The sequence below is a fragment of the Streptosporangium sp. NPDC051023 genome (assembly GCF_040689595.1).
Taxonomy (GTDB): Bacteria; Actinomycetota; Actinomycetes; order Streptosporangiales; family Streptosporangiaceae; genus Streptosporangium.
The window spans coordinates 56160-112585 of the sequence record NZ_JBFBCE010000005.1 but is presented as its reverse complement, the minus strand read 5'-3'; the positions used below and the strand labels follow the sequence as shown (position 1 = coordinate 112585).

Sequence of the window (56426 nt, the reverse complement as noted above, 5' to 3'; positions counted from 1 at the left end):
CCGCAGGGGATCCGCACCACGACGGGCAGCTTCAGCTTGCCCAGCGAGCGCAGCGGCATCTTGGCGAGCTGGGTGATGATCTGGTCGGCCGCGGGGAAGACGAAGCCGTCGAACTGGATCTCGCAGACGGGGCGGTACCCCCTGAGCGCGAGCCCGATGGCCGTGCCGATGATGCCCGACTCCGCCAGCGGGGTGTCGATGACCCGCTGCTCGCCGAAGTCCTTCTGCAGCCCGTCCGTGACACGGAAGACGCCGCCGAGCTTGCCGACGTCCTCGCCCATGATGAGGACCTTGGGGTCGTCCTCCATGGCCTTGCGCATGCCTTCGTTGAGTGCCTTGGCCAGCGTGAGAGTCGTCATCCCTCGAACCCCTCCAGGTAGGTGGCGAACTCCGCGCGTTCTTCCTCCATCAGCCGGTGCGGCTCCGCGTACACGTGGTCGAAGATCGCCAATGGCTCGGGATCGGGTAGTGCCAGACAGCGTCTGCGGACGTCCTTGCCCAGCTCGTCGGCCTCGGCGTCGACGGCGTCGAAGAACTCCTGGTCGGCGATCTCGTTCTTGAACATGTAGGCGCGGACCCGCTCGATCGGGTCCTTGAGCTTCCACGCCTCCAGCTCGCTCGCCACCCGGTAGCGGGTCGGGTCGTCTGAGGTGGTGTGCGCGCCCATCCGGTAGGTGAAGGCCTCGATCAGCATCGGTCCCTGCCCCGACCTGGCATCGGCCAGCGCCTTGCGGGTGACCGCGAGGCAGGCGAAGACGTCGTTGCCGTCGACCCGGATGCCGGGGAAGCCGAAGCCGCTCGCCCTGCGGTACAGCGGGATGCGTGACTGCTTCTCCAGCGGCTCCGAGATGGCCCACTGGTTGTTCTGGCAGAAGAACACGACGGGAGCGTTGAAGACGGATGCCCAGATGAACGACTCGTTCACGTCACCCTGGGAGGTGGCGCCGTCGCCGAAGTAGACGATCGTGGCGGCCTCGCTGCCGTCACGCTGGACGCCCATGGCGTAGCCGACGGCGTGCAGGGTCTGGCTGCCGATGACGATCGTGTAGAGGTGGAAGTTGTGCTCGGCCGGATCCCATCCGCCGTGGTTGACCCCTCGGAACATGCCGAGCAGGTTCACCGGGTCGACGCCTCGGCACCAGGCCACGCCGTGCTCGCGGTAGGTCGGGAACGCCATGTCCACGTCGGTGAGCGCCCGCCCGGAGCCGATCTGCGCGGCCTCCTGGCCGAGCAGGGAGGCCCACAGGCCCAGCTCACCCTGACGTTGCAGGGCCACGGCTTCCAGGTCGACGCGGCGAACCAGGACGAGGTCGCGGTAGAGCCCGCGGATCTCCTCCGGAGTCAGATCGATGTCGTAGTCGGGATGCTCGACCCGTTCCCCCTCGGGGGTCAGCAACTGGACGAGTTCCGCAGGTGCTTCCGCACCACGAGGGGCCTCGACTGTCACGTGCCACTCCTGTGTGCTCAGGGCCTCGAGAGACGGGTTCACCATCGCTGTCCGGCCGGTTTGCCGCGCAGCCGATCCGACTGGTAGGGGATCGTCCGCGTCTGTGGACATCGTGGCAGAGGGCACATACCTATGCGCAAGCCCTACCTCGGCACCCATACCGCTCCCCTTTTCCCGCCCGACTGTCTTTCACCCTCGCACGAACGACCTCCTCGACGCACTCCACGCACGGATGGTCTCCTCCTCCCCCTTTCGGCGGTCCCCTCCTCCCCGCGTACGGGCCCCGCACGGGCGGCGCCGGGCCCCGGCGTCCGAACTCCCCGGCGGACGGCACCGGACCCGGAGACGAACAGCCACCGGAGCCCGTTACTCTTGAGGCGCCGGACCGTCCCCGCTGCAACCAGGAGGAACACCGTGGCGCGCGTCATCGTCGACGTCATGCTGAAGCCCGAGATTCTCGACGCGCAGGGCCAGGCGATCGCCCGCGCGCTGCCGCGGCTCGGCTTCTCCGGTGTCTCAGCGGTACGGCAGGGCAAGCGGTTCGAGGTCGAACTCGAAGGTCCCGCGGACGACGCCGCCCTCGCCGAAGTGCGGAAGATGGCCGAGACACTGCTGGCCAACACCGTGATCGAGGACTACAGAGTCACCGTAGAGTCCTAGATCGTCACCTATCGCGTAGGTAGATTCCCTACGTCCGGGTAGATCACCCTCTGTGCGTGTCGCAATCCCACAGCTTGACCAACACTAAATAACATTAAGGTTATTTTGCGGTTAGCCCGGATTCCGCGGGGAAACCTTGACAGGGTGACGTCTGACCCGGGAAGGGGATCCGGTGGATATCGAGTTCTCGCTGGCTCTGCCTAGAGAGGCCGTCGGCATTCCGATGGTCCGCAGGGCCCTGGGCGACTCGCTGCGCTCACTCGGCGTCACCGAAAGCTGCGTGTCCGACATCCTGCTCGCGGTCACCGAGGCGTGCGCCAACGCGGTCCGCCACGGCGGCCCCGCGAACCGCTACGAGGTCGACGTCGCGATCGGCTACGGCCGCTGCGACGTCCGCATCATCGACAGAGGGCAGGGCCTGGCGCGGCTCCCCGAGCACTACCCCCCGGGCGACACCGAGAACGGCAGGGGCATCCTGATCATGCAGGCCGTGGTCGACGAGATCGCCTTCGGCATCACGCCGGGGCGGGGGACGACCGTGCATCTGCGCAAGCATCTCGACTGGGACGAGGACGCCCTCCTCCTGCTGCGCGGCGAGCGCGTGCTCGCCGCGGTGTGAGACCGCCCACAGCGCGTCGCGCACGGCCCTCACACCCCTCACGGCGCGAGCCGTACGGCATCCGCCGCCACCTGCCGCGCTCTCCCGTGACCACCGCTCCCCGGCCCCGGGACGGTGGGCGATCCCTCGGGCGAGAGGTCGTCGCGATGACCGTGAGCTGTGCGATCGAACGGCTCCGCGTGTGACCTCCCTGTCAGGAACGGATAGCCTGGGCGCACCGCCGCAGACCGATGTCCGACGTGAGAGACGCCGGCGCGGCGCTCGTTTGTGGAGGGGAACGCTGCCATGAGTGCTGCCCGCGTGGGCGTCGTCACTTTTCCCGGAACTCTTGACGATCAGGACGCGGCCCGTGCCGTGCGCCACGCGGGTGGCGAAGCCGTCCCGCTGTGGCACGCCGACCCCGATCTCAAGGGTGTGGACGCGGTCTTCCTGCCCGGCGGATTCTCCTACGGGGACTACCTCCGGTGCGGGGCGATCTCCAGGTTCGCGCCGCTGATGGAGGAGCTGATCCCCGCTGCCAGGGCCGGGCTCCCCGTCCTGGGCACCTGCAACGGCTTCCAGATCCTCTGCGAGGCCCATCTGCTGCCCGGCGCGCTGATGCGCAACGCCGGACTGCACTACATCTGCCGCGACCAGGGCATCCGGGTCGAGAGCACCGCCACGCCCTGGACCTCCGACTTCACCGAGGGCCAGGAGATCGTGCTGCCGGTCAAGCACGGCGAGGGCCGCTACGTCGCCGACGAGGCCACCCTGGGCGCCCTTGAGGCGAACGGGCAGGTCGTCTTCCGCTACGTGGGGGGCAACCCGAACGGCTCGCTGAACGACATCGCGGGCATCCGCAACGAAGCGGGCAACATCGTCGGCCTCATGCCGCACCCCGAGCACGCCGTCGAGGACCTCACCGGCGCCCCGAGCACGGACGGCCGCGGGTTCTTCACCTCCATCCTGAAGAAGCTGGTGACCCTGTGAGCGAGCACGAGACCCCGCACCTGGACACCGTCAAGCGGGCCCAGGACACTCCTGACGAGCGGCAGCCGTACGCCGAGCTGGGCATGAAGCTCGACGAGTACGACCGGGTCCGCGAGATCCTCGGCCGCAGGCCGACCAGCTCCGAGCTGGCCATCTACAGCGTCATGTGGAGCGAGCACTGCTCCTACAAGTCCTCCAAGGTGCACCTGCGCCAGTTCGGCACCAAGGCTCCCAAGTCCGAGGCGCTGCTGGTCGGCATGGGGGAGAACGCCGGTGTCGTGGACATCGGCGACGGCTGGGCGGCCACCTTCAAGATCGAGTCGCACAACCACCCGTCGTACGTCGAGCCGCACCAGGGCGCGGCGACCGGCGTCGGCGGGATCGTCCGCGACATCATGTCGATGGGCGCCAGGCCGATCGCGGTGATGGACGCCCTGCGCTTCGGCGCGGCCGACGCCCATGACACGCGGCGGGTGCTGCCCGGCGTCGTCGAGGGCATCAGCCACTACGGCAACTGCCTGGGCCTGCCCAACATCGGCGGCGAGGTCGTCTTCGACCCCTGCTACATCGGTAACCCGCTGGTCAACGCGCTGTGCGTCGGCCTGCTCCGCAAGGACCAGATCAAGCTCGCCACCGCTCCAGGACCGGGCAACAAGGTCGTGCTGTTCGGCGCCCTGACCGGCCCCGACGGCATCGGCGGCGCGTCCGTCCTGGCCTCTGCCACCTTCGAGGACGAGTCGCACGCCAAGCGGCCCAGTGTCCAGGTGGGCGACCCGTTCATGGAGAAGCTGCTGATCGAGTGCTGTCTGGAGCTCTACCAGGCGGACGTGGTCGTGGGCATCCAGGATCTCGGCGCGGCCGGCGTGTCGTGCGCGACCACCGAGCTGGCGGCCAAGGGCACCGGCGGCATGGACGTCAGGCTGGACCTCGTCCCGCTGCGCGACCCGTCGCTGCGGCCCGAGGAGATCCTGATGAGCGAGTCACAGGAACGCATGATGGCGGTCGTCACGCCCGACGACATCGATGCCTTCATGGCGATCTGCGCCAAATGGGACATCCCGGCGACCGTGATCGGCGAGGTCACCGACGGCGGGCGCCTGGTGATGACCTGGCACGGCGAGACCATCGTCGACATCCCGCCGGGCACGGCGGCCGACGAGGGACCGGTCTACGAGCGGCCGTTCCACGAGCCCGCCGGTCAGGCCGCGCTCAACGCCGACGACCCGGCCGATCTCGCCCGCCCCGAGGATCTGCGGGCGGCGCTGCTCCAGCTTCTCGGCTCGCCGAACCTGGCGTCCAAGGAGTGGGTCACCTCCCAGTACGACCGCTACGTCCGGGGCAACACCGTACTGGCCCAGCCCGCCGACGCCGGGGTGCTGCGGATCAGCGAGGTCATGCCGGGCGCCGAGGAGACGACCAGGGGCATCGCGCTGTCGACCGACGGCAACGGCCGCTACGCCAGGCTCGACCCGTACGCCGGCGCGCAGCTCGCGCTGGCCGAGGCCTACCGGAACGTGGCGGTGACCGGCGCGACCCCGCTCGCGGTGACCAACTGCCTCAACTTCGGCTCTCCCGAGGACCCCGAGGTCATGTGGCAGTTCGCCGAGGCCACCCGCGGCCTCGCCGACGCCTGCAAGACCCTCGGTGTGCCGGTGACCGGCGGAAACGTCTCCTTCTACAACCAGACGGGCTCCACCGCGATCCACCCGACCCCGGTCGTCGGCGTGCTGGGCGTGATCGACGACGTGGCCGGGCGGGTCCGCAGCGGCTTCACGGCCCCGGACCAGAAGGTCCTGCTGCTCGGCGAGACCGCGGAGGAGTTCGGCGGCTCCGAATGGGCCCACGTGGCCCACGGCCACCTCGGCGGCCTGCCGCCCAAGGCGGACCTGGAGGCCGAGCGCGCCCTGGCCCTGGTGCTCACCGAGGCCGCCGCACGTGGCCTGCTGACCGGCTCCCACGACCTGTCCGACGGCGGCCTGGCCATCGCCCTGGCCGAGTCCGCCCTCGCCCAGGGAGTCGGCTGCTCGGTCGTGCTGCCCGGCGAGGACGCCTTCGTCGAGCTGTTCAGCGAGTCGACCGCCCGCGCGCTGGTGACGGTGGCCCCGGAGTCCTTCGACGCCTTCGCCGAGCTGTGCGCCGCCAACGAGCTGCCCTGCCAGTGCCTGGGCACCACCGGTGGCGACGCCCTGGTCGTGGAGAACGTCCTGGAGATCCCGGTCACCGAGCTGCGGGAGACCCACACCTCCACCCTGCCGGGCATCTTCGGCTGACCCACGGCACGACACGAACGGGGGCGTCGGGCAGCCGGACACGGCTCGCCCGGCGCCCCCGCGTCGTACGGAAGGCGGCCTCGCCTCTGGGCCGCCCAGACGATGCCCACCATGGAGATCGGCTGAGAGAAAGGACTACTTGACGCCCGAGAGCAAGTACTTGCTATTGTTCGTCAAGTGAGAGCGAGCACGAGCGAGCACGTCGCCCTGACCGGTGAGCTGACCAGGCTGATCGAGCAACGGATCGTCGACCCGCTGGAGATCCTGTTCGGCTCGGACGAACAGGTGGGCCCGGTCAGGGAGCGGTTGCGGATCGAGGCCGAGGTCTGGGCCGCGCAACTACTGGGCCCCGACGACAGGCTCGCGGTTCACACGGCGGCGCGGTTGATCGCGGCGGTGTTTCCCGGAGACGGTCCGTTCGATCCGCCCGACGAATGGTGGCGCACCGCCTTCGGCCGGGCGGTGGCCAGGCGCGCGGGCCACCCGGGCAAGGACGCGGTGCCGTTCGCCACGGCCGCGGCGATGCTCGGCATCACCCGGCAGGGAGTTCACGACCTCGTCAAACGCGCGAAGCTCGACCGGCATCCCGACGGCGGGGTGACCACGGAATCAGTACGCCAACGACTGAACCAACCTCAGGAGCGCCATGCCGCACGACGTGACAGTCACTGACCACGAGATCCCCCTCGCCGTACGGGACTTCGGCGGCCCCGGCGAACCCGTGCTCCTGCTCCACGGGCTCGGCGGCACGCTGGAGGCCTGGGACGTCCTGGAACTCGGAGACCACCGGCTTGTCGCCATGGACCTGCGGGGCCATGGTCTGTCCGGCGACGGGCCGTGGGAGTGGGAGAGGGTCCTGGACGACGTCGAGGCCGTGGTGCGGCATCTCGACCTGGGCAACCCGGCGATCGTCGGACACTCGCTGGGCGGAATGCTCGCCGTACTGTGGGCACTGCGGCATCCCGAATGCCCCGGCATCGTCAACCTGGACGGATTGCGGTCCGCCGAGAACGACCCGGACAACTATCCGGGGATGGACCCGGCCACACGGGACCAGGAGCTAGCGCACCTCAAGGCCGTCTTCGACGCCCAGGCCGCGAGCATGGGGCAGCCGCTTCCTGTCGAGTTCCAGGGGATGGTCCCCAGAAGGGCTCTCACGGAGAGGGACGGGAAAACCTACGCCCGGCCCGGTACGGAGCTCCTCAAGGCGGTGCGGTACACGCCGGAGTTCCGCGACACGATCCCGCTGCTGCGCCAGGTCACCTGCGCCGCGCTGGTGGTGATCCCGACCCAGGACCCGCCGGGGATGCAGGGCGGGGAGCTGATGGAGGCGTTCAGGAGAGGGATCCGGCGCGACCTCGCCGACGTACCGCCCAACGTTCACGTCGAAGAGGTGGACGCCGGTCACAACATGCTCGCCGAGCAGCCGAAGGCGGTCACCACACTCATCACGGACTTCCTCGCGGCGAACCGTCCGGGCGGGCCGTCCTCTTCGTGAGAGGGGCCGCGCCGGGTGGGAGGACATGCCCAACCTGACGCAGCCGAACAAATCGAACACCTCAGTCGCGTTGACGACCTGGCTGGTCCGCTCTACTTCGCCGGTTGCGACGTGTCATAACGCAGGCGGGAGGAGGCCACGTACTCCCGGTGCCGCCCTGCCCAGGCGATGAGCCCGGACACCTGGTCCGAGAGCGTCTGCCCGACCGGGGTGAGGGTTCCGATCAGCCGACGCCCCCAGTGGCCCGACACGATCGTGATGCTCTACGCCCCTCGCGACGAAGCCGAACTGGCCGTCGCCGTCGCCGTCCTGCACGCCTCCTGGCGGCAGGCCACCACGGCTTCCCCGGAAGCTTCCACGGAAACGGAGTGATCATCATGCGTGCCATGGCTTTCACCGGCTTCGGCGCCGACCTGGAGGCCGCCGACCTGCCCGTGCCCGAGCCGGGGCCCGGCGAGGTGCTGGTCAAGGTACTCGCCTCCTCGGTCAACGGCTTCGACCTCGGCGTGCTGGGCGGCTACCTCAAGGGGGTGTACGACTACGAGTTCTCCGTCGTGCTCGGTAAGGACTTCGCAGGCACCGTGGGGACGTGACCAGCCTGAAGCCGGGTGAGGACGTGTTCGGCGTCGTCATGCGCCCCACCCTCGGCCAGGGCGGTTTCGCCGAGTACGTGGTGGTGAGCGAGCAGTACGGCCTGGCCACGATCCCCGAGGGACTCGGCCACACCCGCGCGGGTGCGCTGGGCCTGGCCGGGACCGCCGCACTCAACGCCGTCGCACCGGCACCGGGAGAGACCATCCTGATCTCCGGCGCGACCGGCGGCGTGGGCGCCTTCGCCGTCCAACTGGCCGCCGCGCGCGGTGCCCGGGTGATCGCCACGGCCAGGCCGGGCGCCGAAGCCGCCTTCGTCACCGGCCTGGGCGCCACCTGGGCCGTCGACCACACCGACCTGCGAGCGCAGGTCCAGGCGATCGCACCCGGCGGGGTGGACGCCGCCCTGCACCTGGCGGGCGACGGCCCGGCTGTCGCCGCCCTTCTGACCGGCGGCGGACGACTGGCCTCCACCCTGCACTACCTGCCCGACGAGTCCGAACGGGACATCAAGGCCACGGCGGTGATGGCCGACCCGAACCCGGCCACCCTGACCCGGCTCGCCACCGACGCGGCCGAAGGACGCCTGCGGGTGCCCGTGGCCCGCTCGTATCCCCTGGCCGAGACGCCGCGCGCGATCGCCGACTTCACCGCGGGAACGGTCGGCAAGCTCGCCGTCACAATCTGAGAAGGCGCGGCAACCGGCGCCCCGGGAACGGCCCCGCACTCCTGAAGGTGCGCCGATCCGCGAGGCGCCCCCGGAGCCCGCTGTGAATCGTCCGCCCCGCAGAGCCCTTTCCAGCTACACGCCGGTTGCTGGCGACTATGGTACGCCGTACCCCTTTTGATCTGGATCGCAGGAGTACGCGGCGGTGAACGTGAAAGAGCCTGACTGGGCGTACGTGGCCAGGTCCCTTCTCAAGGTCCTGGCCGTCAGCGTGGCGCTGTTCCTGGCCGTCAACGTGGTCGAGCGGGTTCTGTGGGTGTTCGTTGACTTCGAGGACGAACAGACAGCCCAGGTGTACGGCACGGCCGCCCGCGTCGCGAACCCGGACAAACGCCTGACGGACGGTTACAGCGACGGTGGGGGACTGCTGGAGACGACCTACACGCTGTGGGGAGAGCCACGCAGGGCCGGTCGCAGCGAGGGCGGGAGGAGGTACGAAATCACAGAGAACCTGTTCGGCACCGTCCATGCCCCTTCCCTCGACGGGCCGTCCGGCAGCCTGGGCGACGCGATCGCCTCCGTGGAGACAGACCCCGGAGTCGACAAGGAACTGGCGGAGAAGGCCCGGAAGACCATCGACGGGCTCCCCCAGACGCTCGACGCCGTCGCGGTCGTGGAGTTCGCACACGCGATGACCGCCGAGCGGCTCGTCGCCTTCAATCGCAGGCACAAACTCTGCGGAGGGACGGACGTCTCCTACGTCTACTCCCCGTACTCCTACGACGACTCCAGCGGCGATCCCCCGTTGAACGCGGTCGTCTGGAACCGCGACATGACCGAGGAGTACATCCGGGCGGATTTCAGCTATCAGTGCGAGACCGAGCCCGAGGCGGCGCTGGCGGAGTTCCGCAGGTGGGTCAGGCTGCTTGACGAGGGGGACGACCTCAGCGAGTTCGGGCTGGACCACGAGTGGCTCACCGAGGCGGCCAAGGAGGGCGTCGTGCACGGGCTCGTCATCGACCGCTGGAAACTCGCCGACCTGCGCAAGCTCCTCGACGACCCGGAGGTGCGGACGGTGCACCTCACTGACGTCGCCTTCGACCTCGGCGAGATCGAGTAGCGAACAGCCGTCCCCGGCCATCGCCGATCCATCTGGGACGGGCTCAGGGACGGCGGCCCGTCGAGCCGGGCCTACTGGAGGCTGAAGAGGTCCTCGAACGTGAAGTCCTGGGTGTGCTTGCCGAGGGTCCGGTACCAGGACTGACCTGACACACCGAAGGTCAGGCCGGGGCCGTAGAAGCCGAGGGTCACATCGGCACTGTGGACGACGAGCGACGGGTGGATCGTTCCCTCGCTCTCCGCACCGGACAGTCGCAGGCTCGAAGGGTCCAGGCTGTGGCCGAAGGCCGTGGACGTCATGGCCACATCCGCCGTCCAGTTGTCGCCGGGATGGGTGTCCACCGCGACCAGCAGGGAGTGCACGCCGGTGATGAGAGTGAGGACGTACTCCTTGTGGGTCTCCGTTTCCCCCTCTTCCCGAGGCTGGAGGGTGATCCGCGGCTCGGCCGAGATGGCCTGGACGTAGGTCCATGCCAGTTCTTCGGCATCCTGTCCGATTTCATCAGCGATCGGCTGGAGCTGTCCTTGGGCGTAGGTCACCAGGTTGTATCCCGGTTCGAGCTTGGGGGCGGTCATGCCGTTCTCCGTTCCTGTGACAGGTGGACGGGCAGCTCGACAGCCCGGCGGCCACCATCGTCGGCACCGGCCCGCCGGGGCCTTCGCCTCCACTCTCACAGAAACCGGTCAATCCAGTCACTACCCGTAGACGGCCTGATCGGGACAGAGTCTTCGCTTGACGCGCGCTAAAACGGAAATCTGCCAATCGGTGAAGCCGAGAGGCCATGGAGGCGAATCTCTGCGAACAACATGTTCGAGCAGTCGGGCCGCCTCCTCGATGGCGTCATGCTCGGGAGGTTCAGGGACGGCGGCTGGTCTGCCATACCTTGTCGAAGAGCCGGGCGGCGAAGTCGTACAGCGGGTGGCCCGCCGACAGCATGACGCACGGAGAGTCGGCACCGTGGCGTATGTCCGAGTAGGCCGTGAGAAAGGCGACCTTCTCGGTGATCACGAGACGTCCGATGGACGGATAGTCGTAGAGGGCCAGCTCGACGTGGTCGAGGTTCTTGGCCACGTTCTCGATGTAGGCGACGTTGACGCGGATCTGGTGGACGATCAGGCCTCCGGCTTGGCCGCCGTCGTATTTGACGGCTTCCTGCTCGTGGTCGTCGATCCAGCTTCCCGGGCCTGTCTCATCGGGATCGGGGAGCAGCACCTTGACCTCGCTCTTCTTGCGCGCTCCCGTCTCCCACAGGGAGTGGAAGGTGTCCCGGGTGAGCTCGTTGCCCCGCCCGGCGAACACGCGGACGCTACGGGCCTCGGCCAGGGCCGCCGCGACGGCGGGCGCGGCCTCCCGCTGGCTCTTGAAGGTCTCCAGCACCCCCGCTCCCGTGACCTGGAGCAGAGCGCGCCGTACTCGTCTCCGCATGTTCGACGATGTGATCCAGCCGAATCCCACGAGCAGGCCGCTCGCGGCCACCGAACTGACGACCCCCATCCAGAACTCGCCCACGTGATCCTTCCCGTCGCCACGACTCCCGTGATCCGTACGATAGACGCCGATCTCTCCGGACATCGGTGGCGTCAGGCCGCAACCGGGACCATGGGAGAGGCGACGCGCGTCACCCCTCTCCGCGGGGACCGCCTCCCACGTCTCCATACGCGTGAAAGGCACGTCTCCGTATCGCGCGGCGCGAGTGCCGACCGGAGAACGGGTGGCCACGGCACGAGACAGTTTGAACCGCTTTGGAGGGATCCGGATGAGCCCCAGGACCGACCTGTACGACCTGCTGTTCTCCTACGTACGGCTGTACGACGACGAGGTCATGCCGTTCGCGGAGTTCGCCGCGGTCTGGTGCGAGGGGATCGGGGTCCAGGAAGTCGCGAAACGGCTGGGGGCGAACCCGGAGTCGGCCAGGAAATGCCGTCTCGCGACCGTCGTCGATGATCTGGAAATGAACGTGGGAGACGGTCTGCTCCTGGTGGGACCGGCGGGAGCGTGGACGCTGGCGCTCCAGGTCGCGGGGTACGACTGCACGCTGGAGGAGAACATCTCCCGCCTCTCGGATGGCGGCGGTCGCGCGCTGAGCATCAGCTGGTGCTTCAAGGGAAACACGGATCTCATCTACGCGGTCGACGGTGAGATCGTGACGAGGTTCGAGATCACCTATCCGGAGCCTCAGTCAGGAAGCGCTCCGGACGCGCTGGACCCCTTGATGGAAGGGCTGAGATTCCAGCTCGACGAGGACGACCCCATCGTGGAGGAGAGCCTCAACTCGGCGTTCGTCCTGGCTGGCCGGATCACCGGCCAGGAGATCGACAGAACGTGGCTCGACTCGCCCCACACGCGCTTCGTCATCCCCCACAGCTGAATCGGCGTGCCCATCGTCTCCGGCGACGCCGGAACCTCGTCCTTCTCGGCGTGCGGGTACGGGCTGCGGGACGGGCTCGGACGGCTCGCCCCGCCACACCTCCTGGCGGCCGTCGGCGGTGACGGTCAGCCCGAGCTCCTCGTGCCCCGGCCTCGGGAGTCAGAGGTACGGCGGCGCGGACCGGGGAAGGTCGCGCCGCCGTACCGGCTTCAGGGGGTGAACCGGAAACCCGGCACTGGGGTCAGGCGTCCGTGCTGGTGGTGATGGTGGGGGTCACGTTGATGGCGCGGCGGAAGTTGTTGAGGTTCGGTGAGGCGAGCAGAGCGGCGTCGATGACGGCGCGGACGTCGCTGTCGGCCGCGGGGCTGGTGACGTCGATGCGCATGTCGACCACGTCGTAGCCGGGATTGACCCCGGGGTCGAGGCCGAGGAAGCCGCGGAGGTCCAGGGTGCCGTTGGTGCGGATCCGCAGCGCGCTCAGGGTGACGCCGTGCAGGGCGGCGGTGGCGGCGATGCCGACGGTCACGCAGGCGTTGAGGGCGGCCAGCAGCAGCTCCTGCGGGTTGGGGGCGGTGTCGTCACCGAGCAGGCTGGGCGGCTCGTCGGCGTCGATGGTGAACCGCCGGGCGTGCTCCTGTCCGCCGAGGCGCAAGGAGCCGACCTGGGCGCGACTGCGGGTGCCGCCCTGCCAGTGGGTGTCGACGGCGAAGCGGGCTTCACCGGCTTTCGGGTCGGCGGTGACGGCGGTGGCGAAGTCGGTCAGGGCGGTGGTGTCGATGCCGTTCATGAGGGACCCCTGGGTGGGATGGTCGGCGATGGTCACTGGTTACGTCCGGCCATGACGCCGCCGTCGACGTCCCAGATCGCGCCGGTGACCCAGCCGGCCTGCTCGGAGAGCAGGAACGTGATGACGGCCGCCACGTCGTCGGTGGTGCCGATCCGCCCGATGGGGTGGAAGCCGTTGAATCCGGCCAGGACCGCATCGACCTCGGCGGGCGGGATGAACCCCTGGTAGATCGGGGTGGCCACCACGGCCGGGGAGACGGCGTTGACCCGGATGCGGTGGCCGGCGAGTTCCAGGGCCAGGTGCTGGGTCATGGCGTGCAGGCCGGCCTTGGCCATCGAGTAGGCCGACGACGGGGTGGCGGCGATGGCCTGCCGGGCCCACATGCTGCCGATGTTGACGATGGCGCCACCGCGCCCGCCGGTGACCATCCCTTGGGCCACGGTCTGGGTGAGCAGGAACATGGCCTTGTTCAGGTCCAGGTAGCCGTCGTAGTCGGCGGCGGTGTGTTCGAGGAACGGCAGCGGCTTGAACACCCCGGCGGCGTTGACCAGCAGGGTCGCGTCGGCGTGCTCATCGGCCAGCCGGGCCTGTACCTGCGCCACCGCGGCCGGGTCACGCAGATCCGCGGCGATGCCCCATGCCTTGCCGGTCGCCGACAGTTCGGCCACGGTCTTGTCGACCTGCTCGCGGCGGTGTCCGACGATGACCGCGCTGCCGCCCGCGGCGACGACGTCGGCGGCTACCTGCCGACCCATGCCGCTGCTGCCGCCGATCACCACGAGCTTGCGGTCGGTGAAGTTCTGCGCCATATTCTTCTCCCTCATTATCTACCTACTAGTTGGATGGTTGCTTGGGCATGCGAAAACCCCCCTCGGGGGCGTTCAGAGCAGGGTGTCGAGCATCGTGGCAGCCACGCTCAGCACGACATCCTCCCCCGGGTCGGCGACAGCGGCATCGTCCACCGTGGGTGCGCCGGCCCGGGCCAACAGCAGCGCACCCTCCAGCGCGGCCAGGAATGCCTGCGCCGCGCCGCGCGCCCGCGCGGCGGGCAGGCCCGCCTCGAGGAACGCCGCCGCCACCCACCGTCGCTGATCGTCGAAGAACGCGGCGACGGCCCGCCGCACACCGGGCGGCAGGCTCGCCGCATCGGCGGCGAACACACCGCACAGGCACATCCGCCCGCCCTCGGCGAACACCTGCGCGTACAGGCCCGCATAGCCCGCCAGTCGCTCCCGTGCCCCCGTCGCGGCGTCGTCGACCTCCTGGCGGGCGACGGCGAACCGCTCCCGGTACCGGGCGATCAGCGCCTCCGCGAGCTGCGCCTTGCTGGGGAAATGGTGATGGATGCTCGGCTTGGTAATGGCCAGCTCCGCGCTGATGTCCGCATAGGAGAAGCCGTTGTACCCACGCACCTGCGCCAGCGCCTGAGCGCTGTCGAGGATGCGTTCCGCCGTGCTTGCCATGCCGCATTTCTACCTTCTAGTTGGTAGGCTGTCAATCAGCGGACTCACTCCATGAGGTACGGCGGCGCGGGCCGGGGAAGATCGCGCCGCCGTACCGACTCATGGTGTGGTGGCCACTTGCCTTCGCCGTGCCCGTGACGTGCCGGGCACCGGTACGGCGAGCGGGGAGGCGGGGTGGATCGGCGCCGATGAGCGGTGCTCGACCCGGTGAACGTTCTCGGTCACCGCGACAGAGGTCCTGGCGGTAACCCCGGTCATCGCGCTCGTCGGGTCAGCAGTGCCGTCCAGAACGCGCGGGCCCCGCCGACCGGACGGCGCGGGGTCTCACGCACGGTGCCATCGGTCTCCAACCGGGCGGTTCGCCGGAGGAACGCCTGTTCCCCGCCCTCGCACAGCCCGTACACCGCCGCACGACATCCCAGCGGCGATCAACTCTCCCGGCCGGCCAGCAGGGGCACGATCTTTGGGCGGGACTCAAGGTCCAGTAGCTATGAGTGCTCACCCGCTGGCGGCTGTCAGGCCCGAGTCTGCCGGAGTGGCTGGACTCGTTAAGAGTGATTAGTAGCTGTGTGAGTAATCACGATTGCGGTTCGTGATCGTCACGGAGGGGTGAATGCGGCTGGCAAGTCCGGGTTCTGCTTGATCGTGTCCGTGTCGGAGACGGTCGGGTGGAGAGCGGGGTCGGATGTGTCGGGAGTGGGAGCCGGAAGAGCTGATCGCGGCGTGGACGCTACTGGACGGCGACTGGGAACTGGTGGGGAACAAGACGGGGGCGACCCGTCTGGGCTTCAGCTTGTTGCTGAAGTTCTTCGAGCAGGAGGGCCGGTTCCCGCGGCATGCGGGCGAGGTGCCCAAGGGCGCTGTCGACTACGTGGCCGGGCAGGTGAAGGTCGAACCGGAGTTGTTCGGGCAGTACCGGTGGTCGGGGTCGACGATCGAGTATCACCGGGCGCAGGTGCGAGAAGCCCTGGGGTTTCGGGAGTCGACCCGGGCGGATGAGGATGTGCTGGCTGGGCCTGGAGACGCTGCTGGAGGAGATCGTCAAGCTCCGGCGGGCGAAGACACTCGGGCTGTCGGCGGACCCGTTCGGGGGGTGCTCGGATCGGCTGGTGTCCTCCTGGCGGGCGCGAGCGATGGCCTCGCATCCGTCGGACTTCGCGGCGAACCAGCCACCGGTCCGCCTGACCTTGATGGCCGCGCTGGCGTGGTCGCGGACGACAGAGATCACCGACGCACTGGTTGATCTGTTCATCGACCTGGTGTCGAAGATCAACACTCGGGCGGAGCGGAAGGTTGAGCGGGCGATTGAGGCCGAGGCCAAGAAGGTGCACCGCAAGACCGAGAAGCTGTTCTCGATAGCCGAGGCCTCGCTGCGGGCCCCGGAGGGCATGGTCCGGCAGGTGGTCTTCCCCGCGGTGCCAGGCGGCGAGGCGACGCTGAAGGCGCTGGTGGCCGAGGCCAAGGCGAACGCCCGGGCCTACAAAGCCCGGGTGCGGACCGTACCGACCAGCTCGTACACGAGCTACTACCGGCGGATGCCGCCCAAGCTGCTGGCCGCGATCGAGTTCAAGTGCAACAACACCGCCTACCGGCCGGTGATGGACGCCCCGGACCTGCTGCAGCGCTACGCCGACATCCCCAACACGACCCGCCACTACGCCGCCTCGGAGAACGTCCCGATCGCGGGGGTGGTGCCGGACGGCTGGCTGGAAGCGGTGGTCGACGAGAACGGGGTGATCGAGCGGGCCTCCTACGAGCTGTGCGTGATCGTGTCGCTGAAGGATGCGCTGCGCCGCCGCGAGATCTACGTTGCCGGCGCCCGCCGCTGGCGCAACCCCGAGGAGGACCTGCCCGCCGACTTCGGGGATAACCAGGACGTCCACTACGAGAACCTGCGCCAGCCGCTGGACAGCGCGGTGTTCATCGCCACGCTGAAGGAGGCGATGCGCGCCTCGATGGCAGCCTGCAGTCAGGCAGTCAGCAGGAACAAGTCCGGCGGCACGAAGGTGAAGACGCACCGCGGCGAGCCGCGCTGGCACATCCCCGACCTGGGCAGGCTGAAGGTCCCGGAGAACTTGAGGGCGCTGCACACCGAGGTCGCCGCCCGCTGGGGGATCATCGACCTGCTGGACTTCCTGAAGGAATCAGACTTCGTCACCGACTTCACCGACGCCTTCACCACGGTCGCGACCAGGGAGGCGACTGCGCGCGAGGTGATCCGCAAACGCCTGCTGCTGCTCCTGTACGCGCTCGGCACGAACGTGGGGATCAAACGCGTCGCCGACGGCGGCCGCCACGGCGGGAGCGAGGCCGCGCTGCGCACCACCCGGCACCTGTTCGTCAACCGAGACAACCTGCGCAGTGCGATCGCGACCCTGGTCAACGCCACCTTGAAGATGCGGGATCCGCTGTGGTGGGGCAACGGCACCGCGTGCGCGTCGGACTCCAAGGAGTTCGGGTCGTGGTCGTCGAACCTGATGACCGAGTATCACGCCCGGTATGGCGGCCCCGGCGTCATGATCTACTGGCACGTGGACCGCAAGTCGGTGTGCGTCTACTCCCAGCTGCGAACCTGCAACGCCTCCGAGGTCGCCGCGATGACGGAGGGCGTGCTGCGGCACTGCACCGACGCCACCATCGACCGCCAGTACACCGACAGTCATGGCCAGTCCCTGGTCGGGTTCGCCTTCTCCTACCTGCTGGGATTCAAGCTGCTGCCGCGGATGAAGCGGATCGCCCACCAGAAGCTGGTCAAGGCCGATGCCGACGACCAGGTCCCGTCCAGCCTGAGCGGCATGGTGGCCGACAAGCCGATCGACTGGAAGATCATCGCCCAGCAGTACGACCAGATGGTCAAGTACGCCACCGCCTTGCGGCTGGGGACGGCCGAGGCCGAGCAGGTGCTGCGCCGCTTCACCCGCGGCGGTCCCAAGCACCCCACCTACAAGGCCATCGAGGAACTCGGCAAGGCGGTCAAGAGCATCTTCGTCGCCGAGTACGTCGCCTCACAAGATCTGCGCCGGGAGATCCACGAGGGGCTGCAGGTCGTGGAGAACTGGAACTCGGCCAACACGGACCTGTTCTACGGCAGCGCCGGCACCCTGCCCGGCAGCGACAAGGAGCACCAGGAAGTCTCCATGCTCAGCCTGCACCTGCTGCAGTCCGCGCTGGTGTTCATCAACACCCTGCTGGTTCAGTCCGTCCTGAAGCACCCCGCCTGGCAGCAGAAGATGACCGACGCCGACAAGCGCGGCCTCTCACCCTTGTTCTGGTCCAACGCCAACCTCTACGGCCGGATCGACATCGATATGGACCGCCGCCTCGACCTCGGCTTGGCCGCCTGAGATCCGCCGGGACCCGTCTATGACGCCTGCACATGAGCCCGTCTTTGGTGGGTGCTCGAAGAGCTCGCCGTCAGGCCGCCTTATCCGTGGTGACGGAGGGCGCAAGGGGTTCGTTCACGGTCTTCCGCTTCCAGATCGATGCTCCGGCGCAGATGAGGCCGATCAGAAACGGGTGGACGGCGCCGCGTTCTATGAGGCCGATGATGCCGATGGGGGTGTCGCCCGCAGTAAAGATCATCGCGAGGTAGAGCACCATCGAAAGCAGACCGATCACGCCGACCGTGATCAGTGCTCGCCCCATTCGCGGAGAGATGCCGATGCGCCGCCACCTGCGTCCGAGCACGATGGCCAGCGCGTTCCCACCGGCGAAGCCGGCGAAGGCTCCCATGCTGTGGTATTCGCCGGTGCCGTTGTTGAGTGCCTCGCCAGATCCGGGAAACAGCGCGAGCAGGACGGCGCCGACGGCCAGCAGCGTCGCGGGGGCGAGCATGGCCCAACGGCGGCCGTCCGACAGATCGCGCAGCGTGGCCACTCCGGCCAGGATCGTGATCCCGAAGAGGAGGAATCCGGCGTTCATTACCCAGGCCAGGGGCGAGTACATGTACTGCCCGAACAGAGTCGAGGGCCCGTAGACTCCGAGGTTGCTGATGAAGTGGTGCGTGTAGCTGTAGGCGGGGTCGGTCCACGCTGCGGCAGCGATGAACTCCCCGAGCAGGAAGATCGCCGGCCCGGCGATGAGCAACGCTCCCGCCACTCGGCGCTGCGCAGGCAGGCGCACGTGGGAGGCAGGCATCTCGCGACTTTTAGACCTCGAGTCAACTGCTTCGGACATGGTCGGTGTCCCTTTCTGGTAGCCGGGGTTGGCGGGAGGACCGCCGGAGATTGACGCGGCTCGCCTGTGCCTGCGACTCCCGATCGGCGGCGGCGTGCCACCACGCGATTTTCGGCGCGCCGCGGAGGCCCGAGCGACTGGGCTAAGACCTCATGGCCAGGAGCCTGGTAACCGTCAACGAGCACGCCATGAGCGAGAACCCTCTCACTTCACTCACTCACTCACTCTATCGAGACTACTTTTACTGTCAATATGCTTAGTGTTCGGGTGTAGAGTATGCGCCATGGTGGATGCAGCGACGGCGGGGCGACGTGAGCGCAAGAAGGCGGCGACGCGGGCGGCGATACTGGAGGCGGCGACGACGCTTTTCCTTGCACGCGGCTTCGATGCGGTGACTGTGCGCGAGATCGCGGATGCGGCCGATGTGTCGCCCAAGACGGTCTTCACACACTTCCCGCACAAGGAGGCGCTTGTCTTCAGTGACGAAGGTGAGCGGCATGAACGCCTGATTGCTGCGGTGAGTGGCCGCATGGCGGGGACCTCGATCTCCGACGCGCTGAAGGCCCACTACCTCTCCGAAATCGCCGCGCTCAAATCCGAGCCGCAGAGCCAGATACTCGCTCTCATGGAGGAGACGCCGGCTCTGGTCGACCACGCGGAGAAGATGTGGTTGCGCCACGAGGATGCCTTGGTCGCGGCGATCACCGAGGAATTCGGGCTGGAGGAGCCAAGCGAAGAGATCCGCTTCTACGTCCGGTTTGCCCTGCAGATTCAGCTCATGGCCATCCGTGAGCCCGATCCAGCGGCGGCCATCGATGCGGGGTTCCACCTTCTCGATAAGGGGTGGGCGCCCTACGAGGAGGCCGGAGGGGGATAAGCGCAGCCGCAAGGAGTCGTGAGCCGCCGACATCCGGGCAGCTGAGGAGGAGAGTCCCTAGACCAAGGCCTCACGTCGCGGCGGCGCCCCGCCCCATCGGGCCCCGCCGCTCCGGCGTCGTGGCCAGGAACGCCGAGGGCCTCTTTCTCCGGGCCGTAGATGCGGCGGATGTTGGCGAGTTGCTGGTCGCCGGGACTAGCCGGATTGACCTTCTCCGGACCTCAAGTGCCCAAAAGGGGCCGATAATCTCGCCCGACGAGCAACGGCGCGAAAGTGGCGACGCGTGTTCATCTAACGGGCGTTTGACGAACATAACAAGGACACCCCGCCGAACCAGGGCCCCGGTGCGCCGTGTCCGGTTCGGGTGTTCGGTTTCCCGTTCATCTTCGGTCGTCCTCTGCTATCGTTCGGATACATCGCACGAGACGTTTGATGAACAGGGTGTGCTTCGTGATGGCGCTCATCGGCCTGGTCCGGGTCAGCACCGACAAGCAGAACACCCAGCGGCAGCACGACGCCCTCGATCCGATCTGCCTGAAGGTCATCGAGGAGAAGGCCAGCGGCAAACTCGCCACTGCGGATCGGCCCGACCTCCTCACCGCGCTGTCCTACATCCGCGAGGGCGACCTGCTAACCGTCCAGGAGGTCGACCGGCTCGGCCGTAACCTCCTGGACGGACTCATCGTCCTCAACGACCTGTTCCAGCAAGGCGTCGGCGTCAAGGTGCTGGAGGGCATCGCGGCCGGGGAGCACACCGAACGCTCCTTCATCCTCGACCTGGCCTTGGCTCTGGCCGAGGACCGGCGCCGCGACATCGTCCGCAAGACCAAGAACGGCCTGGAGACCGCCCGCAAACAAGGCAAAATCGGCGGCCGCCGACCCGTCGTCGACGACAACAAGCGCGCCGCGATCCTCGACCGCCGCCGTCGCGGGGAATCCATCCGCACCATCGCCGCCGGAGTCAAAGTCTCGGTCGGCGTCGTGCACAAAACTCTGGCCGAGGCCAGAGAACAGCAACCATAGCCCTCCCGCCGCTCCGCTGAGCAGGCCGCTCAACTACACAGCGTTACTTTGGGGCTGGGGACGCCTTCGGTTGCGACATGAGGTCGCACGTTGTGAGTGGTCACGAGAAGGGAGGCCCGGCGATGTCGGGACCGTGATCCAGGTCAGTGTCTGAGACCTGTCCCCGCTCTGGCGTGCGCTGCGGGTAACCGTGGGGTGCGGAGCCCAGAGGAAAGCCCAAGGGTGCCCGTTCCGTCCGGGGACCACAGGCGAGGGGAAGGCCGGAAGGGCGAACGACCGTGAATCCTTGCTGATGCCTCGTCATGTCCACACCGCGGGACGGGATGCTGACCGTGGTGAACAGGGGCCGAGCCGTTGGAAGGCGGCGAACGGCGGCCGGGGACCGAACCCGGACCGTGCAGACACCGTCGCCCCCGGGGTACAGAGGACGCCCGATCCCAGCCGTGACTCATGCGTGCGAAACATGGAAACCCCGTCGGGGTCCGCTCTAGATGTGATCAGAGCGGTAGGCCGACCGTGAGGAGAGCTGAACCCCCGGCGGGAACAGGATGCCCAAGAAGCCAAGGCCGGCGGCCGAAAGGCAGCGGGAAACCGGGACGGCAAGGTCGCTTCCTCCAGCGACGGTCTCGGATAACCGGCCGGATACCGGGCACGGTGCCCGAGCCCGAAAGGGCGCTGACGTGGGCAGGTGAGCCTTTGACGACGAAGCACCGACTCCGCTGGAACCGAGGGACAAGTTGGACGCCTCATGGTGAACGGACCCGAGGAACTGCTCTGCCTGGACGCCGAGCGGTGGGAGACCATCGATTGGCGTGCTCAGGAGGAGCAGGTACGGCGGCTGCGGTGCAGGATCTTCAAGGCGGTTCAGGAGGAGGACTGGCCCAAGGCCAGAAGCCTCCAGAAGCTGATGCTGCGGAGCCGGGCCAACACGCTGGTGAGCGTGCGGCAGGTGACGCAGCGCAACGCTGGCCGCAAGACCGCGGTCATCGCCCGGCTCGATCCCATCGTGCGGGGCTGGGCCGCCTACTACCGCAGCATGGTCTCGTCCAAGGTGTTCGCCGCCCTGGACAACTACGTATGGAGGCTCACCTTCAAGTGGGCCAAGTGCGGCCATCCGAACAAGCCGAGGCGCTGGATCGTCGACCGGTACTTCGGCACGTTCAACAAGTTCAGGAACGACTGGTGGGTGTTCGGCGATCAGGAGACCGGCGCCTACCTCACCAAGTTCGCCTGGACCCCCATCGTCCGGCACACGCTCGTCCTGGGTCGGGCATCCCCCGATGACCCTGCCCTGGCTGAGTACTGGGCCAAACGGCGCACTCGGGTCAAGCCTCCGCTTGATCGCTACAGTCTCCGCCTGCTCATCGAACAGGAAGGCTGCTGCTCGCTCTGCGGGGACCACCTGATCGCCGTCGACCAGCCGCCCGAGTCGCCCGAACAATGGGCGCGATGGTGGCTACACGTCGTCCGGCGCGCGATAGCAGCCGACTATCTCACGCACCACGGACGGCCCGGCCCAACCGGCGATGGCCAGACCCGCCTTGTTCACACCTCCTGCCATCGCGGCTACCTCGCCCGACTACGCAGGAGGCCAGCACAGCACACCTGAACCGCCCATCGCGGCTTGCTTGAGCCGTGTGCCGCGACGAGTGGCACGCACGGTTCCGAGGGGGCCCTGGTGCAGCAATGCACCAGGGCTACCCGGCGAGCGGAGGGCCGATACGCCGAGCCGACGGCCCGGGCCATCGCCCGATACCTGAACGACCGCGATGCCTCACACCCCAGACGGGGCACCGCGTCCCGCGACGATCTGGGCGCATCCCGTGGAAGCCTGATCGGCGACGCGGCCCGGCTCGCCGCCCGCTACCTCGAAGACGATCGGCGCGGGAAAGGTGACCGATGACCGGCGGCCCGCCGTACGCGCCGATGGCCGGTGACGAGGGCTCGGAGCTCGTCCGCCATCTGCTGTCCGACTTCCTGATCAAGGGGGTCATCGTGCTGGTCGCCCTGCTTGTCCTCACGATGGGCATGGTGGTCATCTGGAGGACGGTCGGCAGGGGCGGCACCCGCGACCGCGACCGGTAACGCGCCGTTCCCGCGCCGCTCACCGCACTCGTCGCGCGTTCACCGTCGTCGAAGGCCCCATGCTCCCAAGGCTCTCCTGAGGTTCCGCTTCCTGTGGACAGCGGGGGAGCGCACAGGGTCCGAGAGGGGGTGGGCATGGGAAAGGCCTCCCGGGAGTCGGTCGGGAGGCCTTTCGCCGGTTCGATCGGCCTGAGACTAGGACAGGCAGATCACGTAGACGGTGCCGCTGAAGTTCTTGCCGGACACGGTCCAGCCGGTCGGGGCGCCACTGGAGGCGTTGGGAGCGCTCGCGTAGATCTGCCCCGAGCCCGAGTAGCCGCCGGCCTCGCCGCTGTAGCCGCCGCCGGTGGCCTTGCCCGAGGAGCAGGTCACGGTCTTGGAGCCGCCGTGACCGCCGAAGTCGAACGAGGCGGTGTAGGTGTTGAGGGTGCCGCCGCCGCCACCGGAACCGGGCTCACCCTTGGGGCCCTGCGGGCCCGCCGGACCCGCGGGGCCCTGGGGACCCGTGGCGCCCTTCTCACCCTGCTTGCCGGGCGCGCCGTCCTCGCCGTCCTTGCCCGGCTTGCCGTCCTGACCCTTGAGGCCCTGGGGGCCCTGCGGACCGGCCGGACCGGTGGCGCCGGTGGCGCCCTTCTCGCCGTCCTTGCCCGGCTTGCCGTCCTGGCCGTCCTGACCCTTCGGACCCTGAGGACCGGTGGCGCCGGTGGCGCCGGTGGCGCCCTTCTCGCCGTCCTTGCCCGGCTTGCCGTCCTGGCCATCCTGGCCCTTGGGACCCTGAGGACCGGTCTCGCCCTTCTCGCCCGGCTTACCGTTCTGGCCGTCCTGGCCGTCCTGACCCTTGGGACCCTGCGGACCGGTCTCACCCTTGGGGCCCTGCGGGCCGGCCGGGCCCTGCTTGCCCTGCTCGCCCTTCGGGCCGAGCGGGCCCGCGGGGCCCTGGGCGCCGTCCTTGCCCGGCGCGCCCTGCGGCCCGCGGGGGCCGGGGCCGCTGATGGTCTCGCTACCGCTGCTGGCGCCGTCACCCCAGGTCACCCGGACCTCGGTCGGCTTGCACACCGTCGTCGGGTTCACGATGCGCGCGTAACGCGTCTTCTTGTTCACACAAGCGTGAATCTCGGAACCCGCCGTCGCGGCGACGGCGCTGCCGCCCACCGTGAGCATCGTTCCGGCCAGAACTCCGATGGCCATGACACTGAGAGTGCGGGCGCCCGGCACCTTGAAAGCCACAGGGCTTCCTTTCTGCGACACCAGTTCCTGGTGTTATGGGAGAGGTACAGGTAGTACACGCTTCAACCGTTCCAACCGTTGTCATATGAAACATCACGTTTCGGCCTCGGAACGCTGTGCGTGGACCGCCTGACCGCATCGGCCGCGTGCGGGATAATCGGTCCCGTTCGGGGGAACCCCGCCCGTTGGGTGTGGGCGGATGCGTCGCGGAGCCCTGCGGGGTTCCCAGGACACGGAGGCCGCCGTGCCGAGGAACGACCCGAGGACCGCGCAGACCGAGGACCACGAGGAGGACAGGCGGCGGCAGGGGAACCACTCCCCCGCCGACGAGGGCCTCGTGGCGCGGCAGCCGTACCTCCCGCCCGCGACCCAGCCGATCCGCGCGCTGGTCTGGGCGATCCACCTGGTGTTGCCGGTGATCGGGCTCTGGCTGCTGCTGGCCACGCCCGACCTGAACGTCAAATGGCAGGACAACATCAGCCACTTCTGGCTGATCCTCGCCGTGGCCGGGGTCAACGTGGTCCTCGGCACCATGATCGGCCAGGCGTCCGCCAGGCGTGCCGACGCCCGGTTGCTGCTGGTCTCGCTGGTCTTCCTGAGCACCGCCGGGTTCTTCCTGATCCACGGCCTGACCACGCCGAAGGTCATCGTCCAAGGGCCGAACTACGGGTTCGAGCTGTCCCAGCCGGTCGGCCTGCTCGTCGCCTCGGTCTTCGCGTTCGTCTCCGCGCTGCCGCTGGGCGAGCGGGCGGCCCGCGCCGTACTGGGGGCACAGGCCTGGCTGCGCGGCGGGCTCGTCCTGCTGCTCCTGGGCTGGACCGCCGCCTCGCTGCTGCCGGACCTCACCCCGCTGAGCGCCCGGCCTCCCGAGCACGGGGCCGGGCTCGGCGGCCTTGAGCTGCTCGGGGTCGCGCTGTACGCGGTGGCGACGGCGTTGATGTTCCAGCTGCACCGCAGGCGTCCGGCGGCCATGCTGATCAGCCTGGTCACCGCGTACGCGCTCCTGGCCGAGGCGACGGCCGCCGGGATGTCCCACCTGAACTGGCACCTGTCGTGGTGGCTGTGGCACGTGCTGCTGACCCTGGCCTTCCTGTTCGTCGCCTACAGCGCCCACCTGCAGTTCAGGCGCGAGGGGTCGAGCGCGGGCCTGTTCGACGCGGTGGCGCTGGCGGCGACCGTCCAGCGGATCAGGGACGAGTACGAGGACGCGCTCGAAGAACTCGTCGGCCACCTGCGCCGCAGGGCGGACAGCAGGGTCCCGGTCGCGACCAGGCTCGCGGGCAAGTTCGGGCTCACCGAGGGACAGGCGGCGGTGCTCGACCGGGCGGGCGAGGCGCTGGCCGACGAGCGGGAGGTCTCCGAGCGGCTGGCCGCGCTGGTCGAGCTGGGCAACCGGGCCCGTGTCGGCCTGCCGGAGCGGGAACTGCTCACCCAGGGCCTGGAGCGGGTACGGCGGGCCTACGGGGACGTGCGCGTCGCCCTGGTCTCCGACGGGCGGATCACCCTGGGCTCCGGCGAGTACGGCGCGCGCGACTTCTCCGGCGACGGCCCCGTACGGCTCGGCGCAACGGTCGTCCACCCGCTGACCGTGAAGGGGCGGCTCGCGGGCGCGCTCGAAGTGCCGGTCGGCAGGACCAGGCAGGACGAGGCGCTCGCCGCCACGCTGGCGAGCCAGCTGTCCATCTCCCTGGAGAACGCCAGGCTCTACCGGGAGCTGTCGACCCTGTTCCGGCAGTACATGTCCCCCGACGTGGCCAACGCGCTGCTGGCCGACCCCAGGACGGCCGCGCTCGGCGGCGAGCTGGTCGAGCTGACCGCGCTCTTCGCCGACCTGAAGGGGTTCACGAGCTTCTCCGAGCGGGCGACGCCGGGGGAGATCGTCGAGATGCTGAACCGCTACCACTCGGCGGCCGTCCCCCTCGTGCTCGGCAACGGCGGCACGATCGTGCAGTTCGTCGGCGACGCGCTGCTGGCGCTGTTCAACGCCCCCGCCCGGCAGGCCGACCACGCGACGGCGGCGGCCAGGGCGGCCCTGGCCATGCAGGAGGCGGCCGAGCGGATCGCGGGCGGGACGCCGGGCTACCCCCGGTTCAGGATCGGGATCAACACCGGGCTCGCGCTGGTCGGCAACATCGGCAGCCCGGAGCTACGCGGGTTCAACGCGATGGGCGACTGCGTGAACGTGGCCGCCCGCCTGGAGGGGATCGCCGAGCCCGGCACCGTCGTGATCGGCCAGAGCACCCTCGACCAGATCGGCCCCGGCGCCCTGGTCCGCCCGCTGGGCGGCCTTTCCCTCAAGGGCAAACAACAGCCCGTCCACGCCTACGTCCTGACCCGCCTGCCGTAGGCCGCGAAGCCGTACCGGCATAGAAGCCGTACCGGCATAATCGACAACGCCACACCGCCAGGAGGTGCCATGAGTTCCGCTCCCGAGCCGGGCGAGTTCGTCACCCTGCTCACGGCAGAGGAGGTCGCCGCCCTGCACGCGGCCGGCAGGCCCAGGAGGTGGGACAGGGGCGCGACGCTGTGCACCGAGGGCGAGGTCTCCGACTGGGTGCTGCTGCTGACCTCGGGACGCGTCAAGGTCTCCTCGCACGCCGCGAACGGCACCGAGGTGATCCTCGCGGTGCGTGGCCCGGGGGCGCTGCTCGGTGAGTTCGCCGCCATCGACGGCCTGCCGCGCTCGGCCACGGTCACCGCGCTGGAGCCGGTCGAGGGCGTCACGGTCAACGACTTCCCCGGCTACCTCCGGGAGCACGGCCGGGTGGCGGTCCTGCTGATGCAGACGCTGATCGGCAAGATGCGCGACGCCGACCGCAAGCGGATCGAGTACGGCGCGTTCGACACCACGGGCCGGGTCGCGACCCGGCTGATCGAGCTGGCGGAGCGATACGGCGAGCCGGTCAACGGCGGGGTCAGGGTGAGCCTGCCGCTCTCCCAGGACGAGCTGGCCGGGTGGACCGGCGCCTCCCGCGAGGCGGTCAGCAAGTCGCTGCGCTCGCTGCGGGACCGGGGCCTGATCGAGACGGGCCGCCGCCGCGTGACCATCCACGACATGGAGGGCCTGCGCAAACGCGCCCGCTGACCTCCGTCTCGATCGTCGCGACCGGGAGCACGTTCTCCAGAGCCTTGTCCCCCGAGTGCCCGGATCGCTTCCGGCCGTCGACCGAGGGGCTCCCGGCGAGGGCCCGCGGATGTCACAACTTTTGGTCAGAGGAGTGCAACCCATGGGCGTACCGGTGTCGGCGGCGCCTTCCTAGCGTGTCGACCATGCGATCGACATCAGGGAAGAAACGACCGACCGCCATGACGGAACATGCGAGGCGCCTGCTGTTCGGGGGCATCGCGTCGGGGGTGTTGTTCGCGGTGGCCGCATGCGGGGAAGGCGGGGCCGCGAGCGTCCGGCAGGCCGCCGACAACGGCCCTCGCGTCACGCTTGACGGCGGCGGCGTCAGGGGCGTCGACGACGGCGAGGTCCTGCGCTTCCGCGGCATCCCGTACGGCCTGCCGCCCGTCGGCGAGTTGCGCTGGCAGCCACCGCAGCCCGTACGGAAGTGGACAGAGGTCAAAGACGCTACGAAATCAGGCCCCTTGTGCGCGCAGCCTGACATCGTGGATCCGACCAAGCTCGTCGGAGCAGAGGATTGCCTGACCGTCGACGTCACCGTGCCCAAGAAGGTCACCGCGCCCAGGAAACCGGTGATGGTGTGGCTTCACGGAGGTGGGTTCACCGCAGGCGCCGGGCATGATTACGATCCACGGCGGCTGGCCGCCGAGGGCGACGTGATCGTGGTCACGGTCGAGTTCCGGCTCGGCGCCTTCGGCTACCTGTCCCTGCCGGGAATGACCAATGGCGGTACCTTCGGCCTGCAGGACCAGCAGGCGGCGCTGCGCTGGGTGCGGCGCAACGCGCAAGCGTTCGGTGGAGATCCAGACAATGTGACGTTGTTCGGCGAATCCGGCGGTGGCATCGCGGTGTGCGGGCAACTGACCTCGCCCGGCGGCAAGGGGCTGTTCGCCAAGGTGATCATGCAGAGCGGTTCGTGCGGAACCGCGTTGTTGCCGAACGCGGCCGGGCCGGGCTCACCCGCGGTGCCTTTCTGGCGTTCCCTGAAGGAGGGCCACGCCGCCTCCCGCACGGGAGCCGCCCAGGTGGGCTGCCCGGATGAGGCGAAGGCCTTGGCCTGCCTGCGCGCCCGCTCCGCCGCCGAGCTGCTGGGCCTGACCGGGTACACCGCCGCGGCGACGTACGGAGGGCGCACTCTGCCTGTCGCCCCGCCCAAGGCGCTGCAAAGCGGTGCCTTCCATCGGGTTCCGGTGATGTCGGGGCACACCCGGGACGAGGCGCTGGCTTTCGCCAGCCTGTTCACCTTCCTGGGCCAGCCGATCACGGATCAGAACCTGCGTGCCTTCTTCGTCCAAGGGTTCGGCGACAAGGCCGACGAGGTGGCGCGCAGGTATCGCCGGGCGGACTACCCGAGCGCGGCGCAGGCGTGGGCCGCTTCCTACACCGACGCCATTTTCGCCTGTCCTCACGTGCGGGCCGATCACGCCCTCGCCCGCCGCACGGAGGTCTACGCCTACGAGTTCGCCGACGCCAGCGCGCCGCCGCTCTTTCCATCCCTGCCCGGCTTTCCCGCCGGGGCCTCGCATGGTGCGGAGCTGCCGTATCTCTTCGAGGTCAAAGACAAACCGATCAGCTACGACGGCAAGCCCATACCGCTGACCGAGGCGCAGAGAGCAGTGGCCGGGGACATGGTCGCCGCCTGGGCCGCGTTCGCCCACAGCGGCCGCCCATCGGCCTGGGAGAAGTCGTGGCCTCGATGGCGGCGGGGGGAAGGGAAGGCCCATCTGTTCACTGAGAAGGCGGGCGGCACGGCCGTCAGCACACCGGCGATCGACCATGCCTGCGGGTTCTGGGACAAGATCGACCTCGACGGGAAAATAACGCTGTGAGATCGGTCGTTCACGGTCGGGCAACGATGTCGTACGGCTTCAAGGCCGCCGCGGCGACGGCCTTCGCCGCGTGCGACGTCGCCCTGTTCATGATCGGTCAGCGCACGACGGGCGCGCTGGGCCCGTCAGCCGGACTGGCCATCAGCTTGATCGTCGACACCTGCCTGATCGTCGTCTCGGCGATCCCTCGAACGGTGGCCGTTTCGGTGCTCGCCACCGCGGCGCTTGTGTCGCTGGGAGAGTCCGTCGCGCCGGGGCTCCTCGCGCCGATGCGCCCACTCACACCGATCACGCTGGCCGCCGGTATCCCGGCGTTGCTGTGGAACCTGGCCACGGCGCTGTCTCGCCGCGAGGCGCTGGCCTTCGCCGCGTTGTTCGCCCTCATGGCCGTTCGCCCGTGGACGCTCAACTGGGTGTGGCTGTACGCGGGCCTTTCCGCCACCGTTCCGCTGCTGCTGAGCCTGTACGTCAAAACGCGGCGCGAGCTGCTGCGCTCCCTGCGGGAGCGGGCCGAGATCGCCGAGCGGGAACGGCACCTGTCGGCCGAACAGGCCAAGCTCGGCGAGCGGCAGCGGTTGGCGGCCGAGATGCACGACATCGTCACCCACCACGTCACCGAGATCGTCCTGCACGCCGGCGCCCTGCGCGTCTCCACCGCCGACGACGGCGTACGTGCCGCCGCCGAGCAGATCCGACAGGCCGGGGAGCGTACGCTGACCGAGCTACGCGACCTGATCGGCATCCTGCGACGGGGCGACGACCGCCCCGTCGAGGCGCCACCCGGCCGTGATGTTCCGCTCTCCGACGGCGTCGGCGAGCTGGTCTCGAGCGCGGGTGCCACGCTGCGCGTCACCGGGGAATCCGGGACGGCGTCTCCCGCCATCGCCCGCGCCGTATACCGTGTCGTTCAGGAGTCGCTGACGAACGCGCGCAAGCACGCGCCTGGAGCGGAAATCGCCGTCGAGATGAGTCACCGGCACGGCTCGGTGCGCGTCACCGTGGAAAACACCCGGCCCGACGGCCCGCCCGACCCCTCTCTGACCGCCAGCGGGTCGGCCGTCGGCCTGGAGGGGCTCAGGCGGCGGGTGGGGCTGCTCGGCGGCACCTTCACCGCGGGAGCGACTGCCCGTGGTGGATTCCGGGTCTCGGCGGAGCTCCCCGAGGCCGTGCCCACACGTGGGGAGCGGGACACCGAATGATCAAGGTGCTACTGGTCGACGACGATCCCATGGTCCGCAGCCACCTGCGGACGATCCTCGCGACGAGCCCTGACGTGAACGTGGTCGGCGAGGCCGAGGACGGTGCCGAGGCCGTGGAGGCGGTGCTGCGCGGACAGCCCGACGTCGTGCTCATGGACATCAGGATGCCCGGGGTCGACGGGATCACCGCAACCGCCGAGATCTGCGCCATGCGGTCACCGCCGACGGTCGTGGCGCTCACCACGTTCGACTCCGACACCCACGTGCTCAACGCCCTGAAGGCCGGCGCCAGCGGATTCCTGGTGAAGTCCACACCGCCCGAGGACCTGCTCAGCCTGATCAAGGTGGCAGCCGACGGACACACCGTGCTGTCCGCGACGGCGGCCAGACGGCTGATCGCCTCCTCGGACCGGGCAAGCGGCCATCAGCGGGCGGCACAACGGAAGGTCGCCGCACTCAGCGAACGGGAGCGGCAGGTGCTGGCCTGCCTGGGCCAAGGACTGACCAACAGCGAGATCGCCGGAAGGCTGTTCCTGTCCGAGACGACCGTCAAGAGCTACATCTCCCGCCTGCTGGACAAACTCGACCTGCCCAACCGCACGCAGGCGAGCTTGCTCGCCCACGAGGCGGGGCTGGGGGACGACGTCTGCTGACGCCGGAGCGGCCGTGGTCGTCAGCCCCAGGGTCCCACCTGGTGAACCTGCTTCCCCGCCGAAAACGGGAGTAGGTCAAACTGGGATATATGGTCGCCATTCCCCAGGACGTGCCAGGTTCCCTCGAATACACCTCAAAACTCCGTTACGCCTGGCGCGTCTGCTCGGTGACCAGCCTCGGGATGCTGCTCATCGGCATCTCGGGAAGCACGCTCAACGTGGCGCTGCCCGAGGTGGTCAGGCACTTCCACGCGGACGCGTTCGCCTCGGGATGGATCCTGCTGGCGTTCCTGCTCGTCAACACCGCGACCCTGGTGTTCTTCGGCCGGGTGGCCGACCTGCTCGGGCGCAGGGAGGTCTACCTGACGGGATTCGCCCTCTTCGCGGTCGCGTCGCTGTTGGCGGGCCTGTCGCCGAACGTCTGGTTCCTCATCGCGATGCGGGTGCTCCAGGCCATCGGATCGGCGATGATCCTGGCCAACGGGACCGTGATCATCACGGACGCCTTCCCGCCCGACCGGCTCAGCCAGGGCATGGGCGTCTACATCGGCACCCTCTCCGTCGCCCAGCTCACCGGCCCCACGCTGGGCGGCCTCGTCGCGCAGGCGGCGGGCTGGCAGTGGATCTTCTGGGTGAACGTGCCTCCCGCGCTGGTCGCCGCCGTCTGGGGGGCGTTCATCCTGCGTGGGATGCCGCGCGGACCCCGTGAGCCGGTGGACGTGCTCGGCAACCTGCTCGTTTTCGCCGTGATGTCGGCCGCGCTCGTCGCGCTGTCCGAAGCAGGGTCCCGGGGCCTGTCCAGTCCCGTCGTGATCGCGGGGGCCGCGATCGTCGCGGTCCTGACCCCGATCCTGTTCCTCGTCGAGCGCAGGGTCTCGCATCCGGTGCTCGACCTGCGGCTGTTCGGCCAGCGCATGCTGGCCTTCGCCAACACCGCGTCCTTCTGCAACGCGCTGGCCCGCTCCGCGCTGATCCTGCTCGTCGCCCTCTACTTCCAGGCGGCCAGGGGCGTCGACGCCGTCACCGCGGCCCTGAGCGTGCTGCCGCTCCCGATCGGCCTGGGGATCGCCTCGCCGATCGCGGGCGCGCTCGGCCGCCGGGTCTCGCCGTACGCCCTGTCCATCGGGGGGTCGTTGATGAGCACGACGGGGATGGGGGTGCTGATGCTGACCACCGATCCGGCGACGCCGTACTGGATCGTGGGGATCGGGCTCCTGCTGTGCGGCGGCGGCAGCGGCGTCTTCCTGACCGGGAACACCACCCAGGTCATGGCCGCGCTCCCCAGCGGGAGTCTCGGTGTGGTGAACGGCTTCCGGCTGATGGTGATAAACGTCGGGGTCGTGCTCAGCGTCGCCGTCACGCTGAGCGTCCTGACCAGCGCGGTCTCCGCCGAACTCCGCGGCCAGGTCTACGCCGGGACGCTGTCCAGCGTCTCACCGGTGGCCGTCGGGCAGCTCATGGACGGCTTCCAGCGGACGTACGCCGTGCTGTTCGCCGTCGCGCTCGCGGGCGCCCTGGCCGCCGTCCTGGCCCGCCCCACGAGGTCACGCCCCGCCGAGACCGAACTCCACGACGGCGAGCGAGCCGCCTCACGGTAGCGAGCCCTCGGTACGGCACGCCGCCAGCGCCTTGATGCCGCTCATCAGGAGGTCGACCCCGAAGGTGTCGTAGACCTCGGCGGCGGAGCCCTCGGCGAGCGGGGCGGCCATCTCCACGATGTGCGGGTAGGCGTCCTGGGGCAGCGACTGGAAGGTGATCCGCTTGACGCGGGCGGACTCGGCCACCTCCTGCTCCGTCCTGCCCTGTCTGCGGTTCACCGGCCCGGCGGCGAGGGTGGCCGTTCCCCGGAGAAGATATTTGGAGATCAGGCAGCTCTCCTCGGGGGTGAACCCGGCCCGCCGGATCAGGCCGAGGGCGGTGTCCCACACCCGCAGGAAGTTCGGCACCTCCATCTGGTCCACCTCCTCCAGCACGGACGCGGCGCACGGGTGCCGCCGCAGCACACGGATCAGGCCCGTGACGAGCCCGCGGAGCTGCTCGTCCCACGGCCTGGTGTGGTCCTCCGCGACCACGAAGCCGCAGACCAGGTGGTCGGCCATGCCGACGGTCAGCTGCTCCTTGTTCTTGAAGTGCCAGTAGAGCGCCATCGGCGTGACGCCCAGGTCCTGGGCGAGCCGCCTGATGGTCACCGCCTGGAGTCCCTCGGCGTCACCGATCCGCAGCGCCTGTTCGACGACCGCCTCACGAGTCAGTTTTCCCATCACGGTTGACAACTATACGCCGTACACGTTCAACTATGCCGTGTACATGTACGCCGTACAGGTACGACGTATAGGAGTGGAGATGACGGCTGACCGCAGGTGGTGGGCGCTGGGAGCGATCTCGCTCGGGACGTTCATGACCTACCTCGACAACAACGTGGTGAACGTCGCGCTGCCGACGATCCAGCGGGACCTCGGGCTGAGCATCTCGGGGCTGGAATGGATCGTCAGCGGCTACATCCTGGTCTTCGCCGGGCTGATGCTGGTCGGCGGGCGCCTGGCGGACCTGTTCGGGCGACGGCGGATCTTCATGATCGGGCTCGGCGTGTTCACGGCGGCCTCGCTCGCCGCCGGACTTGCCGACAACGGCACGGCCCTGATCGCCGCCAGGGCGGTGCAGGGCGTCGGCGCCGCGCTCCTGACGCCGACCGCGCTCGCCCTCATCAGATCGGTCTTCCCCGACGAGAGGGAGCGTGGGACGGCGATCGGCCTGTGGAGCGCGGTCGGCGCGCTCGCGCTGGCCCTCGGGCCGCTGACCGGCGGGTTCATCAGCGAGAACTGGCGGTGGGGCTGGATCTACCTGATCAACGTGCCCATCGGGCTCGTGACGCTCGGGCTCGGCCTCTGGGCGATCAGGGTGGCTCCGCAGGACCGGGTACGGCGCAGCCTCGACGTCCCCGGCCTGGTCACGTCGAGCCTGACGCTGTTCGCGCTGACCTACGCGCTCATCGAGGGCGAGCGGGCCGGATGGACCTCACCGGAGATCCTGGGCGCGCTGGGACTGGCCGTCGCCGCGGCGCTGGCGTTCACGGTAATCGAGGGCAGGAGCCGGGAGCCCATGATCGACCTGTCGCTGTTCAGGTCGCGGGTGGTCAGCGGGGGCATGCTCTCCATGGGATTGTGGGCGTTCGGCGTGTTCGGGATCTACTTCTTCACCGCGCTCTACCTGCAGAACGTGCTGGGCTTCTCACCTCTTGAGGCCGGGGAGTCGTTCGTGCCGATGGCGCTGCTGATGGCCGTGACCGCCGCCCTCGCCCCCCGGATCAGCCGCCTCCTCGGAACCGCGCGGACCGTGGCGGCCGGACTCCTGCTGATGGCCGGGGCGATCTTCGGGATCTCCTTCGTCGGACAGGGAGGCACGTTCGGGGACCTGCTGCCGTGGTTCCTGGTCTACGGGCTGGGCGGCGGGCTGCTCGTGCCGATCACCACGACCGTCCTGGGCATGCTTCCCGCCGAGCGCGCCGGAATCGCCGCGGGCGTGCTGAACGTCTCGCGGGAGATCTTCGGCCTGCTCGGGATCACGGTCCTCGGGGCGATCCTCAACGGCAGGCAGACGACGATCCTGGCGGGCGGCGCCAGACCGCTGACGGCCTTCCTTGAGGCCTACCAGTCGACCCTCGTGGTCGCGGCGCTCATCGTGCTGGTCGGAGTGCCGGTCAGCCTGTTCTCCCTGCGCCCGTCCCGGGCCGCGCACGAGACGGAAACCGCCCCGGCGGAGCGGACCGCCGTACCGGTGGCGGCCGAGTGAGGAAAGGGCGGTACCGCCCGCGCCCGTCCCCTGGACCCCGCCCAGAGGATTGGCTCGCGCCTACTTCAGGGGAGGGGCGCGGGCGGTACCGAGATCACGGGATCAGGAGCCGACCTTCCTGCCCTGCTTGTGCCAGGTCACCACGACGGCGGGACGGGGCTGGCTGGTGCCGCCGTCGGGCCAGTGGCTGGTCGGCGCCTCGGGGGTCGCCCCGTTGGTCTCGCCCGGGTGCTGGATGGCCGTGAAGACGCTGCGCTGGTCGGGGCTGACCAGGGGGCCGCAGGTCTCCGCGCCGACCGGGACGCTCAGGAACTGCCTCAGGTGGCCGCGCTCGGGACCGCGCACCGGCATGGCGAACAGGCCGTCGTTGGCGCCGAGCTGGTTGCCGTCGGTGGCGATCCAGAGGTTGCCGTCCGCGTCGAAGGCGACGTTGTCCGGGCAGGAGATCGGGGAGACCTTGGTCTTGTCGAACCCGCCGAAGTAGGTCGCGGGGTCGTTCGGGTCACCGCAGACCAGCGGCAGGGACCAGGCGAAGGTCGTGGCACCGGCGTCGTTGCGGAGCTCCGCGATCTCCAGGATGTGACCGTGCTTGTTCGCGGGGCGCGGGTTGGCCTCGTCGACCTGGGCCGGGGTCCGGTTGGTGTTGTTGGTCAGCGCCACGTAGACGCCACCGGTGACCGGGTTGCGCTCCACGTCCTCGGGGCGGTCCATCTTGGTCGCGCCGACCTTGTCCGCCGCGACCCGGGTGTAGACGAGGACCTCCTGCGCGGTCATGCCGGGCACGTGCGAGACGTTGCCGGTGACCAGCGGGATCCACTGCCCGGAGCCGTCGAACTGGCCGTCGGCGGGGAGCTTGCCGCTGCCGTCGATCTCCGCCGCCGGGCTGTCACCGGTGAACTTCGCGACGTACAGGGTGCCCTCGTCCAGCAGCGTCCGGTTGTGGCGGTCGAAGCCGGGGATGTAGCGCTTCTTCGAGACGAACTTGTAGATGTACTCGAAGCGGGAGTCGTCTCCCATGTAGGCCACGACCCTGCCGTCCCTGGCCAGGGTGGTGGTCGCGCCCTCGTGGGCCAGCCTGCCGAGGGCGGTGCGCTTGACCGGGGTCGAGTCGGGGTCGAACGGGTCGATCTCCACGATCCACCCGAACCTGTTGATCTCATTGGGCTGCTTGGCCAGGTCGAAGCGCTCCTCGACCCGGTCGAACCTGCGGTTGCCGCTCGGGATGCCGGTCGTGGGGCTCACGCCGTACCGGGTGAGGAAGGGCTTCTGCGCCTCGGGCACGCCGTTGCCGTTGACGAAGTACTGGTTGAAGTTCTCCTCCCCGCTCAGCACCGTCCCCCACGGGGTCGTACCGCCCGCGCAGTTGTTGAGCGTGCCGACGGGGGTGGTGCCCGCCGGGTCGGCGGGAGTCTTCAGCAGGTCGCTGCCCGCGGCGGGCCCGGTGAACCTCATCGGGGTCTGCGCGGTGATGCGGCGGTTGTAGCGGCGGCGGCCCTGCGTGACCAGCTTCCACTGGCCGGTCCTGCCGACCCGCTCGATCTCGACCACCGAGCCGCCGTGCGCCGCCAGCGCGATCTTGATCTGCTCCTCGGTCGCGGCGTTGCCGTTGGTGTAGCCGCGGAACATCAGGTTCTCGTCGGTGTACTCGTGGTTGACCCAGAGCAGGCCGCGCTGGACGCCCAGCGGGAAGAAGGTGACGAAGTCGTTGTTGTAGCCGAACTGCTTGGCCTGCGCGGCCGCGGTCTGGTTCTCGAAGTCGAACGCGGGGGCGTCGGGCAGCACCGGGTCGCCCCAGCGCACGATGGGCGCCGTCTCGTAGCCCTCGGGGACCGTCACCTTGTCGTCGGTGTTCGGCGGAACGGCGGTGAAGCCGAGCCCGCCCCGGCCTCCGTTGCCTCCGTTGCCGAACCCGAGGGTCTCCGCGGCCTCCTGCCCCTCCGCGCCCGAACCGGCGCCCGGGTCTGCCAGGGCCGGGGCCGCCGTGACGGCCCCGACGCCGATCGCGAGCGCGCCGAGGGCGCCCGCGCGCAGCATGCCGCGGCGCGACACCGCCTCGGCGACCACGTCGCCGAAGTAGGCGTTGTCGCTGGTGTTCGACACGTCGTGCGCACACTGGTTACCGCAGCGGAACTGACAGGTCAGTGCGCTCCGACCGCCCTTGTGAGGGGTCGTGAGCAGCGGGAGCAGTCTGCGCGGTGACAGGTTCGCCACAGGATCCTCCAAAGGGCGTACGGTCGTTTCGGCCGGACGCTACGGGCGCCAGCGGAACCTGAGGTGAACGACGTTTGCCGGTTTGGTGAAGCGTTTGTCGCGATCGTCCTGACTCGGTGGACGGAGTGGTGAAATCCCGGGGACGCGGGGCGGGCATTATGGGGACGTGCCACCTCACAAACCAGACCCCGCCAAGGTCGGCGCGGCGCTGGACGCCCAGCTCATCGCGCTCGACGAACCGGCGTACGACGGTCACGGAGGGCTCGCCGAGCTCCTCGGGGCGTGCGTCGCCGCGGTGCTGCGGGCCTATGACCGCCAGATCCACCCCGAGCGGGAGGTCACCCGGTTCGCCGTACGGCACCTGCTCGACCGGCTGGCCACCTCGGCTCCCGGACGGACCGTCGAGGTGCGGGTCCCGCCGTACGCCGCGGTGCAGTGCGTCGAGGGCCCCCGCCACACCCGGGGCACCCCGCCGAACGTGGTGGAGACCGACGCGCTCACCTGGCTCGAACTGGCCACGGGGCGTCTGACGTGGGCGCAGGCGACGGCTGATGGGAAGATCGCGGCGAGCGGGAGCAGGGCCGACCTGTCCGACTACCTCCCCCTCTGATGCCCCCGCCCGTCGGGCGCCTCCCTCAGGTGACAGCCCCGTCGGATGCCTCCGCTGCCTCCGTCGGATGACACCCCGCCCGCCCATCGCGCGGTGCGATGGGCGGAAACGGCGCCCCGTCCCCCCGGCGGCCTCCTGTTACGGCGTGCTCTGGACCTGCAGGCCGAAGCGGTCCTGGATGCAGCGCTGCTGAAGCTCGGGCGGCAAGTTCATGCAGTCGCCCACCTTGCTGCTGACCCAGCTCAGCAGCGCAACGGCGATGATCAGGGTCAGCGCGCTCAGGATGATGCCCGTCCACGCGCGGCCACGGTTGGACTTCTTGACGAGCGCGGCGATTCCGACGATCAGACCGACGATGGCCGTCAGCACGCCGATGCCGCACACCACGAGCAGGAAGATGCTCACGATGCCCAGCACGAGCGACGCGGTGCCCAGCCCGCCGCCCTGCGGACGCGCGCCCCACGGCCCGCCCGGAGGCGCCGGGTACGGCGCCGGGTAGCCGGGGCCGCCCGGATACCCGGGACCTCCCGGCGAGAGCGGAGCCTGGTACGGCGGGCTCTGCTGGGGCGGGTACGGCTGGGCGCCCGGGTACCCCTGCCCGTACGGAGTGCCCTGCCCGTACGGAGTGCCCTGGCCCTCGGCGGGTTGCTGGGGCGGGGAGGGGGCGGACGGCGGGGTGTACGGCTCCTCTGGCCGGTCGCCGGGACGGTCGGACCAGCCCGGTTGACCTGGCTGGTCCGATTGACCTGGCTGACCCGGCTGACCTGGCCGGTCGGACTGACCTGGCTGGTCGGATTGCCCCGGCTGGCCCGGCTGGTCGGATGGGCTCGCGTGGGCGCCGGTGTACCCCTGGCCCCCATACGGACTGGCACCGGAAATGCCCTCATCGGGCCTGCCGTACTGACCTGACCGGCCGTACTGGCTCGGCTGGCCGTACGCGTCCGGCACCGGGTAGGAGGGCTGCGACGAAGGCGGAGCCCCCTCGGCGGGGGTGACGGGCGCCCCGAACACCGCGGTGGCGTCGGGATCCGCCTGAACGGGCTGGGGAATCTCGGGAGCGGTCGGCACGTCGGGATGGCCCGGCAGCGACGGCTCGCCGGGCGTGGAGATCGGCTCCCCCGGGGGCCTCTCCCCCGGCGGCTCTCCGGGCAGCGGCCTTCCCGGAACCGGCTCTTCCGGTACCGGTTCCTTCGGCCGCGGGGACCAGGGAGCGGGTTCCTCCGGTATCGGCTCCCTGGGTTCCGGGGACCACGGAGCGGGCTCGTCCGGCTCGCCGGGGCCCATCGTCTCCTCGGAGGCGGGAGGTCGCTCCCGGCCTGCTTCCTCCCCTTCGGGCCGCCGGTCCCGCCGCGGATCAGGCTGGTTCGGGTCCTCGGGTGTTGTCACGTCCACTCTCCCGACGTGTAGGCATGCCGGATACCTCACACTCCCCCGGCTCTTTCCCCTGAAACAGGCCGACACGGCAAAACACTGACGATTGTTCGGTAACAGTGCTACAGACTCCGGACATGGCCCCCGGGTTCGAGCAGCGAAGAGGCCGACCTAGACTGAAGCATGTGCTGAAGGGCGACGGCCATCTGAGCCATGACCTTGACCCCCGTGACCGAGCCCCGAAGGACGCGTGTGGCGTCTTCGGTGTTTGGGCACCCGGGGAGGAAGTCTCCAAACTCACCTACTACGGGCTGTATGCGTTGCAGCACCGCGGTCAGGAGTCCGCGGGCATCGCGGTCAGCGAGGGCAGCCGCATCCTCGTCTACAAGGACATGGGTCTGGTGGCCCAGGTCTTCGACGAGTCGATCCTCGGGACCCTCCGCGGTCACCTGGCGATCGGGCACTGCCGTTACTCGACCACCGGGTCGAGCGTCTGGGAGAACGCCCAGCCGACGCTGAGCTCGACCGAGGACGGCGGCCTCGCGCTCGCCCACAACGGAAACCTGATCAACACTCCAGAGCTGTCCCGGCGGCTCGCCCCCGGCTCGACCAGGGCGACCACCGACACCGAGGTGCTGACGTCGCTGCTGGCCCAGGACCGCAGCCAGCCCATCGAGGACGCAGCCGCCGAGCTGCTTCCCCAGGTCAAGGGCGCCTACTCGCTCGTCTTCATGAACGAGCGGACGCTGTACGCGGCCCGTGACCCGCAGGGCATCCGCCCGCTGGTGCTCGGCCGCCTCGAGCGCGGCTGGGTCGTCGCCTCGGAGACCGCCGCGCTGGACATCGTGGGCGCGACCTTCGTGCGCGAGATCGAGCCGGGCGAGCTGATCACCATCGACGAGCGGGGCGTGCGCTCCCGCAAGTTCGCGGTCGCCGAGCCCAAGGGCTGCCTGTTCGAGTACGTCTACCTGGCCCGCCCCGACACCACGATCGCCGGGCGCGGCGTGCAGACGACCCGCGTCGAGGTCGGCCGGGTGCTGGCCCGCGAGCACCCCGTCGAGGCCGACCTGGTCATCCCGACGCCGGAGTCCGGCACGCCCGCCGCCGTCGGCTACGCCGAGGAGAGCGGCATCCCGTACGGCCAGGGCCTGGTCAAGAACTCCTACGTCGGCCGGACCTTCATCCAGCCGTCCCAGACGATCCGTCAGCTCGGCATCCGCCTGAAGCTCAACCCGCTGAAGGAGGTCGTCGCGGGCAAGCGCCTGGTCGTCGTCGACGACTCCATCGTGCGCGGCAACACCCAGCGGGCGATCGTCAAGATGCTGCGCGAGGCGGGCGCCAGAGAGGTCCACGTCCGGATCTCCTCGCCGCCGGTCTCCTGGCCGTGCTTCTACGGCATCGACTTCGCCACCCGGGCCGAGCTGATCGCCGGTTCGCTCAGCGTCGAGGAGATCCGCGCCTCCCTGGGCGCCGACTCGCTCGGATACATCTCGCTCGAGGGCCTGACCGGGGCGACCACGATCCCCGCTGAGCGGCTCTGCCGTGCCTGCTTCGACGGCGAGTACCCCATCGCCATCGACCAGGACAACGTGGGCAAGTACGTCCTGGAGGCCAAGCTTTGAGGCTGCTGAGCACCTCGGTCACCGAATCGGCGAAGGAGACCTCATGACCAGTTATGCCGCTGCCGGCGTGGACATCGATGCGGGCGAGCGCGCCGTCGAGTTGATGAAGTCGAAGGTTGCGCGTTCGAGGCGGCCCGAGGTCGTGGACGACGCCAGTGGCTTCGCGGGTCTGTTCGACGCCTCGGCGCTGCTGGGCTACCGGCGACCGCTGCTGACCACCTCGACCGACGGGGTCGGCACCAAGGTCATGCTGGCGCAGCAGCTCGGCAAGCACGACACGATCGGCATCGACCTGGTCGGCATGGTCGTGGACGACCTGGTGGTCTGCGGCGCGGAGCCGCTCTTCATGACCGACTACATCGCCTGCGGGAAGGTCGTCCCGGAACGGATCGCCGAGATCGTCGGCGGGGTCGCGGAGGGCTGCCGTCTGGCGGGCTGCGCCCTCGTCGGCGGTGAGACGGCCGAGCACCCCGGGGCCATGGGCGTCGACGACTACGACCTGGCCGGCGCGGCGACCGGTGTGGTCGAGGCCGACGAGATGCTCGGCCGGGACCGGGTCCGCGAGGGCGACGTGGTGCTGGCGCTCGCCTCCTCCGGCGTGCACTCGAACGGCTACTCGCTGGTCCGGCACATCATCAAGCACGCCGGGCTCTCGCTGGAGGACGAGCCCGCCGAGCTGGGCCGTACGCTCGGTGAGGAGTTGCTTGAGCCGACCAGGATCTACTCCCTGGACTGCCTGGCGCTGGCCCGCGCGACGGAGGTCCACGCCTACGCGCACATCACCGGCGGCGGCCTCGAGGGCAACCTGTCGCGTTCCCTCCCGCCGACGCTGAACGCCGTGCTCGACCGCTCCTCCTGGACCCCGCCCGCCGTCTTCGAGCTGCTGGCCGGGCACGGGAAGGTCGCGCAGGCCGACATGGACCGCACCTTCAACCTGGGTGTCGGCATGGTGGCGATCGTCCCGCAGGACTCCGTCGACCCGGCTCTGGCCCTGCTCACGGAGCGTGGCCTGCCCGCCTGGGTGCTCGGCGAGGTCGTCCCCGGCACGGGCGTGGCCCGCTACCGCTAGAGCGTGCCCGGCCGATCAGCGACCCACCGCTGGACCGTACGGCCCGACCACGGGAATCGCCGGATTCCCGTGGTGCGGCGTCACGGAATCCTGGTCACGCGATGCTCACGGGCGCCGGACAGGCCGACGCCACCGCTCGCCGTACCGGCGCGACAGCCGAAGCCAATCCAGCGGGATGATAGGGAACCGCGCCGCCGGGGGCGGCATCCCCAGCATCCCCGGCAGGACACGGAGGCACGGAACTCGGAACGACTCACGGACTGCGCCCGGTCTGTAGGTGGAAACGCCGGACAGCGCTCCGGTTCACCGGAACGCTGCCTGGAATTATGACACGGAGAAAACACCCGGTGGCCTTTCAACCACCGGGTGCTCTCACTCGTGCTCGTTGTGAAGCCGCCTAACGTCGGCCGGACGTCCCGTCGTCGCGGTCGTCTCCGGAGCCGAAGTCATCGGCGTAATCGGCGTACCGATCAGCCAGTTCATCGTAGGAGTCGTTGGCGTCGTCATTGTGGTTGGAGTCGTCTCTGACTCCGAGCTCGTCGCGAAGACGCTCAAGATCAGTGCCACCGCTGTTGTACTTCAGCTGGCGAGCAACCTTGACCTGCTTGGCCTTTGCTCGGCCGCGCCCCATTGGCTCGACCCCCTCGTGTGGGGTCGTGCCCGACCCCTCGTCGCTAACGCACCACGCACTGACGCCACCTGACTTGAGGCGTCAGCTCTCGTTCGACTACAACCGTACCTGTTTTACGCCCGGCTCGGTACGCCGTATGGGCGTGAGGGGCTAGCGGCCCAGCCAAATGCCCCTAATTCGCCCGACTTCCGACATTCTGCGCTCCGCTAGCCTATCGGCTGCGACGGCCGGCGGAACGCCATCCTCGGCCGCCGTCGCGAAGATCTTGAGAGTCGTGTCGTAGATCTGGGTGGCCTTTGCCTTGGCTCGGTCCATGTCGAACCCGTGGATCTCGTCGGCCACCTGGATGACGCCGCCGGAGTTGACCACGTAGTCGGGCGCGTAGAGGATCCCGCGGTCGGCGAGCTCCTTCTCGACCCCCGGGTGCGCGAGCTGGTTGTTCGCCCCGCCGCACACGATCTTCGCCCGTAGCCTGGCGACCGTCTCGTCGTCCAGCGCCCCGCCGAGGGCGCACGGCGCGTAGACGTCGATGTCGGAGCCGGTCAGCGCGAACTGGTCCGCGACCACCTCGACCTGGGGGTGCCGCAGGCGGACCCGCTCGACGGCCTGCTCGCTGACGTCGCAGATCACGACCTCGGCGCCGTCCTCGACGAGATGGTCGACCAGACGGTGGCCGACCTTGCCGACCCCCTCGACACCGACCCGCCTGCCGCGCAGCGTCGGCGTGCCGTGGACGTGCTCCGCGGCGGCCCGCATGCCCTGGAACACGCCGTAGGCGGTCAGGATCGAGGAGTCGCCCGCTCCGCCGTTGGCCACCGTACGGCCGGTCACATAGGAGCTCTCGCGGGCCACGATGTCCATGTCCTCGCTGTAGGTGCCGACGTCACACGCGGTGAAGTATCGACCTCCGAGGGACTGCACGAAGCGGCCGTAGGCGCGCAGCAGCGCCTCGCTCTTGTCCTTCGTGGGATCCCCGATGATGACGGCCTTGCCGCCACCGAGGTCGAGCCCGGCCAGGGCGTTCTTGTAGGCCATCGCCCGTGAGAGGTTGAGCACGTCGGCCAGGGCCGCCTGCTCGCTCCCGTAGGGGTAGAACCTGGTGCCACCCAGGCTCGGGCCGAGGGCGGTGTTGTAGATCGCGATGATCGCGTGGAGGCCGCTGCGCTCGTCGGCGCAGAAGATGACCTGTTCGTGCTTTGCCTGGCCGCTTACTGGGCTGATGTCCTTGTGGGACAGCCCGAAGACGTCGGTCACGGTGGTGCTCCCGGTCGTCCGGTCCGCCGCTCCGTTGCGGCGGAGATCGGTCTCAGCGTAGCTAGAACTCCGTACAGAACCACGGGGGAAGGCCCGGCTTCTCATCAGCCGAGACACGGGAGGCGACGACACAGCCCGCACGAGGTCGATACCGGACAACAACACGTCCTTCGTGACACGATGCGGTCGTGCTGCCCTATGCCGCGTACCTCCGTGTCTACGAACCGCTGACCGCGTTCGCCCCGCCGGAACGCTCCTCATGGGCCGCCTACGCCGAGGCCACCGACCGGCCCCGTCGCGCGGGCGCGCTCCACGCCGAACACGGTGAGGCCGTACGCCGCCTCCTGGGGGTGCCTCCCACCCCCGCCCCCGCACAGGAGAGCCCCAACGCCTATCTCAGGCGCATTGAGGACACCCTCTATGTCTGCCCATGGCAGAGCAGACTGAGGTCATGGCTGGCTTTCTCGCGCTTTCGCGGGGCCACCCCCGCCAGGCTGATGGAACGGTTCGTGCCGATCTCCATCGCCGAGCAGACGGCCGACGACTTCGACAGGTTCAAGCGGCGCGGCGGCTCCGCCGCGCTCCGCACCCACATCCGCACCTCGACATGGCACGTTCCCACGTCGTGGTTCGTCCCCTTCGACGGCAACGAACGCTGGCTCGTGCTCGACGGCGAGCGAGACCCAGAAGGCACGACGACCACCCGAAACCTGATCTACGTGACGTCCATGGCCCACGCCAGGCGGCGCAGCGCCCGCGCCCTGCAGGTCATCCGCAGGCAGATCGGCGAGGTCGCGGTGACCGCCGAGGTCGAGGAGGTCGCGCGCTGGCTCGAGGAGTTCCACCCGCACTCGCTCGTCGAGCTCGACTACGGCGGCATCGTCCACCTGATGGAGGATGAGAAGCTCCAGGCCGACCAGTCCGTCGCGGAGATCGCGGCGGCCCTGACGGGTCTGGAGAACGGCGAGGAAGAGTTGGCCTTCGCCATGTACCAGCGGGTGATTCTCCGCTGGAGATCAATACAACTTCTCGAATCAGCAAACTGAGTCGCAAATCATCCCTCTGACCTGCATAAGTAGGTTGGTCGATGACCGGCGACACGTCTACGAACTGAGTAGTTTGCCGTTTTCACTGCGATACCACGAAACGTGTCGCTAGAATCACCGAGCGTGACAACAACAGGTGCACAAGAGAGATGAGCCACTCAAAGGCTCGCCAATCGCTCTACGTGGCTGTATGGTCACATCGGGTGATGCCGCATATGGCCCGAACAGCCGCACGCAAGGGGTCATAGGGGGACACATCCGTGACAAGCGTCAAGTCGCAGGATCGCTGTCGCCGGTCCACATGGAGGAGAGGCCGCACAAATGTCAGCTCGTACACCCGAGGCAGAGCCGCTGCTCACCCCGGCAGAGGTCGCAACCATGTTCCGGGTCGATCCCAAGACCGTTACCCGGTGGGCCAAGGCGGGCAAACTCACGTCCATCCGCACACTGGGTGGACACCGCCGCTACCGGGAGACCGAGGTTCGCGCGCTGCTCGCGGGGATTCCGCAACAGCGCTCCGAATAAGACGGGGGCCGTCACGGACCTAGGGGGGATCCAAGTACGCGCTCACACCGTGAGCGCGTAAGGCCACACGGGTTATGTGGGGAGCGGCGCCGCCCGCCCGGCGCCGCCCCACATCGTCCCGTACGGCTCCCGCGAATCCCCACCGGCTCCCACGGGCTCCCAGGGGTCTTTGCCGACGCGACTCGCCCGCGCTCACCCGATCCGGGCAGGTCTCACGTCGACACGGCCCGCAGGCACGCCAGATCCGGCAGGACGGCTACGGCGTGTGACCGCGAACCAGGTTCTTCAGCAGCTGCTCGACCTGTGGATCGTGCTTCGCCGCCACACCGAGCATCGCCATCATGTGCTCTGCCAGCATGCGCTCAATCGCATGCCGTTCGACGTCCCGGTGCTCCAGCCAGTCGAGACCCGCCGTCTCGACCGAGGCGATCCACGAACGCAGCGTGATGCGCAGGACCGGTCCAGGCTCGTCGACCCGCATCAGTCTCGTCATGAGGCGGAGCAGGCGGCGGCGCACGCCGTCGACGATCTCGCCGACCTCACCGCTGCGGTTGGCCGGCCCGCCCCTGAGCAGTGCCGTGAAACCCGCCGCGTGCTCCTCGACGAAGTCGAAGTAGCGCCTCAGCCCTCCGGCCAGCTCATCCAGCGGACGACCTTCGTCCCTTCGCTGGAGCCGCGCCTCGAGCTGGGCCGCCGCGCTCTTCAGCGCGGCGACGTAGAGCTCCTGCTTGCCGCCGAAGTAGTGGTAGACCAGGGCCCGTGACGTGCCCGCCGCAGAGGCCACGTCGTCGACGGAGACGTCCTCCACGTCACGCTCGCCGAACAGCTCAAGGGCGGCCGCCATGAGCTCCTCACGACGCCGGTCGACGCTCAGCCTGCGCCGCGCGGGACGCGCTCCCTGCGCCGCGGGCCTGTCCCGCCCAATGGCCCCGGATGTCGACCCCACGATCGGCACCCTAGCGGAGTCGATCAGACGGCGACGCCGCGATCAAGATCAGAGTTCCCTTGGCCTCAAGCCGTACCTCATTCGGAACTCGATCGTTTTGAGTGACAGGTGCCCATCCACCACACCACGGGGGAGAGCCATGTCAGGACCACCGGTCAACACCACCGTCACCCGAGCCCGCGAGTTCACCGACCCCATCCTGCAAGACGGAGTCGGACCGCGTCCGCGGCCCACGATTCGCAACGTGGCCGAACGCGCCGGTGTCTCGAAATCACTGGTATCGCTCGTGCTGCGCGGATCGCCGCACGTCAGCGAACATCGCAGGCAAGCCGTACTCCAGGCGGCCAGAGAACTGGGCTACCGGCCGAACGCGGTCGCGCGCAGCCTGGTCGAAGGCCGCACCCACCTGGTCGGCGCGCTCGTCGCCGACCTGCACAACCCGTTCTACGCCGAGTTCCTCGACGGTCTGCAGGAGAGCCTGCACGGCGACGGGCTCAGGCTGCTCATCGGCAACAGCCAGTGGGATCCCGCGTTCGAGGACGAGGCGGTTGAGGCGTTCCTCGAACTGCGGGTCGACGGCCTCGTGCTGCTCGGCATCGCGCCGACCAGCGAGACCCTCATCGAGGCCACCGGCTACACGCCAACGGTCGTGGTCGGCGAGCGCGACATCGAACTGGGCGGCGTGGACATCGTCGTGGACGATGACCAACTCGGGGCCCGCCTGGCCATCGACCATCTCGTCGAGCTCGGCCACCGCAGGATCGCCCACATCGAGGGCGCCCGCTCCTCCTCCGGCCGCTTCCGGTGCGAGGGCTACCTGGTGGCGATGCGCAGGCACGCGCTGGCGCCGTACATCATGGTCGAGCAGGGCGAGTGCACGGAGGAGGGCGGCGCGGAGGCGGCCCACAGGCTGCTGACCCGCGACCCGCGCCCGACCGCGATCTTCGCCGCGAACGACACGGTGGCGATCGGGGTGCTCGCCGCCGCGGCCGAACTGGGCCTGCGGGTGCCCGAGGACCTCTCGGTCATCGGGTACGACAACGTCCATCTCGCCGGGACTCAGCCGATCTCGCTGACGACCGTCGACCAGCCCCGCAGGGCGATGGGCCGCTCGGCGGCGGCGCTGCTGAGCGACCGGATCGGCGACCCTGGGAAGTCCTCACGCCTGCGCGAGGTCACCCCCAAGCTGGTCGTACGGCGCAGCACCGGCCCCGCGCAGCCGTAAGGAGCCTGCCTGGAGCGTTACACGACGCCCAGGCGGGCCCAAAGTCCTCGTCAAAACCGGGTCAACCCTCGACGTGGCGGCGACGCCCGGGTGTTGACTCCGGTGGTGACGAGGGGGTAACAATGCGTGATCCAGAGCTGGTTTCATGCGCCCAGCGCGCGGCCGCCGAGCTTGAGCGGGCGTGGGCGCACTGGCGGGCCACCCGCGGGCGCAACGGGGACACGGGCGCCGAATCCGTTGCGAGTTACGTGGCCCATTCGATCGACCACCCGTGGGGCCGCCCACGTGTGGTCCTCGGACTGGACGCGGAGGACGCCAGGGAACTCGCATCTCTCCTGCAGAAACAGGAGATAGGGGAACACGTCTGGTGATAACGGCTTGGTCACGACGTCAGGCCACGTAAGTTGGGTGGTTGACGGTTCCCTCGAGGAGGATGAGCGTGACCAGCAAAGCACTCGTGGCCACTCTTGCTCTGTGCGGCCTTGGCGTCGCCGCCTGCGGCGGCACGGCGGGCGACGCCGGCGCGGGCCCGGCGCAGGTCGGCGGGCCCGCCTCCGGGGCGGCGACCCAGGCAACCCAGACGACCCACACGACCCCGGCCGCGCTGGCGACCCCGGAAACCCCGGCGACGGGCGGGAGCGCTCCCGCCGGGGCGCTGAGCGGCAAGGTCGTGGTGATCGACCCGGGCCACAACGGACAGAACTACCGGCACCCATCGGAGATCAACAAGCAGGTCAACATCCTGACCGAGAAGAAGGCCTGCGACACGACGGGCACCGCGACCAACAGCGGTTACAGCGAGGCGGCCTTCACCTGGGATGTCTCCCAGCGCCTCGCCAAGATCCTCAAGAGCAGGGGCGCGACGGTGAAGCTCACCCGCCCCGACAACGCGGGCGTCGGGCCGTGCATCACCGAGCGGGCCGCGATCGGCAACAAGGCGCACGCGGACGCGGCGATCTCCATCCACGGCGACGGAGCGGGTCCCGCCGACCACGGCTTCCACATCATCATGCCGAAGAAGATCAACGGTCCGGTCGACCCGGTGGTCGGAGCGTCCACGAAGCTCGGCATCGCCGTACGGGACGCCTACAGGTCCGAAACCGGCGTCGCCTACTCCACCTACATCGGCTCGAAGGCCCTCGACTTCCGCAACGACCTCGGCGGGCTGAACCTCTCCACGGTTCCGAAGATCTTCATCGAGTGCGGGAACATGCGGAACGCGGGAGACGCGGCGAAGTTCCAGGACCCGGCGTTCCGGCAGAAGGCCGCCGTCGCCTTGGCTGACGGGCTGCAGAACTATCTCAAGTAATGCGCGATCATGTTCAATTTGACATGATCTGATGCATGAATGCGCTGCTGCCACGTCCTGTCGCCTTCGCAACCTCCTCCGACTCATTCGAGCTCTCCCCAGGCACCCTCGTCTCCGGCCCCGCCGAGCTGGTCGACGCGGTGCGGCTGGCGCTGACCGTGCTCGATCTGCGGCCCGCCGGTGAGGGAACGGAACCCACCCCAGGAACGGTCGTGGTCGAGCACGACCCGTCACTGGGCCACGAGGCCTACACCCTGGAGGTGACGGGCCGGGGGGTGCGGATCGCGGCCGGAGACCGGCCGGGGGCGTTCTACGCGGGCCAGACGCTGCGGCAGTTGCTGCCGGACGCGGCGTTCCGCACGGTCGCCAGGAGCAGCCGGAGCGGCTGGAGCGTTCCCGGGGTCCTGGTGCGGGACGCGCCGCGCTTCTCCTGGCGCGGAGTGCACCTGGACGTCGCGCGGCACTTCCTGCCCAAGCGCGAGGTGCTCAGGATGGTCGACCTCATGGCGGCCCACAAGCTGAACCGGCTCCACCTGCACCTGGTCGACGACCAGGGCTGGCGGATCGAGAGCCGGATCGCCCCGAGACTGCACGAGGTCGGCTCGCACAGGCCGCGCACGATCGCCAGCCACTACGGGGAGACCCCGGTCTACGACGAGGTGCCGCACGGCGGCTACTACACCCTGGACGACCTCGCGGAGATCGCCGACTACGCCCGTGCGCGGGCCGTGACGATCGTGCCCGAGATCGACGTACCCGGGCACGCCTGCGCGATCCTGGCCGCCTATCCCGAGCTCGACGCGCGGGCGACGGACGGCAGGCGCCCGGAGCCGTTCACCGTGCTGGACCGCTGGGGCATCTCGCCCGCCATCCTGTCCCCCCTCCCCGCGACCATCGACTTCCTGACCGCCGTCGTCGACGAGCTGCTCGGGGCGCTCGGTGAGACCCCGTACGTGCACATCGGCGGCGACGAGTGCGTGCTCGACGACTGGGCGGCATCCCCCGAGATCGTCGCCTTCCAGGCGGAGCGGGGCCTGGAGACCCTGGGCGACCTGCACGCCTGGTTCCTGCGCGAGCTCGCGGACGTGCTGGCCGAGCGGGGCAGCAGGGCGGTCGTGTGGGACGAGGCTTTCGTCAGCGGCATGCTGCGGGCCGACACGATCGTGATGCCGTGGCGCGGTCCCGGCGTGGCGGAGCGCGCCGCGGAGGCGGGGCACGACGTGGTGCAGACCCCCGTCTTCCCCCTGTACCTCGACTACGCGGAGGCCGCCTCAGAGGACGAGCCGCTCGCCATCGGCGAGACCACCACCGTCTCCGACGTCGCGGCCTACGACCCCGCGCCGTCCTCCTGGACGGCCGAGACCAGGCAACGGGTCATCGGGGCGCAGTTCCAGCTGTGGAGCGAGCGCCTGCCCGACGCGAGGGCGGTCGACTACCGGGCGTGGCCCAGGGGGTGCGCACTGGCCGAGCTCACCTGGTCAGGCTCGGCCGGATCCGACTTCGAGGCGCGGCTCGAGCGGCACCTGGGCAGGCTGGACGCCCTGGGCGTCGAGTATCGGCCCCTGGCCGGGCCGCACCCGTGGCAGCTCGGCGGCGCGGGTCCGCGCCGCCACCGCCCGGGAGTCGTCAAGGTCGACGAGGTCATGAAGCGCCTTGAGGAAATGACCCACATCGCGGACTCGACCAGGCCGAGCATTTGACATCCTCCCGGCCCCGAAAGGGACCAGGATTCCCGGCCGAAACCGGGTGGTTCGCGGTTCACAGCCCCGCCCAGCGGCTGGAGGGCTCCCCGCGCCGCCACCCCATGCCCTGGGGCGGTCGTGCGATGTCAGCTTGGTTATCACCGACTCACTCACCGTAACAAGCCCCGCCAAGCAAATCCGGAGAACACCGTAAGAGACCGTTCCGCATTTCCTTCCCGTCCTTCAGAGCGGGGAGGAAATGCGGAGCGTGGAGACGGCAGGGCGGCGGATCAGCCTGCCACCTGGTAGCCCGCCTCCTCGATGGCGGCACGGATGGCCGCATCGTCGAGGACGTCGCCGGAGACGTCGACTTGGCCACTCTCCAGGTCGACCTCGACCCCGGTGACGCCGGGGACCTCGCCGACCTCCTCCTTGACGGAGCTCACGCAGTGGCCACAGGTCATGCCGGTGACGGTGTATGTGGTCAGACTCATCACGCCTCCAGTGTCAGAGTTACCCTCCCAGGGTATTACCCCGGCTCGCGGTGCGGCCGATGATCTGACGAAGATCCGTGACACCGTGACGCCGCATGCGGCGGGCCAGGCCGCGGTGGATGCGCCAGGCCCAGAGCGGGCCCTCGTAGATCAGGGCGGTGTACCCCTGGACCAGGGTCGCCCCGGCGAGCAGGCGTTCCCAGACGTCGTCCACGTTCTCGACACCGCCGACGGAGACGAGCACGAGGCGGTCGCCGACCCTGGCTCTGAGCCTCCGCAGCACCTCAAGCGAGCGTGCCTTCAGCGGGCGTCCCGACAGACCCCCTGTCTCCAGGCTGCTCACACCCTTGCGACTGATCGTGGTGTTGGTCGCGATGATGCCGTCGAGCCCGAGCTCAAGCGCCAGGTCGGCGACGGCGTCCACGTCTTCGTCCGCCAGATCTGGAGCGATCTTGACCAGCAGCGGGGTGCGCTTCGGCGTGCTGTCCGCGACCTCCTTGACCGCCCGCAGCAGGGGGCGCAGCAGCTCGACGGCCTGCAGGTCGCGCAGGCCGGGTGTGTTCGGCGAGCTGACGTTGACCACCAGGTAGTCGGCCAGTACGGCCAGCTCCTTGGCGCTGGTCACGTAGTCGTGGACGGCCTCCGCCTCCGGCACCACCTTGGTCTTGCCGATGTTGACGCCGACGACGGCGGGAACCCCCCGGACCCTGCCGAGCGCCCTGGCGGCGGCGCTCGCGCCCGCGTTGTTGAAGCCCATCCGGTTGATGAGCGCCCGCTCCTTCGGCAGGCGGAACAGCCGCGGCCTGGCGTTGCCCGGCTGGGCGTGCGCGGTGATCGTGCCGACCTCGACATGGCCGAAGCCGAGCGCGGACATGGCCTCGACGCAGCGCGCGTCCTTGTCGAACCCCGCCGCCAACCCGAACGGGCCGGGGAAGTGCACGCCGAAGGCCTGCACCCGCAGGGCGGGGTCGCGGGGGGCGAGCCCGCGGTGGACGAACCGCTTGACCACGGGAGCCGCCGAGAGAAGGCGGAGTGCGCGGACCGTCAGATGGTGCGCGTCCTCAGGGTCGAGGTGGCTGAGGACCTGCGTGAACACGAATCGATACATCACCGATCAGGGTAGTCCCCCGGCGAGGCGGCGCTCGCGTGGGGCGGTTCTCACGTCACCGGGCCTGCAGGCGCCGTATATTGCCGTCAATAGATCGTTAAGCGTTCGGCAAACTGGGGGCGGCAGGGTGTGGACATGAACATCCTGTCACGTTCGGCTATCGTCCGCAGGCGCCGCGCCCTGGTCCACATCGTGCTCCGCGACATGGCGGAGACCGGTGACACCACGGTGCCCCCGTGGTGGGAGTCCGACATCCAGCAAGAGTTCGGCGGCCTGAGCGGGTTCCTGGCCGAACTGAGCCGCCAGTGGTGGACGACCTACGCGGCTCACCTGGACGCGCTGATCGAGCTCGGCTCCGACGACCCCGCGCAGGCGTGGGCCGACGTCGCGGAGCAGATGCCGCAGCTGCGTGCCGTGCTCGACTCCTATGTCGACGAGTCCGCTCTGGCGGAGGCCGAGCGGCGGCACTGCGACGTGCTGCGCTGGACCACCCGGCGCGAGGGCCGCCACGCCGCTTGAAGAGCAGCGGCGGCCCCGGAGGCGGGCCCGCCGGAGACAAGCCTGTGAGACCCACGGAAAGCGGAAGGCGCCCATCCGGGGAAAGAACCCCGGAACCCGGCGTCCGCCCCTGTGCGCGCCTTCCAGCCCCTTCCTGACCCCGCGTACCCCGCGTCCCGGAGCCCCTCCCGGCTACGGCGCCCGCCGAGGATCGCGTGCCGCTTGAGGCATATCCGCCCGTCATCGGGTAGCGATGAACAATGGTCAGGTCACTCAAGCACCCCAGCCGTCAGGATTCGGACCGCCGCCTGGGGATGCGGCTGACGTTCGCGGTCACGGCCGTCGCGCTGTTCTCCGTGCCGTTCATCCTGCTGCTGGTGCTCGTCGTGGCCTCCTTCGCGCCGCTGAACGACCTCGACGAGGGCATCGCCCGATGGATGCACGCGTACGTGCTGGCCGATCCGGACTACGCGCGTTTCCTGCAGTTCTGGACCGACGCCCTGGGACCGAACACGTGGCGCGTGCTCGTGGTCGCGGCGGCGCTCTGGGCCTGGTACCGGGGAGCGCGCCGCCTGGCGGTCTGGGCGGTCGTCACGATCGCCGTCAGCGGCCTGCTGAACCTGGCCGTCAAGGAGATCGTCGATCGGGCAAGGCCTGTCCTGCCCGATCCGGTCTCGTGGGCGCCGGGCGCCTCGTTCCCCTCGGGGCACGCGATGGCGGCGGCGACGGGCACGAGCGTGCTCGTGCTCATGCTGCTGCCCCGGCTGGGGAGCCGGGCCGCCCGGATCTCCGCCTGGGCCCTCGCGGCGGCGCTCACACTCTTCGTCGCCTACACGCGGGTCGCGCTCGGCGTCCACTGGCTCAGCGACGTGGTCGCGGGGGTCACGCTGGGCGTCGTGGTGACCGCGGGAACGGCCGCGGGGTTCGAGGGGTGGCGGCGGGACGAGGGGCGCAGGCCCGCGGAGCCGTACCGGGAAGGGGTCGAGCCTGAGGCGTTCCGACGGTGAGATCCGGGGTAGCCGGGAGGCCATGTCGAAACCGTCGTTCGATCTCAAGGGCGCGCTACGCCTGATCCTGCTCCCCCTGGCCGTCATGGCCGCGCTGACGATCGGCGTCGGGCTCCTGATCACCAAGGTCCTGCAGACGACGACCCTCGCCGCCAACGACGAAGGGGTCAACGAGCAGCTGGCCCACGGGCGCACCGCGTTCCTGAACACCCTCACGGACAGGATGACCGCCCTGTCCGACATGCCGACGATCATCATCGCCACCGCGGCGCTCCTGATCCTCTTCAGGCTGGCGTTCAAACGGTGGAACGAGTCGGCCTTCCTGGTGCTGGCCGTGTTCTCGCAGTCCGCCATCTTCCTGCTGGCCACGGTCTTCGCCCAGCGCAAGCGACCCCTGGTCCAGCACCTCGACCCCGCGCCCCCCACCTCGAGCTTCCCCTCGGGGCACACCAGCGCCGCGGTCGCCTTCTACTGCGGTCTCGCCCTGGTGCTGACCCTGCACACCCACCGCCTCAAGGCTCTCAACGCGCTGTGGTGGCTGGTCGGCCTGGCGATCCCGCTGGGAATCGCCTACTCCCGGATGTACCGCGGCATGCATCACCTGAGCGACGTGGGCTGGGGCCTGCTGCTCGGTGTCGTCTGCGTCGCGGTGGCCGCGAACGCGCTGCTGTTCAAGCCGGTGCTGACCGAGCGGCGGGGGGACACCCGGAAGCGGCAGGAGCGAGACGGGCTCGCGACCGCCCACAGGGCCGCTCCTCGACGATTCTGACAAAGATCAGCAATGAGCGCCGTCAATCTAGTGATATGCCACCGTTTACCGATTTTTCCTCTCAAACCCGGGAGGAGTAGAGGAAGATGGCACCAAAAAGGTTTGTTGCTAGAGTCACCATCACTCACACCATCCGATCACCCATAAAGCTCCCGCTCCACGAAAGCGACAATGGCCGTCACAGTCCCGTGATACGCGGATTGAGATCATGAAAAGCTCACCAGGTGTCACAATCTGTGCATATTAAGCTACTTTACGCTACGAAGTAGGATAAGAAGTCCCGATTAGGAGATATAGGCGTTTCCTGTCGGGATACGAGCAGCCAGCCGGCCGGACCCAGCAGCGTTCGACGGCTACCCTCAGGAAGGAAGCCGTCCCATGGATCGTCAGCCGATTGTCTGTAATACCTGCACAGGCGTTCTCCTCACCACGGACTCCCGTGACTACACGAAGCAGCGAGGACGCCTGATCGTCACCAACGGATACTGCTCCTGCCCGCCCGCCGCACCGGCGACCGCCGAGCCCGTCGCGCACCAGCAGCCGCAGGGCGAGCAGCAGCCCGCGGCCGAGACGGCGATGGTGAGCGCCTGAGCGGGCGCTCTCCCCGGCCGAGCGAGCCGGCGGCCCTGAACCGGTCCGCCTCGTACGGCCCGCCGCCCGGTGGGGGGGGTCCCCGGCTCCGCCGGACAGGCCCCATGACGCGACCACGACCGGACACCCCGTCCCGATCAAGCCGATCAGGGCGAGGACGGCGACACCCCGGTCCCTCATGAGCCCGACCCCCGCAGGACGCCTCCGCGTGGATCGTTCCTCTCGTTGCCGCGCGTCTGTCCGCCAGGCGGACGACGCGGCGGCAGCGCGGCGGCGGCCCGCGGTCGTCACGGAACGGCCACCTCGATGTGAAGCATCAGAAGTAGGCATGATCTAGGCTCATCAGCAAGAAACTACTGAGGGCAGGGGCAGGGACCAACCACCCCGCCGGGGACGGGGTGCACGTGGTCGCGGAAGACGTCGAGCAGCCAGCCAGACCGGCCAAGGGCGACAAGAAGAAGGGCTCCCTCTGGCGAGAGCTCCCCATCATGATCGTGGTTGCCCTCGGGCTGGCGTTGCTGATCAAAACCTTCATCGTCCAGGCCTTCTACATCCCCTCGGGATCGATGGAGAACACGCTCCTGATCAACGACCGGGTCCTGGTGAACAAACTCGTCTACCGGGTCCGCGACATCGAGCGCGGCGACGTGGTGGTCTTCTCCGGGGTCGACTCCTGGAAGGAGGAGGTCGACTTCGAGGAGCCCTCGAACCCGGTTTCCGGGGTCTTCAACTGGATCGGCTCCGTCTTCGGCCTGGTCCCCACGGAGAAGGACTTCATCAAGCGAGTCATCGGCGTCCCCGGTGACAAGGTGAAGTGCTGCGACGGCAAGGACCGCATCACGGTCAACGGGATCCCGCTCAACGAGGAGAGCTACCTCTACCCGGGCAACAAGCCGTCGACGACGCCGTTCGAGATCACGGTGCCGCCGGGACGCCTGTGGGTGATGGGCGACCACCGGGGCGTTTCGGCCGACTCGCGTGTCCACCAGGGCGACCCCGGGGGCGGCGCGATCCCGATCAGCCAGGTGATCGGCCGCGCCTTTGTGATCGTGTGGCCGTTCTCCCACGCCAGCACGATCCCCATCCCCGACACCTTCTCCCAGCCCGCGCTGAACGCCGCGGGAGCCATCGGCTCCGAGGCCCCGATCCTGCTCGGGTTCGCCGGGGCGGTGCCCCTCGTACGGTGGCGCCGCCGCAGGCTGCTGAGACGCGGCTAGGGCCCCGGCCCCCTCTCCATCCACCCCATCCAATCCGTGCGCTCGCCGGGAGACCGGCGATGACCTGCGCGTTCACCGACCGGTTTCGGCCGTACTCGGGGGAAGCCATTACGGCGTGCTGGTCGCCACGGCCGACGAATGGAACAAGGATGGAGATTAGGGACTCAGGGGGAGGGGACCGCGATGCGAGACAAGGCCGACCCGCGACCGGTGGTCGCCGGATATGACGGTTCGACGGCGAGCGAGCGGGCTCTCAGGTGGGCCGTCGAGGAGGCCCGGCTGCGCTTCGTCCCCCTGGTCGTCTGCCACGCCTGGCAGTGGTCCTCGGGGATGCCGCTCTCCTCGGCCAGCATGGACACCATACGGCGTATGGGCCAGCAGGTGCTCGAGAGGGGCGTGATCCTGGCCCGTGATCTGGCTCACCGCCTCGAGGTCAGGACACGGCTGGACACGGGGTCGCCGTCCGTCGTCCTGATGAGCGAGTCGGGCCTCGCGGACCTGCTGGTGGTCGGCAGCCGCGGCTCGGGCGGCTTCGCCGAACTGCAGATCGGCTCGACCGCGGTCCAGCTCGCCGCGCACGCCTACTGCCCGGTCGCCGTCGTCAGGGAGCAGCCGCACCCGCGCGCGAACCGGGTGGTCGTCGGAGTGGACGGCACGGCTCCGGAACGGTCCGAGCTCGGACTGGCGTTCGAGGAGGCGCGGCTGCGCAAGGCGCCGCTGCGGGCGATCTGCCTGAGCCCCGAGGACGTGGAGGACACCCGGGAGTTCGCGACCCGGTTCCACCAGGCCATCGCGGT

55 protein-coding genes and 1 pseudogene (2 of these 56 cut by a window edge) are annotated in these 56426 nt (G+C 69.3%); 39 read left to right on the top strand and 17 right to left on the bottom strand.

Features of this window, described 5'->3' with window-relative positions; translation table 11 throughout:
* Both AB0395_RS05110 and pdhA read right to left on the bottom strand, forming a co-directional pair.
* Nucleotides 1-359, bottom strand: partial view of an alpha-ketoacid dehydrogenase subunit beta gene (locus AB0395_RS05110; protein WP_366277214.1) — the 5' end (the start) only. Its footprint begins 625 nt before the window's first position; only the first 359 of its 984 coding nucleotides appear in the window; its start codon is at nucleotides 357-359; its stop codon lies beyond the left edge, outside the window.
* A complete protein-coding gene (gene pdhA / locus AB0395_RS05105) occupies nucleotides 356-1447 on the bottom strand; it encodes a pyruvate dehydrogenase (acetyl-transferring) E1 component subunit alpha (RefSeq protein ID WP_366277212.1) in 1092 nt (363 codons plus the stop codon). Before pdhA ends, AB0395_RS05110 begins: the two co-directional genes overlap by 4 nt.
* Nucleotides 1448-1861: 414 nt before the next feature.
* Between pdhA and purS the strand changes: the two genes are divergently transcribed.
* The 10 genes from purS (at nucleotide 1862) to AB0395_RS05055 (ending at nucleotide 9841) form a co-directional block, all read left to right on the top strand.
* Nucleotides 1862-2107, top strand: coding sequence for a phosphoribosylformylglycinamidine synthase subunit PurS (gene purS, locus AB0395_RS05100; RefSeq protein WP_366277210.1), 246 nt, complete (start codon nucleotides 1862-1864; stop codon nucleotides 2105-2107).
* Nucleotides 2108-2279: 172 nt separating this feature from the next.
* Nucleotides 2280-2726 carry an ATP-binding protein gene (locus AB0395_RS05095; protein WP_366277209.1) on the top strand — a complete coding sequence of 149 codons (447 nt, stop codon included), beginning with the start codon at nucleotides 2280-2282 and terminating at the stop codon, nucleotides 2724-2726.
* Nucleotides 2727-3011: 285 nt separating this feature from the next.
* Complete coding sequence (gene purQ / locus AB0395_RS05090) at nucleotides 3012-3695, top strand: phosphoribosylformylglycinamidine synthase subunit PurQ (protein WP_366277207.1); 684 nt, start codon at nucleotides 3012-3014, stop codon at nucleotides 3693-3695.
* 20 nt (nucleotides 3696-3715) lie between these two features.
* Nucleotides 3716-5965: a phosphoribosylformylglycinamidine synthase subunit PurL gene (purL, locus tag AB0395_RS05085; RefSeq protein WP_366277338.1), complete on the top strand. Its 2250-nt coding sequence runs from the start codon at nucleotides 3716-3718 to the stop codon at nucleotides 5963-5965.
* 177 nt (nucleotides 5966-6142) lie between these two features.
* Nucleotides 6143-6637 (top strand): hypothetical protein, encoded by a 495-nt coding sequence (locus AB0395_RS05080; protein ID WP_366277205.1) that lies wholly within the window; start codon nucleotides 6143-6145, stop codon nucleotides 6635-6637.
* A complete protein-coding gene (locus AB0395_RS05075; protein ID WP_366277203.1) occupies nucleotides 6624-7463 on the top strand; it encodes an alpha/beta hydrolase in 840 nt (279 codons plus the stop codon). Before AB0395_RS05080 ends, AB0395_RS05075 begins: the two co-directional genes overlap by 14 nt.
* A gap of 168 nt (nucleotides 7464-7631) precedes the next feature.
* Nucleotides 7632-7835 carry a hypothetical protein gene (locus tag AB0395_RS05070; RefSeq protein ID WP_366277201.1) on the top strand — a complete coding sequence of 68 codons (204 nt, stop codon included), beginning with the start codon at nucleotides 7632-7634 and terminating at the stop codon, nucleotides 7833-7835.
* 5 nt (nucleotides 7836-7840) lie between these two features.
* Complete coding sequence (locus AB0395_RS05065; protein ID WP_366277199.1) at nucleotides 7841-8056, top strand: hypothetical protein; 216 nt, start codon at nucleotides 7841-7843, stop codon at nucleotides 8054-8056.
* A complete protein-coding gene (locus AB0395_RS05060) occupies nucleotides 8053-8742 on the top strand; it encodes a zinc-binding dehydrogenase (protein WP_366277198.1) in 690 nt (229 codons plus the stop codon). Before AB0395_RS05065 ends, AB0395_RS05060 begins: the two co-directional genes overlap by 4 nt.
* Nucleotides 8743-8926: 184 nt before the next feature.
* Nucleotides 8927-9841, top strand: coding sequence for a hypothetical protein (locus AB0395_RS05055; RefSeq protein ID WP_366277196.1), 915 nt, complete (start codon nucleotides 8927-8929; stop codon nucleotides 9839-9841).
* 71 nt (nucleotides 9842-9912) lie between these two features.
* Here AB0395_RS05055 and AB0395_RS05050 read toward each other — a convergent pair whose 3' ends face one another.
* Complete coding sequence (locus AB0395_RS05050) at nucleotides 9913-10416, bottom strand: hypothetical protein (protein ID WP_366277195.1); 504 nt, start codon at nucleotides 10414-10416, stop codon at nucleotides 9913-9915.
* A gap of 280 nt (nucleotides 10417-10696) precedes the next feature.
* Nucleotides 10697-11350, bottom strand: coding sequence for a hypothetical protein (locus tag AB0395_RS05045; RefSeq protein WP_366277194.1), 654 nt, complete (start codon nucleotides 11348-11350; stop codon nucleotides 10697-10699).
* Between the two features lie 247 nt (nucleotides 11351-11597).
* On the opposite strand from AB0395_RS05045, the gene AB0395_RS05040 reads away from it, so the two are divergent.
* Nucleotides 11598-12209, top strand: a complete 612-nt coding sequence (locus tag AB0395_RS05040) for a DUF6461 domain-containing protein (protein ID WP_366277193.1) — start codon at nucleotides 11598-11600, stop codon at nucleotides 12207-12209.
* A 241-nt stretch (nucleotides 12210-12450) separates the two neighbouring features.
* Here the strand turns inward: AB0395_RS05040 and AB0395_RS05035 are convergent, their stop codons facing one another.
* The 3 genes from AB0395_RS05035 to AB0395_RS05025 all read right to left on the bottom strand — a co-directional run bounded on the left by AB0395_RS05035 (nucleotide 12451) and on the right by AB0395_RS05025 (nucleotide 14459).
* Nucleotides 12451-12996 (bottom strand): OsmC family protein, encoded by a 546-nt coding sequence (locus tag AB0395_RS05035; RefSeq protein ID WP_366277191.1) that lies wholly within the window; start codon nucleotides 12994-12996, stop codon nucleotides 12451-12453.
* A gap of 32 nt (nucleotides 12997-13028) precedes the next feature.
* The gene (locus AB0395_RS05030) at nucleotides 13029-13805 is read right to left on the bottom strand and encodes an SDR family oxidoreductase (protein WP_366277189.1); all 777 of its coding nucleotides are present in this window, start codon (nucleotides 13803-13805) and stop codon (nucleotides 13029-13031) included.
* 72 nt (nucleotides 13806-13877) lie between these two features.
* Nucleotides 13878-14459, bottom strand: a complete 582-nt coding sequence (locus AB0395_RS05025; RefSeq protein ID WP_366277188.1) for a TetR/AcrR family transcriptional regulator — start codon at nucleotides 14457-14459, stop codon at nucleotides 13878-13880.
* A 685-nt stretch (nucleotides 14460-15144) separates the two neighbouring features.
* Between AB0395_RS05025 and AB0395_RS05020 the strand changes: the two are divergent.
* Together AB0395_RS05020 and AB0395_RS05015 are read left to right on the top strand one after the other, a co-directional pair.
* A pseudogene (locus AB0395_RS05020) lies at nucleotides 15145-15405 on the top strand (DUF4158 domain-containing protein); the annotation flags it as partial.
* Between the two features lie 49 nt (nucleotides 15406-15454).
* Nucleotides 15455-17803: a Tn3 family transposase gene (locus tag AB0395_RS05015; protein ID WP_366277187.1), complete on the top strand. Its 2349-nt coding sequence runs from the start codon at nucleotides 15455-15457 to the stop codon at nucleotides 17801-17803.
* A gap of 70 nt (nucleotides 17804-17873) precedes the next feature.
* Here AB0395_RS05015 and AB0395_RS05010 read toward each other — a convergent pair whose 3' ends face one another.
* Complete coding sequence (locus AB0395_RS05010) at nucleotides 17874-18596, bottom strand: DUF998 domain-containing protein (protein ID WP_366277185.1); 723 nt, start codon at nucleotides 18594-18596, stop codon at nucleotides 17874-17876.
* Nucleotides 18597-18918: 322 nt separating this feature from the next.
* Here AB0395_RS05010 and AB0395_RS05005 point away from each other — a divergent pair, with 322 nt between their 5' ends.
* The 4 genes from AB0395_RS05005 to AB0395_RS04990 all read left to right on the top strand — a co-directional run bounded on the left by AB0395_RS05005 (nucleotide 18919) and on the right by AB0395_RS04990 (nucleotide 22620).
* Nucleotides 18919-19512, top strand: coding sequence for a helix-turn-helix domain-containing protein (locus AB0395_RS05005; protein ID WP_366277184.1), 594 nt, complete (start codon nucleotides 18919-18921; stop codon nucleotides 19510-19512).
* 453 nt (nucleotides 19513-19965) lie between these two features.
* Nucleotides 19966-20535 (top strand): recombinase family protein, encoded by a 570-nt coding sequence (locus AB0395_RS05000; protein ID WP_366277337.1) that lies wholly within the window; start codon nucleotides 19966-19968, stop codon nucleotides 20533-20535.
* 748 nt (nucleotides 20536-21283) lie between these two features.
* On the top strand, nucleotides 21284-22144 hold the full coding sequence (locus AB0395_RS04995; protein WP_366277183.1) for a reverse transcriptase N-terminal domain-containing protein: 861 nt from the start codon (nucleotides 21284-21286) through the stop codon (nucleotides 22142-22144).
* 290 nt (nucleotides 22145-22434) lie between these two features.
* Nucleotides 22435-22620, top strand: a complete 186-nt coding sequence (locus tag AB0395_RS04990) for a hypothetical protein (RefSeq protein WP_366277182.1) — start codon at nucleotides 22435-22437, stop codon at nucleotides 22618-22620.
* A 195-nt stretch (nucleotides 22621-22815) separates the two neighbouring features.
* Here the strand turns inward: AB0395_RS04990 and AB0395_RS04985 are convergent, their stop codons facing one another.
* Entirely contained in the window at nucleotides 22816-23808 is a 993-nt protein-coding gene (locus AB0395_RS04985; protein ID WP_366277180.1) for a hypothetical protein, read from the bottom strand.
* Between the two features lie 238 nt (nucleotides 23809-24046).
* Between AB0395_RS04985 and AB0395_RS04980 the strand changes: the two genes are divergently transcribed.
* From AB0395_RS04980 to AB0395_RS04955, 6 genes are all read left to right on the top strand, one after another.
* Nucleotides 24047-26194, top strand: a complete 2148-nt coding sequence (locus AB0395_RS04980) for an adenylate/guanylate cyclase domain-containing protein (RefSeq protein ID WP_366277179.1) — start codon at nucleotides 24047-24049, stop codon at nucleotides 26192-26194.
* Nucleotides 26195-26263: 69 nt separating this feature from the next.
* Nucleotides 26264-26932 (top strand): Crp/Fnr family transcriptional regulator, encoded by a 669-nt coding sequence (locus tag AB0395_RS04975; protein ID WP_366277178.1) that lies wholly within the window; start codon nucleotides 26264-26266, stop codon nucleotides 26930-26932.
* A 221-nt stretch (nucleotides 26933-27153) separates the two neighbouring features.
* Nucleotides 27154-28803, top strand: coding sequence for a carboxylesterase family protein (locus tag AB0395_RS04970; protein ID WP_366277177.1), 1650 nt, complete (start codon nucleotides 27154-27156; stop codon nucleotides 28801-28803).
* Nucleotides 28800-30002 (top strand): histidine kinase, encoded by a 1203-nt coding sequence (locus tag AB0395_RS04965; protein WP_366277176.1) that lies wholly within the window; start codon nucleotides 28800-28802, stop codon nucleotides 30000-30002. The genes AB0395_RS04970 and AB0395_RS04965 overlap by 4 nt, the downstream gene beginning before the upstream one ends.
* Nucleotides 29999-30655 carry a response regulator transcription factor gene (locus tag AB0395_RS04960; protein ID WP_366277175.1) on the top strand — a complete coding sequence of 219 codons (657 nt, stop codon included), beginning with the start codon at nucleotides 29999-30001 and terminating at the stop codon, nucleotides 30653-30655. The genes AB0395_RS04965 and AB0395_RS04960 overlap by 4 nt, the downstream gene beginning before the upstream one ends.
* An 89-nt stretch (nucleotides 30656-30744) precedes the next feature.
* Complete coding sequence (locus AB0395_RS04955) at nucleotides 30745-32253, top strand: MFS transporter (RefSeq protein ID WP_366277174.1); 1509 nt, start codon at nucleotides 30745-30747, stop codon at nucleotides 32251-32253.
* Here the strand turns inward: AB0395_RS04955 and AB0395_RS04950 are convergent.
* The gene (locus AB0395_RS04950) at nucleotides 32245-32916 is read right to left on the bottom strand and encodes a TetR family transcriptional regulator (protein ID WP_366277335.1); all 672 of its coding nucleotides are present in this window, start codon (nucleotides 32914-32916) and stop codon (nucleotides 32245-32247) included. The genes AB0395_RS04955 and AB0395_RS04950 overlap by 9 nt on opposite strands.
* A gap of 82 nt (nucleotides 32917-32998) precedes the next feature.
* Between AB0395_RS04950 and AB0395_RS04945 the strand changes: the two genes are divergently transcribed.
* The gene (locus AB0395_RS04945; protein ID WP_366277172.1) at nucleotides 32999-34444 is read left to right on the top strand and encodes an MFS transporter; all 1446 of its coding nucleotides are present in this window, start codon (nucleotides 32999-33001) and stop codon (nucleotides 34442-34444) included.
* Nucleotides 34445-34546: 102 nt separating this feature from the next.
* On the opposite strand, the gene AB0395_RS04940 is transcribed toward AB0395_RS04945, so the two are convergent.
* Entirely contained in the window at nucleotides 34547-36655 is a 2109-nt protein-coding gene (locus tag AB0395_RS04940; RefSeq protein ID WP_366277171.1) for a PhoX family phosphatase, read from the bottom strand.
* A gap of 166 nt (nucleotides 36656-36821) precedes the next feature.
* On the opposite strand from AB0395_RS04940, the gene AB0395_RS04935 reads away from it, so the two are divergent.
* The gene (locus tag AB0395_RS04935; RefSeq protein ID WP_366277169.1) at nucleotides 36822-37265 is read left to right on the top strand and encodes a sterol carrier family protein; all 444 of its coding nucleotides are present in this window, start codon (nucleotides 36822-36824) and stop codon (nucleotides 37263-37265) included.
* Between the two features lie 138 nt (nucleotides 37266-37403).
* Here the strand turns inward: AB0395_RS04935 and AB0395_RS04930 are convergent, their stop codons facing one another.
* Nucleotides 37404-38651, bottom strand: coding sequence for a hypothetical protein (locus AB0395_RS04930; RefSeq protein WP_366277167.1), 1248 nt, complete (start codon nucleotides 38649-38651; stop codon nucleotides 37404-37406).
* Nucleotides 38652-38821: 170 nt separating this feature from the next.
* Here AB0395_RS04930 and purF point away from each other — a divergent pair, with 170 nt between their 5' ends.
* Both purF and purM read left to right on the top strand, forming a co-directional pair.
* Nucleotides 38822-40258: an amidophosphoribosyltransferase gene (gene purF, locus AB0395_RS04925; RefSeq protein ID WP_366277165.1), complete on the top strand. Its 1437-nt coding sequence runs from the start codon at nucleotides 38822-38824 to the stop codon at nucleotides 40256-40258.
* A gap of 43 nt (nucleotides 40259-40301) precedes the next feature.
* Nucleotides 40302-41327, top strand: coding sequence for a phosphoribosylformylglycinamidine cyclo-ligase (gene purM / locus AB0395_RS04920; RefSeq protein ID WP_366277164.1), 1026 nt, complete (start codon nucleotides 40302-40304; stop codon nucleotides 41325-41327).
* A 397-nt stretch (nucleotides 41328-41724) separates the two neighbouring features.
* Here purM and AB0395_RS04915 read toward each other — a convergent pair whose 3' ends face one another.
* Nucleotides 41725-41958 (bottom strand): DUF3073 domain-containing protein, encoded by a 234-nt coding sequence (locus AB0395_RS04915; RefSeq protein ID WP_271219876.1) that lies wholly within the window; start codon nucleotides 41956-41958, stop codon nucleotides 41725-41727.
* Between the two features lie 150 nt (nucleotides 41959-42108).
* Nucleotides 42109-43212, bottom strand: a complete 1104-nt coding sequence (locus AB0395_RS04910; protein WP_366277162.1) for a Glu/Leu/Phe/Val dehydrogenase dimerization domain-containing protein — start codon at nucleotides 43210-43212, stop codon at nucleotides 42109-42111.
* A gap of 188 nt (nucleotides 43213-43400) precedes the next feature.
* On the opposite strand from AB0395_RS04910, the gene AB0395_RS04905 reads away from it, so the two are divergent.
* Together AB0395_RS04905 and bldC are read left to right on the top strand one after the other, a co-directional pair.
* Nucleotides 43401-44258 (top strand): hypothetical protein, encoded by an 858-nt coding sequence (locus tag AB0395_RS04905; RefSeq protein ID WP_366277161.1) that lies wholly within the window; start codon nucleotides 43401-43403, stop codon nucleotides 44256-44258.
* A 321-nt stretch (nucleotides 44259-44579) separates the two neighbouring features.
* Nucleotides 44580-44783, top strand: a complete 204-nt coding sequence (gene bldC, locus AB0395_RS04900; protein WP_013133571.1) for a developmental transcriptional regulator BldC — start codon at nucleotides 44580-44582, stop codon at nucleotides 44781-44783.
* A gap of 256 nt (nucleotides 44784-45039) precedes the next feature.
* Here the strand turns inward: bldC and AB0395_RS04895 are convergent, their stop codons facing one another.
* The gene (locus tag AB0395_RS04895; RefSeq protein ID WP_366277159.1) at nucleotides 45040-45729 is read right to left on the bottom strand and encodes a TetR/AcrR family transcriptional regulator; all 690 of its coding nucleotides are present in this window, start codon (nucleotides 45727-45729) and stop codon (nucleotides 45040-45042) included.
* 139 nt (nucleotides 45730-45868) lie between these two features.
* Between AB0395_RS04895 and AB0395_RS04890 the strand changes: the two genes are divergently transcribed.
* From AB0395_RS04890 to AB0395_RS04875, 4 genes are all read left to right on the top strand, one after another.
* Complete coding sequence (locus tag AB0395_RS04890) at nucleotides 45869-46954, top strand: LacI family DNA-binding transcriptional regulator (protein WP_366277158.1); 1086 nt, start codon at nucleotides 45869-45871, stop codon at nucleotides 46952-46954.
* A 122-nt stretch (nucleotides 46955-47076) separates the two neighbouring features.
* On the top strand, nucleotides 47077-47325 hold the full coding sequence (locus AB0395_RS04885) for a hypothetical protein (protein ID WP_366277157.1): 249 nt from the start codon (nucleotides 47077-47079) through the stop codon (nucleotides 47323-47325).
* Nucleotides 47326-47393: 68 nt separating this feature from the next.
* Entirely contained in the window at nucleotides 47394-48263 is an 870-nt protein-coding gene (locus tag AB0395_RS04880) for an N-acetylmuramoyl-L-alanine amidase (RefSeq protein ID WP_366277156.1), read from the top strand.
* Between the two features lie 35 nt (nucleotides 48264-48298).
* Nucleotides 48299-49963, top strand: a complete 1665-nt coding sequence (locus AB0395_RS04875) for a beta-N-acetylhexosaminidase (protein ID WP_366277154.1) — start codon at nucleotides 48299-48301, stop codon at nucleotides 49961-49963.
* A gap of 272 nt (nucleotides 49964-50235) precedes the next feature.
* Here AB0395_RS04875 and AB0395_RS04870 read toward each other — a convergent pair whose 3' ends face one another.
* Complete coding sequence (locus AB0395_RS04870; RefSeq protein ID WP_366277152.1) at nucleotides 50236-50439, bottom strand: copper ion binding protein; 204 nt, start codon at nucleotides 50437-50439, stop codon at nucleotides 50236-50238.
* Nucleotides 50440-50458: 19 nt separating this feature from the next.
* The gene (locus tag AB0395_RS04865) at nucleotides 50459-51547 is read right to left on the bottom strand and encodes a quinone-dependent dihydroorotate dehydrogenase (RefSeq protein WP_366277151.1); all 1089 of its coding nucleotides are present in this window, start codon (nucleotides 51545-51547) and stop codon (nucleotides 50459-50461) included.
* A gap of 135 nt (nucleotides 51548-51682) precedes the next feature.
* Between AB0395_RS04865 and AB0395_RS04860 the strand changes: the two genes are divergently transcribed.
* The 6 genes from AB0395_RS04860 to AB0395_RS04835 all read left to right on the top strand — a co-directional run.
* Entirely contained in the window at nucleotides 51683-52066 is a 384-nt protein-coding gene (locus AB0395_RS04860) for a hypothetical protein (protein WP_366277149.1), read from the top strand.
* A 239-nt stretch (nucleotides 52067-52305) separates the two neighbouring features.
* Complete coding sequence (locus AB0395_RS04855; RefSeq protein WP_366277147.1) at nucleotides 52306-53052, top strand: phosphatase PAP2 family protein; 747 nt, start codon at nucleotides 52306-52308, stop codon at nucleotides 53050-53052.
* A gap of 22 nt (nucleotides 53053-53074) precedes the next feature.
* On the top strand, nucleotides 53075-53821 hold the full coding sequence (locus tag AB0395_RS04850; protein WP_366277145.1) for a phosphatase PAP2 family protein: 747 nt from the start codon (nucleotides 53075-53077) through the stop codon (nucleotides 53819-53821).
* Between the two features lie 378 nt (nucleotides 53822-54199).
* Nucleotides 54200-54412 (top strand): hypothetical protein, encoded by a 213-nt coding sequence (locus AB0395_RS04845; protein WP_366277144.1) that lies wholly within the window; start codon nucleotides 54200-54202, stop codon nucleotides 54410-54412.
* A gap of 404 nt (nucleotides 54413-54816) precedes the next feature.
* On the top strand, nucleotides 54817-55629 hold the full coding sequence (gene lepB / locus AB0395_RS04840) for a signal peptidase I (RefSeq protein ID WP_366277142.1): 813 nt from the start codon (nucleotides 54817-54819) through the stop codon (nucleotides 55627-55629).
* 183 nt (nucleotides 55630-55812) lie between these two features.
* Nucleotides 55813-56426 carry the 5' portion of a universal stress protein gene (locus AB0395_RS04835; RefSeq protein ID WP_366277140.1) on the top strand. It continues 232 nt past the right edge of the window, so the window shows 614 of its 846 coding nt (coding positions 1-614); its start codon is at nucleotides 55813-55815; the stop codon falls past the right edge of the window.

Coding starts and splice junctions, on each gene's coding strand:
- purQ (WP_366277207.1), top strand. CDS start 3,012: ATGAGTGCTGCCCGCGTGGGCGTCGTCACTTTTCCCGGAACTCTTGAC.
- AB0395_RS05070 (WP_366277201.1), top strand. CDS start 7,632: ATGAGCCCGGACACCTGGTCCGAGAGCGTCTGCCCGACCGGGGTGAGG.
- AB0395_RS05065 (WP_366277199.1), top strand. CDS start 7,841: ATGCGTGCCATGGCTTTCACCGGCTTCGGCGCCGACCTGGAGGCCGCC.
- AB0395_RS05050 (WP_366277195.1), bottom strand. CDS start 10,416: ATGACCGCCCCCAAGCTCGAACCGGGATACAACCTGGTGACCTACGCC.
- AB0395_RS05040 (WP_366277193.1), top strand. CDS start 11,598: ATGAGCCCCAGGACCGACCTGTACGACCTGCTGTTCTCCTACGTACGG.
- AB0395_RS05035 (WP_366277191.1), bottom strand. CDS start 12,996: ATGAACGGCATCGACACCACCGCCCTGACCGACTTCGCCACCGCCGTC.
- AB0395_RS05030 (WP_366277189.1), bottom strand. CDS start 13,805: ATGGCGCAGAACTTCACCGACCGCAAGCTCGTGGTGATCGGCGGCAGC.
- AB0395_RS05025 (WP_366277188.1), bottom strand. CDS start 14,459: ATGGCAAGCACGGCGGAACGCATCCTCGACAGCGCTCAGGCGCTGGCG.
- AB0395_RS05015 (WP_366277187.1), top strand. CDS start 15,455: ATGAGGATGTGCTGGCTGGGCCTGGAGACGCTGCTGGAGGAGATCGTC.
- AB0395_RS05010 (WP_366277185.1), bottom strand. CDS start 18,596: ATGCCTGCCTCCCACGTGCGCCTGCCTGCGCAGCGCCGAGTGGCGGGA.
- AB0395_RS05005 (WP_366277184.1), top strand. CDS start 18,919: ATGGTGGATGCAGCGACGGCGGGGCGACGTGAGCGCAAGAAGGCGGCG.
- AB0395_RS05000 (WP_366277337.1), top strand. CDS start 19,966: ATGGCGCTCATCGGCCTGGTCCGGGTCAGCACCGACAAGCAGAACACC.
- AB0395_RS04995 (WP_366277183.1), top strand. CDS start 21,284: ATGGTGAACGGACCCGAGGAACTGCTCTGCCTGGACGCCGAGCGGTGG.
- AB0395_RS04990 (WP_366277182.1), top strand. CDS start 22,435: ATGACCGGCGGCCCGCCGTACGCGCCGATGGCCGGTGACGAGGGCTCG.
- AB0395_RS04985 (WP_366277180.1), bottom strand. CDS start 23,808: ATGGCCATCGGAGTTCTGGCCGGAACGATGCTCACGGTGGGCGGCAGC.
- AB0395_RS04980 (WP_366277179.1), top strand. CDS start 24,047: ATGCGTCGCGGAGCCCTGCGGGGTTCCCAGGACACGGAGGCCGCCGTG.
- AB0395_RS04975 (WP_366277178.1), top strand. CDS start 26,264: ATGAGTTCCGCTCCCGAGCCGGGCGAGTTCGTCACCCTGCTCACGGCA.
- AB0395_RS04970 (WP_366277177.1), top strand. CDS start 27,154: ATGACGGAACATGCGAGGCGCCTGCTGTTCGGGGGCATCGCGTCGGGG.
- AB0395_RS04960 (WP_366277175.1), top strand. CDS start 29,999: ATGATCAAGGTGCTACTGGTCGACGACGATCCCATGGTCCGCAGCCAC.
- AB0395_RS04955 (WP_366277174.1), top strand. CDS start 30,745: ATGGTCGCCATTCCCCAGGACGTGCCAGGTTCCCTCGAATACACCTCA.
- AB0395_RS04950 (WP_366277335.1), bottom strand. CDS start 32,916: ATGGGAAAACTGACTCGTGAGGCGGTCGTCGAACAGGCGCTGCGGATC.
- AB0395_RS04945 (WP_366277172.1), top strand. CDS start 32,999: ATGACGGCTGACCGCAGGTGGTGGGCGCTGGGAGCGATCTCGCTCGGG.
- purM (WP_366277164.1), top strand. CDS start 40,302: ATGACCAGTTATGCCGCTGCCGGCGTGGACATCGATGCGGGCGAGCGC.
- AB0395_RS04915 (WP_271219876.1), bottom strand. CDS start 41,958: ATGGGGCGCGGCCGAGCAAAGGCCAAGCAGGTCAAGGTTGCTCGCCAG.
- bldC (WP_013133571.1), top strand. CDS start 44,580: ATGTCAGCTCGTACACCCGAGGCAGAGCCGCTGCTCACCCCGGCAGAG.
- AB0395_RS04890 (WP_366277158.1), top strand. CDS start 45,869: ATGTCAGGACCACCGGTCAACACCACCGTCACCCGAGCCCGCGAGTTC.
- AB0395_RS04885 (WP_366277157.1), top strand. CDS start 47,077: ATGCGTGATCCAGAGCTGGTTTCATGCGCCCAGCGCGCGGCCGCCGAG.
- AB0395_RS04875 (WP_366277154.1), top strand. CDS start 48,299: ATGAATGCGCTGCTGCCACGTCCTGTCGCCTTCGCAACCTCCTCCGAC.
- AB0395_RS04870 (WP_366277152.1), bottom strand. CDS start 50,439: ATGAGTCTGACCACATACACCGTCACCGGCATGACCTGTGGCCACTGC.
- AB0395_RS04865 (WP_366277151.1), bottom strand. CDS start 51,547: ATGTATCGATTCGTGTTCACGCAGGTCCTCAGCCACCTCGACCCTGAG.
- AB0395_RS04860 (WP_366277149.1), top strand. CDS start 51,683: ATGAACATCCTGTCACGTTCGGCTATCGTCCGCAGGCGCCGCGCCCTG.
- AB0395_RS04855 (WP_366277147.1), top strand. CDS start 52,306: ATGGTCAGGTCACTCAAGCACCCCAGCCGTCAGGATTCGGACCGCCGC.
- AB0395_RS04850 (WP_366277145.1), top strand. CDS start 53,075: ATGTCGAAACCGTCGTTCGATCTCAAGGGCGCGCTACGCCTGATCCTG.
- AB0395_RS04845 (WP_366277144.1), top strand. CDS start 54,200: ATGGATCGTCAGCCGATTGTCTGTAATACCTGCACAGGCGTTCTCCTC.